The 57,671-nt window shown below is 59.8% G+C and carries 38 protein-coding genes (2 of these 38 cut by a window edge); 18 read left to right on the top strand and 20 right to left on the bottom strand.

Features of this window, described 5'->3' with window-relative positions; translation table 11 throughout:
* The 4 genes in view from HU743_RS18485 to HU743_RS18500 are tightly spaced (at most 9 nt apart) and all read left to right on the top strand, a layout consistent with a single transcriptional unit that may run on beyond the window.
* Window positions 1-1,655, top strand: partial view of a Tc toxin subunit A gene (locus HU743_RS18485; RefSeq protein ID WP_186650359.1) — the 3' end only. The gene continues 1,969 nt to the left of window position 1, outside the view; only the last 1,655 of its 3,624 coding nucleotides appear in the window; its start codon lies off the left edge, out of view; it ends in the stop codon at window positions 1,653-1,655.
* A gap of 9 nt (window positions 1,656-1,664) precedes the next feature.
* Window positions 1,665-6,518: a neuraminidase-like domain-containing protein gene (locus HU743_RS18490; RefSeq protein ID WP_186650361.1), complete on the top strand. Its 4,854-nt coding sequence runs from the start codon at window positions 1,665-1,667 to the stop codon at window positions 6,516-6,518.
* The gene (locus HU743_RS18495) at window positions 6,515-11,164 is read left to right on the top strand and encodes a SpvB/TcaC N-terminal domain-containing protein (protein ID WP_186650363.1); all 4,650 of its coding nucleotides are present in this window, start codon (window positions 6,515-6,517) and stop codon (window positions 11,162-11,164) included. Before HU743_RS18490 ends, HU743_RS18495 begins: the two co-directional genes overlap by 4 nt.
* Window positions 11,165-13,927, top strand: coding sequence for an RHS repeat-associated core domain-containing protein (locus tag HU743_RS18500; protein WP_186650365.1), 2,763 nt, complete (start codon window positions 11,165-11,167; stop codon window positions 13,925-13,927). It begins immediately after the preceding gene.
* Between the two features lie 86 nt (window positions 13,928-14,013).
* On the opposite strand, the gene HU743_RS18505 is transcribed toward HU743_RS18500, so the two are convergent.
* Genes HU743_RS18505 through HU743_RS18530 form a run of 6 tightly spaced genes read right to left on the bottom strand, consistent with a single transcriptional unit; the run spans window position 14,014 to window position 19,966 of the window.
* Entirely contained in the window at window positions 14,014-15,756 is a 1,743-nt protein-coding gene (locus tag HU743_RS18505) for an ABC transporter substrate-binding protein (RefSeq protein ID WP_186650367.1), read from the bottom strand.
* A 47-nt stretch (window positions 15,757-15,803) separates the two neighbouring features.
* Complete coding sequence (locus tag HU743_RS18510; protein ID WP_038861868.1) at window positions 15,804-16,076, bottom strand: DUF2160 domain-containing protein; 273 nt, start codon at window positions 16,074-16,076, stop codon at window positions 15,804-15,806.
* Between the two features lie 10 nt (window positions 16,077-16,086).
* A complete protein-coding gene (locus HU743_RS18515) occupies window positions 16,087-16,887 on the bottom strand; it encodes a carbohydrate ABC transporter permease (RefSeq protein ID WP_186650369.1) in 801 nt (266 codons plus the stop codon).
* A 9-nt stretch (window positions 16,888-16,896) separates the two neighbouring features.
* Complete coding sequence (locus HU743_RS18520; RefSeq protein ID WP_007912484.1) at window positions 16,897-17,763, bottom strand: sugar ABC transporter permease; 867 nt, start codon at window positions 17,761-17,763, stop codon at window positions 16,897-16,899.
* Window positions 17,760-18,872 carry an ABC transporter ATP-binding protein gene (locus tag HU743_RS18525; protein ID WP_186549943.1) on the bottom strand — a complete coding sequence of 371 codons (1,113 nt, stop codon included), beginning with the start codon at window positions 18,870-18,872 and terminating at the stop codon, window positions 17,760-17,762. The genes HU743_RS18520 and HU743_RS18525 overlap by 4 nt, the downstream gene beginning before the upstream one ends.
* Window positions 18,872-19,966 (bottom strand): ABC transporter ATP-binding protein, encoded by a 1,095-nt coding sequence (locus HU743_RS18530; RefSeq protein ID WP_186650371.1) that lies wholly within the window; start codon window positions 19,964-19,966, stop codon window positions 18,872-18,874. Before HU743_RS18530 ends, HU743_RS18525 begins: the two co-directional genes overlap by 1 nt.
* A 386-nt stretch (window positions 19,967-20,352) precedes the next feature.
* On the opposite strand from HU743_RS18530, the gene HU743_RS18535 reads away from it, so the two are divergent.
* Complete coding sequence (locus HU743_RS18535; RefSeq protein ID WP_186650373.1) at window positions 20,353-22,188, top strand: sigma-54-dependent Fis family transcriptional regulator; 1,836 nt, start codon at window positions 20,353-20,355, stop codon at window positions 22,186-22,188.
* A gap of 209 nt (window positions 22,189-22,397) precedes the next feature.
* Here the strand turns inward: HU743_RS18535 and cysS are convergent, their stop codons facing one another.
* Window positions 22,398-23,780, bottom strand: a complete 1,383-nt coding sequence (gene cysS, locus HU743_RS18540) for a cysteine--tRNA ligase (RefSeq protein ID WP_186650376.1) — start codon at window positions 23,778-23,780, stop codon at window positions 22,398-22,400.
* Between the two features lie 18 nt (window positions 23,781-23,798).
* On the bottom strand, window positions 23,799-25,496 hold the full coding sequence (locus HU743_RS18545; RefSeq protein ID WP_186650377.1) for a glutamine--tRNA ligase/YqeY domain fusion protein: 1,698 nt from the start codon (window positions 25,494-25,496) through the stop codon (window positions 23,799-23,801).
* 251 nt (window positions 25,497-25,747) lie between these two features.
* Between HU743_RS18545 and HU743_RS18550 the strand changes: the two genes are divergently transcribed.
* Together HU743_RS18550 and lpxH are read left to right on the top strand one after the other, a co-directional pair.
* Window positions 25,748-26,254 carry a peptidylprolyl isomerase gene (locus tag HU743_RS18550; RefSeq protein ID WP_186650379.1) on the top strand — a complete coding sequence of 169 codons (507 nt, stop codon included), beginning with the start codon at window positions 25,748-25,750 and terminating at the stop codon, window positions 26,252-26,254.
* A complete protein-coding gene (gene lpxH / locus HU743_RS18555) occupies window positions 26,251-27,003 on the top strand; it encodes a UDP-2,3-diacylglucosamine diphosphatase (RefSeq protein ID WP_186650381.1) in 753 nt (250 codons plus the stop codon). The genes HU743_RS18550 and lpxH overlap by 4 nt, the downstream gene beginning before the upstream one ends.
* Before the next feature lie 120 nt (window positions 27,004-27,123).
* Here the strand turns inward: lpxH and HU743_RS18560 are convergent, their stop codons facing one another.
* The 7 genes from HU743_RS18560 to HU743_RS18590 all read right to left on the bottom strand — a co-directional run bounded on the left by HU743_RS18560 (window position 27,124) and on the right by HU743_RS18590 (window position 38,470).
* Window positions 27,124-28,653, bottom strand: coding sequence for a DHA2 family efflux MFS transporter permease subunit (locus HU743_RS18560; RefSeq protein ID WP_186650384.1), 1,530 nt, complete (start codon window positions 28,651-28,653; stop codon window positions 27,124-27,126).
* A gap of 194 nt (window positions 28,654-28,847) precedes the next feature.
* Window positions 28,848-30,050 (bottom strand): HlyD family efflux transporter periplasmic adaptor subunit, encoded by a 1,203-nt coding sequence (locus HU743_RS18565; protein ID WP_186650386.1) that lies wholly within the window; start codon window positions 30,048-30,050, stop codon window positions 28,848-28,850.
* Window positions 30,051-30,065: 15 nt separating this feature from the next.
* Window positions 30,066-31,535, bottom strand: a complete 1,470-nt coding sequence (locus HU743_RS18570; RefSeq protein WP_186650388.1) for an efflux transporter outer membrane subunit — start codon at window positions 31,533-31,535, stop codon at window positions 30,066-30,068.
* Window positions 31,525-32,007 (bottom strand): MarR family transcriptional regulator, encoded by a 483-nt coding sequence (locus HU743_RS18575; protein ID WP_186635001.1) that lies wholly within the window; start codon window positions 32,005-32,007, stop codon window positions 31,525-31,527. The genes HU743_RS18570 and HU743_RS18575 overlap by 11 nt, the downstream gene beginning before the upstream one ends.
* A gap of 347 nt (window positions 32,008-32,354) precedes the next feature.
* The gene (locus tag HU743_RS18580; protein ID WP_186650390.1) at window positions 32,355-36,029 is read right to left on the bottom strand and encodes a translocation/assembly module TamB domain-containing protein; all 3,675 of its coding nucleotides are present in this window, start codon (window positions 36,027-36,029) and stop codon (window positions 32,355-32,357) included.
* Window positions 36,026-37,753, bottom strand: coding sequence for an autotransporter assembly complex family protein (locus tag HU743_RS18585; RefSeq protein WP_186650393.1), 1,728 nt, complete (start codon window positions 37,751-37,753; stop codon window positions 36,026-36,028). The genes HU743_RS18580 and HU743_RS18585 overlap by 4 nt, the downstream gene beginning before the upstream one ends.
* A 66-nt stretch (window positions 37,754-37,819) precedes the next feature.
* Window positions 37,820-38,470 carry a GNAT family N-acetyltransferase gene (locus HU743_RS18590; RefSeq protein WP_186650396.1) on the bottom strand — a complete coding sequence of 217 codons (651 nt, stop codon included), beginning with the start codon at window positions 38,468-38,470 and terminating at the stop codon, window positions 37,820-37,822.
* A gap of 323 nt (window positions 38,471-38,793) precedes the next feature.
* Here HU743_RS18590 and xthA point away from each other — a divergent pair, with 323 nt between their 5' ends.
* Together xthA and HU743_RS18600 are read left to right on the top strand one after the other, a co-directional pair.
* On the top strand, window positions 38,794-39,606 hold the full coding sequence (gene xthA / locus HU743_RS18595; protein ID WP_186650398.1) for an exodeoxyribonuclease III: 813 nt from the start codon (window positions 38,794-38,796) through the stop codon (window positions 39,604-39,606).
* Between the two features lie 191 nt (window positions 39,607-39,797).
* Window positions 39,798-41,132, top strand: coding sequence for a phosphate ABC transporter substrate-binding/OmpA family protein (locus tag HU743_RS18600; protein WP_186650401.1), 1,335 nt, complete (start codon window positions 39,798-39,800; stop codon window positions 41,130-41,132).
* Window positions 41,133-41,313: 181 nt separating this feature from the next.
* Here the strand turns inward: HU743_RS18600 and HU743_RS18605 are convergent, their stop codons facing one another.
* Entirely contained in the window at window positions 41,314-42,543 is a 1,230-nt protein-coding gene (locus tag HU743_RS18605) for an acyl-CoA dehydrogenase (protein ID WP_186650404.1), read from the bottom strand.
* Between the two features lie 183 nt (window positions 42,544-42,726).
* On the opposite strand from HU743_RS18605, the gene HU743_RS18610 reads away from it, so the two are divergent.
* The 3 genes from HU743_RS18610 to HU743_RS18620 all read left to right on the top strand — a co-directional run bounded on the left by HU743_RS18610 (window position 42,727) and on the right by HU743_RS18620 (window position 45,255).
* The gene (locus HU743_RS18610; RefSeq protein WP_186650406.1) at window positions 42,727-43,662 is read left to right on the top strand and encodes a LysR family transcriptional regulator; all 936 of its coding nucleotides are present in this window, start codon (window positions 42,727-42,729) and stop codon (window positions 43,660-43,662) included.
* A 151-nt stretch (window positions 43,663-43,813) separates the two neighbouring features.
* Window positions 43,814-44,212 carry a MerR family DNA-binding transcriptional regulator gene (locus tag HU743_RS18615; RefSeq protein ID WP_186549906.1) on the top strand — a complete coding sequence of 133 codons (399 nt, stop codon included), beginning with the start codon at window positions 43,814-43,816 and terminating at the stop codon, window positions 44,210-44,212.
* Between the two features lie 143 nt (window positions 44,213-44,355).
* Window positions 44,356-45,255 (top strand): hydroxymethylglutaryl-CoA lyase, encoded by a 900-nt coding sequence (locus HU743_RS18620; RefSeq protein WP_186650409.1) that lies wholly within the window; start codon window positions 44,356-44,358, stop codon window positions 45,253-45,255.
* A 657-nt stretch (window positions 45,256-45,912) separates the two neighbouring features.
* Here the strand turns inward: HU743_RS18620 and HU743_RS18625 are convergent.
* Window positions 45,913-47,610, bottom strand: a complete 1,698-nt coding sequence (locus HU743_RS18625; RefSeq protein ID WP_186650412.1) for an AMP-binding protein — start codon at window positions 47,608-47,610, stop codon at window positions 45,913-45,915.
* Between the two features lie 358 nt (window positions 47,611-47,968).
* On the opposite strand from HU743_RS18625, the gene HU743_RS18630 reads away from it, so the two are divergent.
* The 4 genes from HU743_RS18630 (at window position 47,969) to HU743_RS18645 (ending at window position 53,665) form a co-directional block, all read left to right on the top strand.
* Window positions 47,969-49,132, top strand: coding sequence for an isovaleryl-CoA dehydrogenase (locus tag HU743_RS18630; RefSeq protein WP_186650415.1), 1,164 nt, complete (start codon window positions 47,969-47,971; stop codon window positions 49,130-49,132).
* 100 nt (window positions 49,133-49,232) lie between these two features.
* The gene (locus HU743_RS18635; protein ID WP_186650418.1) at window positions 49,233-50,837 is read left to right on the top strand and encodes a carboxyl transferase domain-containing protein; all 1,605 of its coding nucleotides are present in this window, start codon (window positions 49,233-49,235) and stop codon (window positions 50,835-50,837) included.
* A 78-nt stretch (window positions 50,838-50,915) separates the two neighbouring features.
* Window positions 50,916-51,728, top strand: coding sequence for a gamma-carboxygeranoyl-CoA hydratase (locus HU743_RS18640; RefSeq protein WP_186622037.1), 813 nt, complete (start codon window positions 50,916-50,918; stop codon window positions 51,726-51,728).
* Window positions 51,728-53,665 (top strand): acetyl/propionyl/methylcrotonyl-CoA carboxylase subunit alpha, encoded by a 1,938-nt coding sequence (locus HU743_RS18645; protein ID WP_186650422.1) that lies wholly within the window; start codon window positions 51,728-51,730, stop codon window positions 53,663-53,665. The genes HU743_RS18640 and HU743_RS18645 overlap by 1 nt, the downstream gene beginning before the upstream one ends.
* Window positions 53,666-53,705: 40 nt before the next feature.
* On the opposite strand, the gene HU743_RS18650 is transcribed toward HU743_RS18645, so the two are convergent.
* The gene (locus tag HU743_RS18650; RefSeq protein ID WP_186650425.1) at window positions 53,706-54,365 is read right to left on the bottom strand and encodes an XRE family transcriptional regulator; all 660 of its coding nucleotides are present in this window, start codon (window positions 54,363-54,365) and stop codon (window positions 53,706-53,708) included.
* A gap of 130 nt (window positions 54,366-54,495) precedes the next feature.
* On the opposite strand from HU743_RS18650, the gene HU743_RS18655 reads away from it, so the two are divergent.
* Together HU743_RS18655 and HU743_RS18660 are read left to right on the top strand one after the other, a co-directional pair.
* Window positions 54,496-54,834, top strand: coding sequence for a DUF3077 domain-containing protein (locus HU743_RS18655; RefSeq protein ID WP_186650428.1), 339 nt, complete (start codon window positions 54,496-54,498; stop codon window positions 54,832-54,834).
* 481 nt (window positions 54,835-55,315) lie between these two features.
* Entirely contained in the window at window positions 55,316-56,467 is a 1,152-nt protein-coding gene (locus tag HU743_RS18660) for a carboxypeptidase family protein (RefSeq protein ID WP_186549888.1), read from the top strand.
* Between the two features lie 60 nt (window positions 56,468-56,527).
* Here the strand turns inward: HU743_RS18660 and HU743_RS18665 are convergent, their stop codons facing one another.
* Together HU743_RS18665 and HU743_RS18670 are read right to left on the bottom strand one after the other, a co-directional pair.
* Window positions 56,528-57,073: a cytochrome b gene (locus HU743_RS18665; protein ID WP_186622042.1), complete on the bottom strand. Its 546-nt coding sequence runs from the start codon at window positions 57,071-57,073 to the stop codon at window positions 56,528-56,530.
* Window positions 57,070-57,671, bottom strand: partial view of a catalase family peroxidase gene (locus tag HU743_RS18670; protein WP_186650429.1) — the 3' portion only. The gene runs 505 nt beyond the window's last position; only the last 602 of its 1,107 coding nucleotides appear in the window; the start codon falls outside the window, past its right edge; it ends in the stop codon at window positions 57,070-57,072. The genes HU743_RS18665 and HU743_RS18670 overlap by 4 nt, the downstream gene beginning before the upstream one ends.

The raw sequence follows: 57,671 nt of genomic DNA on the forward strand, positions 1-57,671 counted from the left end.
CCGCGCTGCTACACGACCTCACGCCCTATGCCAGTGGTGAGAATGCCGTGCCGTTGTTCGATCAGGTGTTCAACAGCCCGCGGCTGTTCGACACGCCTCTGATCCTTGATCAAGCGCTGATCAACCTCGACGCCACTGATGCCGCGACACAAAAAACCCTGCTGCAGCTGTGCGCCGGCCTTGGCTTGCAACCGACCGAAGACTCGTTGCTGTTGATTGCGAAGCAGACCACAAGCTACGTGGGGCCGCTCAAGCGCGACCTGACCAGCGTATCTTCACTCTATCGCCAGGCCCGACTCGCCCGGATGTTTGATTGCCCGGTTGGCGATCTGCTGACGCTGGCGGGGTTGCTCGGCGGCGGCCCCTACAGAAAGGCATTGGCCAGTGGCAGGTTGAGTCTGCAGACAACTTCCGCGACACCCGCGACGGAACCCGCGCCAACGCCAGCGCCGGACATTCTTGACGTGGTGATGCAACTCGACTTTGTCTTCACCTGGCTCACGGACAGCCAACAGACCGTCGCGCAATTGCAGCAGCGTCTGGCGACCACCGCCGCGCTGACAGCCGAAGAACCGCAAGATCGCACGCAAGCCAGGCTGGCCGGGCTTGCCCCTCTGCCAGATAACCTGCGCGAACGCCTGGTCCGGTTGCGCAATGACGTCATAAATTGCGTAGTAACTCGAAAGCAGCTTGCCGCACTGGGTTTGCCACTCAGGACTGATGGCAAATCCAGACAAGCTGATATTGCATGGTTTGAATTACTGGTCAGCCACCAATTGCTCGATAACGACGGGTTGTTGCCTGGGCTTGATAAGCGACTGAGTCTGGTTGACGCGCCGGACATCTGGCTCAAGACAGACATTGAAAAGGCGCTCGCCCTGATCAACCTGAGCCCGGAGGCCAAAGCCATCTGCGAGGAAAAACTCGTCGAGTTTTTCCTTGATGCGCACGACCGGCAAACACAACTGATCGAAGGCTTGTTTCAGGAAACCGCCAAGCTACCGCCAGAGCGTTGCGTTGCGGTCATTCACTGGGGCCACGAGTCGGTCTACAGCCTGTTGCGTGAAGCGCTCGCGCAAGAATCCGATTCCGCACTGGAGGAGTATTTCCAGCGCATTTCGCGCCATGCCGAGATTGCCGTGCAACTGCGTTTGAGTAACAGCGCGCTGCGCCTGTTTCTGGTAAATCCGCTGTGGCTTGGCCTTTACCCTGTGAGCAACAGCGAGCCCTCGTTCAGCGACCTGTATCTGTTCGAACGTTTCAGTCATTGGTTCCGCCACCAGAGCCAATCGGAAGACAGCCTGCTGAGCTATTTCAGCCTGGCCAATCCGCCCGCAGCCAAACTGAAAAACAAAGCCTTGCGCAATGCTGTCAGCGAAACGGCCAACATGGCCCTTGCCAGGCTTCTGGAATGGTCGGTGGCGGAAGTTGCCATTCTGACCGAGACGCTCACGCAGAACCGCGCTTGCTCGATGGCCGACGTGGACTGGGTACGTCGTTGCCAGGCCGCCTGCCTGGCCAGCGGGCTGTCAGCCAAAGCGTTGCTGCAAGCCACTGCCCTGAATGTGCGAAGCCCGCTCGATGCCTGGAAAGCTGTCGGTGACGCGGTCATGACCGCCAGCGCTGAGGCCTCCTCAATATCTGTCCCGGATTAAGGAACGATCATGACGACTACCTTCGCCGCCGCGTTGAACGAGCGCTATCGCAGCGCGATGCTCGCACTCTATCTGCACGAAGCCGTGCCCAATGATCCCTACCTGGTCGCCCAAGGACTGGCCACGCAAATCAAGACACCCAACGACCTGTATGAGTATTGGTTGCTGGATGTGCTGGTCAGCCAGAATGTACCGACCAGCCCGGTGGCCTGTGCCATCGCCAGCTTGCAGCAACTGGTCAACAGCATGATGCTGAACATGGAGCCCGGTTACAGCGATGACAGCCTGACGCCCCAGCAAATAAAAACCTGGCAGAACGGCCTGAATCGATACCCGATCTGGGCCGCCATCCAGCAGTTGCACTATTTCCCGGACATCTATCTGAATCCGACCCTGCGGCTGAACAAGACCGACAATTTCAAGCAATTGGAAAGCGACCTCAATCAGGCGCAGATTCAACCTGAAACGGTGCAGGCGGCGGTGTTGGCTTACCTTGCGCGCTTCGAGGAAGTGGCCAACCTGAAGATTTGCAACGGCTACATCGATGGCGAAGATTTCGCTAACAGTACCTATTACTTCATTGCAAAATCGCCGGCAGAAAACGCTTGGTACTGGCGTTCGCTGGACATGAGCCAGCGCCCGGTAAAGACGCCCACGCGGAAAATTTCCGGCATTCCAGATAAATACGATAAACCCCTGCCCAATGCGTGGACGGATTGGCAAAAAGCCAATGCACCGATTTCGGAGAAAGCGCTGGAACACACGGTCCGGCCGTGCTGGTTCAACAATCGCCTGTTTGTAATCTGGGCCGAGGTTGAACTGCAGGACGCGGATGCAACGGCAGACGAAATGCGCGCCGACCCGTCCGTCAAAGTGAACCCACGGTTCCGGTTGTACGCCAGCTACAAGAAATACGATGACAGCTGGAGCACGCCACGGGTTTACATTGAACGTTATTGCCAGACACCTGAATTGGTCAAAAAAACCCTGGAAGAAATTGAGAAGGACACTCAGACCATTGCAGTGTATGACCATTCGACGACGCCGGAATCGATGTTCCTGGCACTTTATAGCGGTTACACGGCAGACGAAAATGAACCAACCGGCGGTGGCGATCAATACGATTTTCTGAGAACCGTACGGATCGATAAAAACTTTTATGTCGCTTCGCTATACCCGGCGGATGGCGTCGCACTCAAAGCCTCCTCTGGTGGCGCCAAGGCGCTCGCGCTCGTAGATCAAGAAAATACCAGGCCGCATGTGCTGCAGATTGGTCACATTTTTGCCAGTGACACCAGAAATGCCCAGCGACTTCAATTCTGGCTTCCTAACAGTGAGTTTCAGTTCGGCGATGTCGAGCACAAAACTCCTGTCGATGAGCCAGAGGTTTGGAATTTCAGCGAGTGGCAAAACCGGATCAAGCGAAGCAACAAAGACGATGGGCTGATTTATGATAAAAGCACCTCCAGCGTTAAGTTAACGGTAAAGCTTGAAACAGAATTTACCGAGGATCGAACTCTCGATATTTCTATATACGACAGAAACAATCCAGAGCTCGAGCTCTTCAAATTAAAACTGGTGACCAACGACACCATCTTCCATGACAAGCGTTACACACTGCTGAAGGGTTCAACAATTACACCTGGAACTGACTGGCTTGACCTGCAGAATGCGAGACACAGTTTCACTGACAATGTAGGGGGGAAAAACCTGATTATCGATGGCTCAGGCGGGGATACCTTCTCGTTGCCAGCCACAAAAAAAGGCGAAACCGCTTCATTGGAAGGAAAACGCCTCTTTAAAGCCATGCTGGAATTGATGATGGATGGGAATTCCGACTACTCTATCAGCGAATGCAGAACATATGCCGATGGAACGCGTAAGTTGCTCCTTCACAGAACTCTAAATGTCAAACAAGAAGGGCCTTACCGTTACACGATGTTCGTTGCCCACCCATTGGCTGTCGCCTCCGACACACCGCCAAAAACATTTGCCGGCATGCGCACGCTGACTGAGTCCAACCTCGTCACTCGACTCGCAAGGGATGCCGAACTGACTTACAGATTCTCGATCGACCAGGTTACTTACCGTCCTGATGGCTGGCCCGTTGACTGGCCAGAAGAAACGATGGGTCTCAGAATTCCGCTTATTTATGGCGTCCTGATTTATGAATTACACAGTCTTTTTGGCTGGACGCTCAAAGGCGGTGCCCTTAAGACGTTGTCGCTCGGTTGGAGCGAGATCAATGACGAGGATGTGCAGATTGCCCCCAGCATTGGCAGTTTGGCTGATCCTACTCAAGGGGACAGCCCGTCTCTTGGCAGAGCCCAGTTCCTCGACTTTACCAAGTCGCGCATTGAACTGAGCGATGGCGCAACATCCGACGAGTCCCTGCGGGTCCCCATCCGCATGAACACCGTTTTCGCCAGGCAATTGATCAATCGTGCCGAAGTCGGCATGGAAACATTGATGAGTTGGGAAACACAACAGATGAAGGAGCCGCCTTTGTCTCGTGAGCTCGGCGCGCAGCCTATGGATTTTTCCGGCGCGTGCTCGACGCAGTTCTGCGAACTGTTCCTGCACACCTTTTGGTTGGTGGCGCATCGCCTGAACCAGGAACAACAGTACGACGAGGCTAGACGCTGCCTGTCGTTTCTCTTTGACCCTTCCCGCCAGAGCGGTGACGCCGGTCACCCCGGCTACTGGCAATCAGTGCCACTGGAAGAGCCGGTATGGCCAACCCCGCCAGACCCCAGCCAGGCTGTTTTGTACCCGGACGACCCGTTTCAGATCGCCTTGAGTTTTCCGGTGCACTTTCGAAAGGCGCTGTACCGACTCTATATTGATATCGAGCTCAATCAGGCTGACCAGGCCTTTCGGGAACTGACCCCGGACGGCCTGGCCGAAGCGAAATTGCGCTATGTACGTGTCCTGGATTTGCTGGGGCAGCGGCCGGATGTGCAACAGGTCGACCATTGGCGACCTGTACGGCTCGACGAGTTGAGCACTGCGAAGAATGAGCAGTTGCGTGAATTCGAACTACAACTGAACAGCGCGCATCAACAAGGGCGAGCACAGCCCCCCTTGCGCATCGGCAAGGCTCCGGCCGCGGAGGCCGCGCCGTTACTTTGCCTGCGGCCTTATAACGAGGACTCGTCGCTGGCCGGCGTCGACAACCCCTATCTGCGTCGCCCCTTCAACCGCGAACTGATCCAGAGCTGGGAACGCGCCGAGAGTCGACTGTACAACCTGCGCCACAACCTCGACATGGCAGGCAATCCATTGAACCTGCGCCTGTTTGCCGCGCCGCTGGACCCGCGCGCGCTGCTCGCCGCCTGGGGCCAGGGTTTGTCGGGCGCCGCCCTGAGCCGTCTGTTGAATCCGCAGATTCCCCATTACCGCTTCACCTTCATGTTCGCCCTGGCGCAGAACGCGGTGGACAGTGTGATCCAGTTCGGCGCGACGTTGCTGTCCTTGATCGAACGCAAGGAATCGGCGCAGTACCTTGAGCTGCAACAGCAACAGGCGTGGAATCTGGCGAAGATCGCGGTGGAGATACAGACTCAAGCGATAAAAGTTGATGAAAAGAACAAGGAGGCGTTGGTGGCCAGTCAGGCGATCATCGCGGCGAGACTCAACTATTACGAGAACCTGTTAAACGACGGTGTAAGCATCCTGGAAATAGCCGCAGCGGATTATCACTATCAGGCTGGTGCAGCCCAAGTCGTGTCCTATGAGATTCAGGCAAGCGGGGAACTGAGCAAAGTCGTACCAAACATAATCGGCTTTGCCATCGGTGGCGCGCGCCTGGAAGGCGTGCCCAATAAAGCCGCGACCATTCTATTGGGAGTTTCTGCAGGCCTTTCCTCCGCTGGTCAGCTCATCGATCGCCTCGAACAATACCGCCGCCGCGCCCAGGAGTGGACCCAGGCCCGCGACCAGGCAAAACTCGAAGAGAAACAAGTCGAGGCGCAACTCGCGGTCTACGAAGAACAGCACAAGGCCACCCAACTGCAACTGCGCCAGGCGCGAACCGCACTGGAGCAGGCCAGGGCGACCCACGATTTTCTGCTGGGCAGTAACCGTTTCAGCCGCTCGCAGACCTACGACTGGCTCAACAGCAAATTCTCCGGGTTCTATAGCAGCGCCTACACCACGGCCCAGTCCCTATGTCAGGCGGCCGAAGCTTGCTGGCAATACGAAATGGGCGATTTCGCCCGGAGCTTCATCCGCCCAGGTGCGTGGAACGCGACCTACCGTGGCCTCGGTGCGGGCGAAGAGTTGAAAATGAGCCTGCAGCAAATGCACGCCGATTACCTGAAGAACAACAGGCGCGAACTGGAAATCCGCAAAACCGTCTCGCTCAAACACCTCAAGGCGATGGATGAGGCCGTCAACAAGACCTGGGCAGATATCAAACAAGACCTGATTACCACCGGCACTTGTGAATTCGAACTGACGCAAAAAATGTTCGACGATGACTACAAGGATCAGAATCACTACCTGCGCCGGATCAAGACCATCAGCATCACTTTGCCGGTCAGCATCGGACCGTACAAAGACATCTGCGCCGTACTGACGCAGAGCTACAGCAAGGTCGAGATGGCCGCCACCATCGGCACCGTCAAGGAAAACCTGCGCGCCAGCCAACAGATCGCCCTGTCCCACGGTATCGACGATAACGGCATGTTCCAGCTCAACTTCCAGGATGAACGCTATCTGCCGTTCGAATACACCGGAGCGGTGTCGCGCTGGAGCCTGACCTTCCCCAACCTCGTGGCCCAGGCAGCGCTGCTCAAATCCCTCACCGACATCATCGTGCACGTCAGCTACACGGCCAGACGCGAGGGGGGATCGCTATGAACGAACAACAGCCACAGCAACAGTCGACGCTGCAGATCAACACCCCCACGCTGCCAAAAATGGGCGGCGCCATCCAAAGTATCGGCAAGGGTTGGGGCGCCGTCGGCACCAGTGGTGCCGCCTCGCTGGAATTGCCGCTGCCGATTTCGCCCGGGCGCGGCTTCGCCCCGGCGCTGGGTTTGAGTTACCAAAGCAATGTGGGCAACAGCGCATTCGGCATCGGCTGGACGAACACAGTCAATGCCATCACCTTGCGCACCACCGGCGGAGTACCCGGATACGACGGCACGGACCTGGCGCAAGGCCCTGGCGGTGATCTGTGGATGCCCGAACGCAATGAAAGCGACGGCTCGTTGATTGCCCGCACCGCCAATGCCTACAACGGTGAGCCGCTGGCAGAAACCTGCACGGTGGTGCGTCACTGGCCTCGGGTCGAGGGTGAGTTCGCCCTGATCGAGCATTGGTCCACCGCCACCGACACGGCGGGATTCTGGCTGATTCACAGGGCCGACGGCACCCTGCATGTGTACGGCCGCACCGAAAGCTCGCGCCGTGCCGACCCGAATGATTCACAACGCGTCGGCGTCTGGTTGATCGATGAAAGCCTTAACACCCGCGGCGAACACATAGTCTACGAATACCAGGCCGAAACCGATTTGCCCGCAGAGCCGCAATGGCGCGACTACCGTGCCCAGCGCTTCCTCAAACACGTGTACTACGGCAATGCCGTGGCCCATCCGCATCTGTATGCCTGGAAGACAGATAGCTGGAAGGACCAGCAATGGCATTTTCACCTGATATTCGATTATGGCGAGCGCTGCACTGATCTGGAAGAATTACCGACCTTCAAGGAACCGCAGCCCTGGCTTGAACGCAGTGATCCGTTCTGGAATTACGCCTACGGCTTCGAACTGGGCACCCGGCGCCTTTGCCGGCAGGTATTGATGTTTCATCATTTCCCCGAAGAACTGGGCCCGGAACCGGCCCTGGTCCAGCGTCTGCTGTTTGAGCATCGGGCCGATCCGTTGGGCTATAACCACCTGACCGCGGCGCACGTGCAGGCCTACGACAGCCTGGGCCAGATTGAAAGCCGGCCACCGACGGAGTTCAGCTACAACGCCTTTGACCTCGCCCCGCAACCCCAAGGCTGGGCGCAGTTTCCGGACATGCCCGGGCTCAACGACGGCCAGCATTATCAACTGGTCGACCTGTACGGCGAGGGTATGCCGGGGGTGCTGTGTCGTTACGATCAGGCCTGGTATTACCGCGAACCGCTGCGCTGCGAATCCGGCGGCGATAATGTCTGCTATAGCGAATGGAAACGTCTGGAGCAGATTCCGCTGGCCGATAGCAGCAAATCCGTTCACCAGTCGCTCACCGACCTGACCGGTGATGGCAAGCTCGACTGGGTGCTGGCAATGCCCGGAATGAACGGTTTCTTTACCCTTGATCCGCAGCGCAACTGGGCCGGTTTTGTGCCCTTCGAGGCATTTCCCGGCGAGTTCCTCCACCCCATGGCGCAAATGGCCGATCTGATGGGTGACGGCTTGAGCGACCTCGCACTGATTGGCACCCGTAGCGTACGGTTGTATGCCAACCTGCGTGAGCAAGGTTTTGCTGACGGCATCGACGTGCCCCATTTGGCGAAGACCGCCGAGGGCGACGACGACGAACTGCCGTCGCTGAGCAGAACAGCGCTCGAACTGATCGCTTTCGCAGATGTGCTCGGTAGTGGCCAGCAGCATCTGGTGCGGATCCGCCACAACGAAGTCAAATGCTGGCCCAACCTGGGCCGTGGGCGTTTTGGCAAAGGCTTTGTCTTGTGCGCCCTGCCGTTTGCCGAAAGCGAGTTCAATGCCGCCCAGGTGCTGCTGGCCGACCTCGACGGCTCGGGAGCGGTCGACCTGATTTACCTGGAAACCAATCGCCTGCGGGTGTTCATGAATCGTTGCGGCGAGGGTTACGAGCAAACGTCCAGCGACCTGTCATGGCCGGAAAACGTGCAATACGACCGGCTCTGCCAGGTCAGCACCGCGGACCCGCAAGGTCTGGGTTGCTCCAGCATTATCCTGACCGTGCCGCACATGGCACCACGGCACTGGCGCTACGACTTCGTCAAAGCCAAACCCTATCTGATCAACCGTTCCTGCAACAACATGGGCGCCAGCAGCAGCGTCACCTATCGCAGTTCGGCCCAGGAATGGCTGGATGAAAAACAGGAACAACACGCCGCCGGGGTCGAAAACCCGATTTCCCAATTGCCGTTTGCCATGCACCTGGTCAGCCGGCAAACGCAGCTCGACGACATCACCGGTAACCGGCTGACACAAGGTTTCAGCTATCGCGGTGGCTATTACGATCGCTTCGAACGCGAGTTCCGCGGCTTTCGGCTATTGATGCAGACCGACACTGAAGCCTCGGCGGCGGAACGGGCGACAGCCGGGTTCAGCGCACCGATCCTGAGCAAGACCTGGTTCCACACCGGTGCCGCCATTGATCCTGCAAGAACTGGCTATTATGATCGCGACACACTGGCGCAGCCCTTGCAGCCCACGCTGTTGCAGAACTACCACTTTAATGATCGGGCGGCGCAGCCCCTCAATAACCCTGACGAAGACACCGCCCGAGAAGTCGCCCGGGCGTTGAGTGGCAGAGTGCTGCGCTCGGAAACCTTCGCGGCTGACGATGACCCGGCCACCGCGGTGCCCTATACCGTTCAGGAAAACCGCGCTCTGGTGCGGATATTGCGCCCCAAAGGTGAACACCAGCCCTACGCAGTGTTGCAAGCGCTAGACCTGGAATCCCTCAGTTACCAGTACGAACCGACCATTGCCGACGACCCGTTGTGCCAGCACCAGATCAACCTGGAGTGGGACGAATACGGCACCTGCGTTCATGGTTTCAGCGTGCACTACGCCCGCCGCAAAACCGTTGACGATCCGCCACCCTTCACTGACGAGCATCAACAAACCTGGTGGAAAGATGCCCATGACTCCGCGCAGCAAAAGTGGTACCTGACACAAGCCCGCGCAAAGCTCATTCACCTGGCGGATCCAGAGGCATGGCGCCTGGGCCTGCCTTACCAAGCCCGCAACAATGCCCTGGTTCTGGAAAAGGCCGCACTGGCCCCCACGAAGCTCAACTACGACTATTTTCTTGCCCAGAGCAAAGACGACGGCGAGTGGGCCAGGCAGTCGCAGTTGGCGGGGTTGTCGATGCAGTACTACATCGACCCGGAAAACTGGCAGACGCTGGCACCCGGCAAAGCGACTATCGAGGGGCTGACGGCTCATATGGCAACAGCGGAGCTGGACGCCAGAGCCCTCAGTGCGTACGACGTACTCAAGGACGAAGACGGCAACATGCAATTCAACCTGAAAGAGAAACTCGAATCGCCCGAGGTGGGTTATCACATCATGGAGCTGTTTTTACCCGAGGTGGCCAGCCAAGCGCCGGCAGATCCGGGCGAGGCGAAAAGCTATTTATGGGCGGTCCATCGGGGCTTTCCCGTCTATCAGGGGCTGGACCGTTTTTATAACGTCTGCAAATACCGGGAAACCCGCAGTCACGGCCAGACCGAGATCACTTGGGACGATTACGACTGCCTGACCGTCGCCGTGACGCTGCCGGACAAGTGCACCACGCGCAGCCTCAATATCGATTACCGGACGTTCCTGCCGGCGATGATCGAGGACGCCAATCGCAATATCCAGGAGGCGCGGTACAACGCCTTCGGCGAACCATTGGTGACCAGTTTCCGCGGCACTGAATCGGGACAGCCCGTAGGTTTTCACGAGCTGGAGAGCTACATCCCACCGCTGGATCGCGATCCTGCCATTGCCATTGCCGATCCCAAGCTGGCCATCGGCAACTTCGCCAGCGCCGGTTTCGCCAACCTGTTCAACTGGATGGGACGTCTGTCACGCACCGCGCCACCCTCCCCGACATGGCTTGCCTGGGCCAGGGGGGAAGGTTTTGTCTTGCCCAGTGGGCATTTCTGCGACAGGGCTTGGCAGCATGTTGCCGGTGTGGTGAATCCCGATGCCAACGAGGTGATCCTGAAGCAGCAGATGGACGCGGCAATGCGTCAGCCGGTGTATGCGGCCATGCTGCTCGCCGACAGCTACCCCAAAGACCCCGAAGCCCCCATAAACCCCGAAGACCCCGACATGCAGGTGCGGCTCAGCATCACCTGCCTGGACGGCTTCGGCCGCACGCTGCAAACCCTGCAGGAAGTCGAACCTGGCAAATCGTGGCAGCTCGACGAACAGTGTGAACTGATTCTCAACGAAGATGGCACACCCTTGGAGGCCGAAGCCCCCAGGCGCTGGCGCTGTAGCGAACCGGTGGAATATAACAACAAGGGCAAAACCGTCCGCATCTACCGCCCAAGTTTCATCAATAAACCGTGCTACATGAAAGTTGAGTCGATGCGTCGACACCTCTTCCACGACCAACAGTTCTACGACGCCGCAGGCCGTCCGACCGAAACCGTGCTGGCCAAACAAATGCTGCAAGGCGATCCGCCAGTGTTAAAACCGTTGCGCCGAGAGACCTGGTACTGGATCTGGTGCAACGTGGCGTTCGACGAAAACGATTTGTTCGAACCCCCTCCCGAACAGGGCCGACGCAATTGGTGGTCCTGAATGCACATCCACGCGCATACGCCGCACCTGTTCGCCACTGACAGCCGCGGTTTACCGGTGCGCCAGGTTGCCTACTGGCGCGAGGATGCCCGTGCTCCCGAAACACGCAACACCACGCAGCAGCACGATGCCGCCGCGCGGTTGGTGGCGCAGCGCGATCCGCGGTTAATGAGCGACCCGTCGGCGCCCGCCAACCTCACCACGAGTCACTCGCTGACAGGCCAGGTGCTGAGTACCGTCAGTGTCGATGCCGGGTGGCGCGTCATGCTGCCGGGCGAAGCAAATCAGACCCTGCACAGTTGGGATGGGCGGGGCAGCCAGCGCGTCCTCGAATATGACGAGCAGATACGCGTGGTGGCGATATCCGAACAAGCTCTGGGTGGTGAGCCTTTATGCGTGGAGCGCTACGAATATCGTGGCGACGATCCGGCCTTCGCCGCGCGCAACCAGTGTGGGCAATTGATTCGCCACGATGATCCGGCGGGCACGCAGTTGTTCGAACAGTTCGGATTGACCGGTGGGGTTTTGCAGCAGACTCGGCATTTTCTGCGCACACTGGAAGCACCCGACTGGCCCGAGTCGCTGACCGAGCGCGACGGGTTGCTCGAGCCTGGTGAAGGGGCGATCAGCCGAACGGTGCTCAACCCACTCGGCGAAACGATCAGACAGACCGACGCCAAGGGCAACCAGCAGTTCTTCGGCCTGACCCGCGACGGCCAATTGCGCGAAGTTCGCTTGCAACTCAGCCATCAGGCGCAGGCGAAAACCCTGGTCAGCGCCATCCAGTACAACGCGGATGGCCGGACAGCTCAGGAAACGGCCGGCAACGGCGTGATTACCACACTGCAATACGCACGCGAAGACGGCCGTTTGATTCGCCTTCAAGCCAGCCGCGGCAACGACACCCTGCAAGACCTACGCTACGGCTATAACCCGGTGGGCAGCGTAGTGCGCATCGAAGACGCCGCTTTGCCAATTCGCTACTTCGCCAACCAGCGGATCGAATCGGTCAGCTACTTTGATTATGACAGCCTTGATCAACTCAATAAGGCAACGGGCTGGGAGGCTGGCCAAACCTCGACGTTCTCACCGTTTGCCGCCCCCGCTGCGTGCGCCAACTACACCCAGACCTACCGCTATGACTGCGGCGGCAACCTGCTCGAACTGACCCACCAAGGCCCACAAAACCATGGCCATCGCCTGATCGCTGCCGCGCACAGCAACCGCTGTTTGCCAGTGCGCGATGGCGTGGAACCGGGCGAGGAAGACTTTCGCAACGGCTTCGATGCCAACGGCAACTTGCTCAGCCTGCAACCCGGGCAATGGCTGAGTTGGGATGTACGTAACCAATTGCGCGAAGTCCGAACGGTTGTGCGTGCAGTTGATGCGGATGATGGCGAGCAATGCATTTACGGCGCTGATGGCATGCGCGTGCGCAAAGTGCGGCAGACGCAGACCAATGTCCGAACCTTGACCGCTGAAGTTCGTTACCTGCCGAACCTGGAAATCCGCACCCACAGCGGCACGGGTGAACGGTTGCAGGTCATCAGCGTTCAGGCCGGACGCAACAGTGTGCGGGTTTTGCATTGGGAGTCTGAACCGCCGAAAGAGATAGAGAACGATCAACAGCGCTACAGCCTCAACGACCACTTGGGGTCCTGCGCTCTGGAACTCGACGCTGAGGGCCAGGTGATCAGCCATGAGCGCTATCACCCCTTTGGCACCACCGCGTGGTTTGCCGGGCGAGGGGAAATCGAGGCGAGTTACAAAACGCTGCGCTATTCGGGCAAGGAGCGGGATGCGACGGGGCTTTATTACTATGGGTTCAGGTATTACGCGGCGCAGTGGCAGCGATGGTTGAATCCGGATCCGTCTGGTATTCGCGATGGTCTGAACGTCTATGATTTCTGTGGCAATAACCCAACCAGCAGAATGGATCCCGATGGACTAATGATGCAGGACGTCGATGAGATCGGACCGTTTGAGCAGTTTTTGTCTCATGAGCAAAGTTTGAGGGCAGACTTTGGCTTGCCATCGTTCAGCTTCAGGCTTTCTGATGGAGGCGATGACGAGATGTCCATGAACGATGAACCGTCGCCGGGTGCACTCTCGCATCAAGGGTCAGCCGGTTATTCCAATCCGGGTACTCCGCAAAGCCAGGGGAGTCCGGGTAGTCCGGGTAGTCCGGGTAGTCCGGGTAGTCCAGGTACGCCTTCCACCCTGACAGCGGAACAAGGCCTCTCCCTCAAAATATTGACGAAAGACTCCCCTGAACTGCGTCACTCCTGGAACAGCAGAAACCTCCTCGAGAGAGATAACTTTGGCGGCAAGGTTTATCGCGCCGATTTACGCCCGCCGGATCAGGTGATTCGATATGGATTCAATCCTTCCAGCGATTTCAGAGCCATAAAAAAAATGATCGGTGGGAGTGCTTTGATAGTCGCTGAGACACTTGAGGGCGCGGTGTTTTATGCAGCCCGCAGCGGTCACGAGTATGAGTTTTATGAAATCGATGCCACGGACGTCAGAGGCGCATCCCTGGTGGAAAACCTGGTCCTGAATCATGGAAACCTGGTGAAACATCTCGATGGTTACGCGGACGTAAGTCCTACAAGTTTGACCGGAGAGGCCAATGAAATGCGCGAGGCACACCTTTATCATGACGATCTTTTTCAGGATGGGCGCCCCTCGATTGTTGCGCTGGGACCGCTACGGGATAGAGTACTTGCTGCCCGACTAAGGCAAGTTACGCCATCGCAATAGGGAGCGAGCCTGCACGCGAAAGCGGCAGATTAAGCACCAAAGAAAACGGCACCTTTTGGTGCCGTTCATATTTCATAAATCAACCGTCACTTACGCGCATCCGCCCACGATTTCAGCAGTTCGCTGTAACTCACGGTTTCACCTTTCGGCTTCTCGTTCGCCAGTTTCGGTTTCGGTGCGCCCGGCTGATCGAACCAATACTGAGCATCGCGCTCCGGGTTCATCTTCGGAGCACAAACTGCCTGAGCCTTGGAGCGTTCGAGGCGTTCCATGATGCGGTCCTGATCCTTGGCCAGGCCATCAAGCGCCTGTTGCGGAGTCTTCTCGCCGCTGGCCGCTTCGGCGATGTGGCTCCACCACAACTGGGCCAGACGCGGATAGTCCGGCACGTTGGTCCCCGTCGGGGTCCATTGCACGCGGGCCGGGCTGCGGTAGAACTCGACCAGGCCGCCGAGCTTCGGTGCCAGATCGGTCATCGCCTGGGAGTTGATGTCCGACTCACGGATCGGCGTCAGACCGACGATGGTTTTCTTCAGCGAGACGGTTTTCGACGTGACGAACTGCGCGTACAGCCACGCCGCCAGTTTCTGTTTCTCAGGCGTGGACTTCATGAACGTCCATGACCCTACGTCCTGATAACCGAGCTTCATGCCCTCTTCCCAGTACGGCCCGCGCGGCGAAGGCGCCATGCGCCATTTCGGCGTGCCGTCGGAATTGACCACCGGCAAGCCCGGTTTGGTCATGTCGGCGGTGAACGCGGTGTACCAGAAGATCTGCTGAGCGATGTTGCCTTGCGACGGCACCGGGCCAGACTCGGAGAAGGTCATGCCGGCCGCTTCCGGTGGCGCGTACTTCTTCAACCAGTCGACGTATTTGGTGGTCGCGAACACTGCCGCCGGGCCGTTGGTGTCGCCGCCGCGGGTCACGCTGGAGCCGACCGGGTGGCAGTCTTCGACGCGAATGCCCCACTCGTCCACCGGCAAACCGTTGGGAATGCCCTTATCGCCGCCGCCAGCCATGGAGAACCAGGCATCGGTGAAGCGCCAGCCCAGCGACGGGTCTTTCTTGCCGTAATCCATGTGCCCGTAAACGCGTTTGCCGTCGATTTCCTTGACGTCTTCGCTGAAGAATTTGGCGATGTCTTCATAGGCCGACCAGTTCACCGGTACGCCCAGCTCGTAACCGTACTTTTCCTTGAACTTGGCTTTCAGATCGGCGCGCTCAAACCAGTCGGCACGGAACCAGTACAGGTTGGCGAATTGCTGGTCGGGCAATTGATAGATTTTGCCGTCCGGCGCGGTGGTGAAGGAGATACCGATGAAGTCCTTGAGGTCGAGAGTCGGCGAGGTGAAGTTCTTGCCCTCGTTGGCCATCAGGTCGGTGATCGATTCGGTCTTGCCGTAGCGAAAGTGCGTACCGATCAGGTCGGAGTCATTGACCCAGCCGTCATAGATGTTCTTGTCCGACTGCATCACTGTCTGCATTTTCTCGACCACGTCGCCTTCCTGCAGCAAGTCGTGGGTGAGCTTGATTCCGGTGATTTCGCTGAAGGCCTTGGCCAGCACTTTGGACTCGTATTCGTGGGTGGTCAGGGTCTCGGAAACGACCTTGATGTCCATGCCGCGAAACGGCTCGGCGGCCTTGATGAACCACTTCAATTCTTCGAGCTGCTGTTCGGCCGTCAGGGTCGAGGGCTTGAACTCGTTGCCGATCCACTTTTTCGCAGCATCTTCATAGGCGTCGGCCCAGGCAGATGCGCTCAAACCGCTGAGTGCCAGCATGGCTGCCAATGAAATGCTATGTCGCAGCTTATTGTTTTTATCGAACATAGAGACCTCCTGTTTAAGTTGTGGAGCCGCGTTGCCGAACGATTCGACTAGCCCCAACGCATCACAGCCAACAGCCACACCAGGGACAACGCGGACGCCACCCAGATGCTCCAGTCGGTGACGCCGATTACCAGCAGATGCAGGTAGGCGCTGCCGAGAAGACCGATAAACAAGCGATCGCCACGGGTGGTGGCAATCGGCAAAAACCCGCGCCGCAGAATGCTCGGCGAGCGCAATTCCCAGGTGGTCATACCCACCAGAATCAGACCGATGCCGATGAAGAACGCCGCGGTCGGTGTCGTCCAGCTCATCCATTCCATCATCAGCTCCTCAGACTCGACCGAGGGCAAAGCCCTTGGCCACGTGGTTGCGTACAAACCAGATCACCAGCATGCCCGGCAGGATGGTCAACACCCCCGCCGCTGCCAGCACGCCCCAATCGATCCCCGATGCCGACACCGTTCGCGTCATTACCGCCGCAATCGGCTTGGCGTTGACCGAGGTCAGCGTGCGCGCCAACAGCAGTTCGACCCAAGAAAACATGAAGCAGAAAAACGCCGTGACACCGATGCCGGAGCCAATCAACGGGATGAAAATCTTCACGAAGAACTTGGGAAAACTGTAGCCGTCGATGTAAGCCGTTTCGTCAATCTCCTTAGGCACGCCGGACATGAACCCTTCAAGAATCCACACCGCCAGCGGTACGTTGAACAGGCAGTGCGCCAAGGCCACGGCGATGTGCGTGTCAAACAGACCGATTGACGAATACAACTGGAAGAACGGCAGCAAAAACACCGCCGGCGGCGCCATGCGATTGGTCAACAGCCAGAAGAACAGGTGCTTGTCGCCGAGGAAACGATAGCGTGAAAACGCGTAAGCCGCCGGTAACGCCACGCTCAGGGAAATCACCGTGTTCAAGCTGACGTAATACAGCGAGTTCAGATAGCCGGTGTACCAGCTCGGATCAGTGAAGATCACTTTGTAGTTCGCCAGCGTGAAAGCCTGCGGAAACAGCGTCAGGCCGCCGAGGATTTCGGTGTTGCTTTTGAACGACATGTTCAGCAGCCAGTAGATCGGCACCAGCAGGAACAGGATGTAGATCAGCAACGGAATCAGCTTTCTCTTGCTCATGGCCGGGCCTCAGCGGTTGGCGTCGGAGTGCGTCATGGCGGTATAGAACAGCCAGGACACCAACAGAATGATCAGGAAGTACACCAGCGAAAACGCCGCTGCCGGACCGAGGTCGAATTGCCCTACGGCCATCTGCGTCAACGTCTGACTCAAGAAGGTCGTGGCATTACCCGGCCCGCCGCCGGTGAGCACGAACGGCTCGGTGTAGATCATGAAGCTGTCCATGAAGCGCAGCATCACGGCGATCAGCAGCACGCTCTTCAGCTTGGGCAGTTGAATGTGGCGGAACACCGCCCAGGCCGAGGCCCGATCAATCCGTGCAGCCTGGTAATACACGTCGGGAATGGCCCGCAAACCGGAGAAACACAGCAGCGCGACCAGCGAAGTCCAGTGCCAGACGTCCATCACCAACACGGTCACCCAGGCGTCCATGGTATTGGCCGCGTAGTTGTAGCTGATGCCCATCGCGTTGAGGCTGGAGCCGAGCAGGCCGATGTCGGCGCGGCCGAAGATTTGCCAGATGGTGCCGACCACGTTCCACGGGATCAGCAGCGGAATCGCCAGAATGATCAGCACCACTGAGGACCAGCGGCCCTTGGTCGGCATGGTCAGCGCGACGGCGATGCCCAGCGGGATTTCGATCAGCAGCACGCAGGCCGAATAGATGAACTGGCGCAGCAGCGAATCGTGCAAACGCGGGTCAAGCAGTACCTGCTTGTACCAGTCGGCACCGACGAAGTAGCGGCTGGACTGGTCGAAGATGTCCTGCACCGAATAATTGACCACGGTCATCATCGGGATCACCGCGCTGAACGCCACCAGCAGAAATACCGGCAACACCAGCCACCAGGCCTTGTTGTTCTGCACCTTGTTCATGGCTGCGCCTCCTCGTCGCTGACTTCCAGCAAAAATTCATCGGCATAGACCATCAGCCACTGCGCCGGGAAACTGATGTACGCCGTGCCCTGCGGCACCGGTTTGTCTTCTGCCAGACGTACCTTCAACGGCGCACCATCGAGGTTGAGAGTCATGATCTTGTAGGTGCCGAGGTCTTCGACGTGTACGACTTTTGCCTGCATCGCATCGTCAAACGGCTCGTCCCAGACATGAATAAACTCGGGACGGATGCCGACCTTCAGATTTTTCCACTGACCGTGCTCGATATGACGCTGCATGGCGTCGGACAGGGGCAGGTGGGTCGAGGCGAAACCGACGCCGCCGGGTTGCGCCTGCACCTCAATCAGATTCATCCCCGGGCTGCCGATGAAATAGCCGACAAAGGTGTGGCTCGGCCGCTCGAACAATTCCCGTGGCGTACCGAACTGAACGATCTGACCGCCGTACATCACCGCAATCTTGTCGGCAAAGGTCGAGGCTTCCAGCTGATCGTGGGTGACGTAGACCATGGTGATGTTGAACTGCTCGTGGATCTGCTTGAGCTTGCGCCGCAGCTTCCACTTCAGATGCGGGTCGATCACCGTCAGCGGCTCGTCGAAGAGGATTGCCGAAACATCGTCGCGCACCAGACCACGACCCATCGAGACTTTCTGTTTTTCATCGGCGGTGAGGTTGCGCGCCTTTTTGCTCAACAGATTCTGCAGGTCGAGCACTTCGGCAATTTCCTGCACCTTGCTGTGCACTTTCGCCTCGGCCATGCCCTGATTTCGCAGGGGAAAGGCGAGGTTATCGAACACGGTCATGGTGTCGTAGACCACCGGAAACTGGAAAACCTGAGCGATGTTGCGCTTCTCCGGGGTCAGGTCGTTGACCGCTTTGCCATCGAACAGCACGTGGCCCTGTGAAGGGCTGAGCAGGCCGGAAATGATGTTGAGCAAGGTCGACTTGCCGCATCCGGACGGACCGAGCAAGGCATACGCCCCGCCCTGCTCCCAGATGTGGTCCATTTCGCGGATCGCATAATCTTCCGCGCCGCTCGGGGTTTTGCTGTAACTGTGGGCGAGGTGCTGCAATCGGATTTCGGCCATCAGGCAACCCTCGCGACACGCCGGCCAGGTGCTTGCACCAGACGGCCCTGCGCATCGAAAACGAACAGTTTATGGGTCGGGATATAAATGCGGATCGGCGCATCGACGTCGTATTCGTGAACCCCAGGCAGGTGCAACACCAGCAAGAAATGCTCGTTGCGCACGTGCAGGAAGGTTTCCGAACCGCTGATCTCGGCGACTTCAACGGTCACGGCCAACTCAAGATCGTCGTCGTTGCTCGGCACCAGCGAGATATGGCTGGGGCGTACGCCGAAACGGAACTCGCCCTCGCCCACCGGGCGCAAGTCAACGTTCAACGGGAAGTGTACGAAGTTGGCAAAGCTGACTTCGTTGCCGGCGATGCGCCCGGGCATCAGGTTGATCGGCGGCTCGGAGAACAATTCAGCCGCCAGCACCGATTGCGGCTGGTGATACACCTCGGTCGACGGCCCACTCTGGATCACCCGGCCTTCGTGCAGGATGGTCGTGGTGCCGCCGAGGGCCAGCGCTTCGTTGGGCTCGGTGGTGGCGTAGATGGCGATGGTGTGGCGCGCCTTGAACAGCTCGCGCATCTCCTGGCGCAGCTCTTCGCGCAGCTTGTAGTCAAGGTTGACCAGAGGCTCATCGAAGAGGATCAGTTCGGCGTCCTTGACCAGCGCGCGGGCCATGGCCGTGCGCTGCTGCTGACCGCCGGAGAGTTCCAGCGGATAGCGCTGCAAGAACTTCTCGATGCGCAGCATGCGTGCGGTTTCCTGCACCTTGCTGTGGATGATCTCTTTGGCGATACCGGCCTGGCGCAGCGGCGAGGCGATGTTCTCGAACACCGTCATGGTCGGATAATTGATGAACTGCTGATAGACCATCGACACATTGCGCAGCCGCACCGGGCGCTGGGTGACATCGACGCCGTTCATCAGCACGCGACCGCTGTCGGGCTTGTCCAGACCGGCCATCAGGCGCATCAGACTGGTTTTGCCGGACAGGGTGCGCCCGAGCAAGACGTTGAAGGATCCGGGTTCGAATTTCAGGCACGCATCGTCGATCCAGATCTGGCCCTCGACGGTACGGCTGACGTGCTCCAGGGTGAGTGACATGGCTCGGCCTTTTTTATTTTTTGGAGTCAAGCGACCGAAGCAACAGAGCGACATTCGTGCCAGAAATGGCAAGTGGTTGATTTGGCATGAAAATCGCCGATCAGGCAGTGAATGAGCGTTCACAGCTGAACACTTTTGAACAGTGGGGTGATTGACAATGAACAATAGTGAACAACACTCTATAAGCGCTTTTTGCCCGGATTGTCTGAGCGCCGCAGATACAATGTGGGAGCGAGCTTGCTCGCGAATACGGTGTGTCATTCAACCCATTTGGTGACTGATACGCCCCATTCGCGAGCAAGCTCGCTCCCACAGGTGGTCTGCGTGGCTCTCAGGATTCGGGTTCATAACAATAATAAAATCGCTGCACTCAGAGGCTCGCCCCCATGGCCGCACCTGCTTCGCCGCTGTCCCACGACGCGATCGTCCAGACTTCCTGGCAACGTTGCCGCGCGTTCGGTCTCGACCATCAGAGCACACCGGCCTTCGATCAATTGCCTGCGGCCGGCATTGCGCGCCTGCTCGACAGTCATCATTCGCTGGTGCAGACCACCCACCAAGAGGTCCTGCCCTATTACGAAAACATCCTCAGCAACTCCAATTGCCTGATCATGCTCGCCGACAATCAGGGTCAGGTGCTGACTTCGTGGGGCACCCAGCGGTTTATCGAGCCGAACCTGGCGCGGGGCTTTCAGGCCGGGGCGAGCTGGATGGAACGCAGCAGCGGCACCAATGCGATCGGCACTGCGCTGGCCTGCGAACAGGCAGTGCACATCGAACACGACGAGCATTTTCTCAAGGCCAACCGCTTCATGACCGGCTCCGCCGCGCCGATTTTCGATGCCGAGCGCAAGGTCATCGCCGTGCTGGATGTGTCCAGCGACAGCTACCTGCCGCCCTCGCACACCCTCGGCATGGTCAAAATGATGAGCCAGACCGTGGAGAACCGGTTGATCCTCAACCTGTTTCATGGCCAGCATTTTCAACTGACCTTCAACACCGGTTTGAACAACCTCGACAGCCAATGGGCCGGGTTGTTGATTTTCGATGAGAGCGGTCAGGTGCTGTCGGCCAATCGCCGCGCCGACAACTTGCTCGGTGTGCGCCTGTCACGGGTCAGCGTCGAAAGTCTGTTCAAGGTCTCGCTGCTGGAGCTGATCAATCAGCCCGAAGGCTTGCCGTTTGCCTTGCAGACTTCCGGGCGCAACCGTTTTCAATGCTTGTTGAAACGACCGAAACAGGCGCCGGTTCAGGCGCGGGTGTTTGCCGCCGAAGACAAGCCTGCGTCAGCCAGTGCGATCAGCCTCAATACGCTGCATTTCGGCGACAGTCGCGTGGAAAAAGCCGTGCGCCAGGCCGAACGCTTGCTGGAAAAAGACATTCCGTTGTTGATTCACGGCGAAACCGGCGTCGGCAAGGAAGTCTTCGTCAAAGCCCTGCATCAGGCCAGCTCGCGAAGCAAACAGGCATTCATAGCGGTGAACTGCGCAGCGATCCCCGCCGAACTGGTCGAATCTGAATTGTTTGGCTACGAGAAAGGCGCGTTTACCGGCGCCAACCAGAAAGGCAGCATCGGCCTGATCCGCAAGGCCGACAAAGGCACGCTGTTCCTCGATGAGATCGGCGATATGCCGCTGCCAACCCAGGCGCGCCTGTTGCGAGTGTTGCAGGAACGTTGCGTGCAACCGGTGGGCAGCAGCGAATTGTTCCCGGTGGATCTGCGAATTATCTCGGCGACCAATCGCTCGTTGCGCGAGCAAGTGCAGTTGGGCCGCTTCCGTGAAGATCTGTATTACCGCATCGGCGGCCTGACCCTGGAACTGCCGCCGCTGCGTGAGCGCAGTGATAAACAGGCGTTGTTCAAGCGACTGTGGGAGCAGCATCGCGAGCCGACGCAATGGGCGGGGCTGAGCCCAGAGGTACTGGAATTGTTTGAAAAGCATCCGTGGCCGGGGAATTTGCGTCAGGTCAGCAGTGTGATGCAGGTGGCGTTGGCCATGGCCGAAGAACAACCGGTGCGGCCGGAGCATTTGCCGGATGATTTTTTTGTCGATCTGGAGATGGAGCCGGTGGAGACGGCGCCGCCGCTGGGGCTGGATTTGAATGATGTTGACGCGTTGAATCGGGAGTTGAAGGCGGCTGGGGGGAATATTTCGCATCTGGCGCGGCGGTTGGGGGTGAGTCGCAATACCCTCTATAAACGGTTGCGGCAGGCTGAATGATAAGGTGACCTCAAGGGCCTCTTCGCGAGCAGGCTCGCTCCCACAGGGGATTTGTGTCGTTTATTGATCGTTCGATCGTTCCCATGCGCAGCAAAGGAATGCAGCCCGGGACGCTCCGCGTCCCTACAGAGCCGAACGCGGAGCGTCCGTTGAGGCATTCCCACGCAGAGCGTGGGAACGATCATGGTTAGGGGCTTTTCGCCTTTATATCAGTCCGCCAGACGCCAGGTCGTACCACCCTTGCCATCTTCCAGCACCACACCCATCGCCGTGAGCTGATCACGAATCCGGTCCGACTCGGCCCAATCCTTACCCGCCCGAGCCGCCAGACGCGCGGCAATCAACGCATCCACTTCTGCCGCATCGACACGCCCTTCGGCGCCCGCCTGCAGGAAGTCATCGGCCTCGAGCTGCAACACGCCCAACACACTCGCCAGTTCTTTCAAGCGCGCCGCCAGACCGGCCGCTGCATCAAGATCGCTCTCACGCAGACGGTTGATCTCGCGCACCATCTCGAACAGCACGGCGCACGCTTCGGGGGTGCCGAAGTCGTCGTTCATCACCGTGGTGAAACGCTCGACGAACGCTTCGCCGCCCGCCGGTGCAACGCTCGGCAGACCTTTCAGCGCGTGGTAGAAACGCTCCAGTGCGCCCTTGGCGTCCTTGAGGTTGTCTTCCGAGTAGTTGATCGCGCTGCGGTAGTGGCTCGACACCAGCAGGTAGCGCACGACTTCCGGGTGGTACTTGTCGAGCACGTCGCGGATGGTGAAGAAGTTGTTCAACGACTTGGACATCTTCTCGCCATTGATGCGAATCATCCCGCAATGCATCCACGCGTTGGCGTACGTCTTGCCGGTAGCCGCTTCGCTCTGGGCGATTTCGTTTTCGTGGTGCGGGAACTCCAGGTCGCTGCCGCCGCCATGAATGTCGAAGGTCTCGCCGAGGCAGCAGGTCGACATGACCGAGCACTCGATGTGCCAGCCCGGACGCCCGGCGCCCCATGGCGATTCCCAGCTCGGCTCGCCCGGCTTGGCGGCTTTCCAGAGCACGAAATCGAGCGGGTCTTCTTTCGACTCGTCGACTTCGATGCGTGCGCCAATGCGCAGGTCTTCGATCTTCTTGCGCGACAGCTTGCCGTAGCCCATGAATTTGGCGACGCGGTAGTACACGTCGCCATTGCCCGGTGCGTAAGCGTAGCCCTTGTCGATCAGGGTCTGGATCATCGCGTGCATGCCAGCGATATGATCGGTGGCGCGCGGTTCCATGTCCGGCTTTTTGATATTCAGGCGCGCTTCGTCTTCGTGCATCGCGGCGATCATGCGCTCGGTCAGCGCTTCGAACGATTCACCGTTGTCGCGGGCACGATTGATGATCTTGTCGTCGATGTCGGTGATGTTGCGCACGTAGGTCAGGTCATAACCGCTGAAGCGCAACCAGCGCGTCACCAGGTCGAACGCGACCATGCTGCGGCCGTGGCCGAGGTGGCAGTAGTCGTACACGGTCATCCCGCAGACGTACATGCGCACCTTGTTGCCATCCAGCGGCTTGAAGACTTCTTTGCTCTTGGTGAGCGTGTTGTAGATCGTTAGCACGTTAGTTCCTTGACTCACTCACTGGCCCCACGAATCACGCAGGGTCACAGTACGGTTGAATACCGGCTGACCGGGTTTCGAGTCCTTCAAATCAGCGACGAAGTAACCTTCGCGCTCGAACTGGAAACGGTCTTCAGGCTGGGCGTTGCCGAGCGATGGCTCAGCGCGACAACCGGTCAGCACTTGCAGCGAGTCAGGGTTGATGTTGTCGAGGAAACTGGCGCTGTCTTCGGCCTTTTCCGGGTTCGGCGAACGGAACAGGCGATCGTACAGACGCACTTCGCACTCGACGCTGGCGGCGGCCGGCACCCAGTGGATCACGCCTTTGACCTTGCGGCCTTCCGGGTTCTTGCCGAGGGTGTCCGGGTCGTATGAGCAACGCAGTTCGACGATGTTGCCGTCGGCGTCCTTGATCGCCTCGTCGGCACGGATCACGTAGCTGCCGCGCAGACGCACTTCACCGGCCGGTTCCAGGCGTTTGTAGCCCTTCGGCGGCTCTTCCATGAAATCTTCACGGTCGATGTAGATTTCCCGGGCGAACGGCAACGCGCGCACGCCCATGTCTTCTTTCGGGTGGCGTGGCAGTTCGAGGTTTTCGACCTGGCCTTCCGGATAATTGGTGATGACCACTTTCAGCGGACGCAGCACGCACATCGCGCGCGGTGCGCTGTGGTCGAGGTCGTCACGGATGCTGAATTCGAGCATGCCGAAGTCAACCACGCCGTCGGAACGGTTGGTGCCGATCATTTCGCAGAAGTTGCGGATCGATTTTGGTGTGTAGCCACGGCGGCGGAAGCCCGACAGCGTGGACATGCGCGGATCGTCCCAGCCATTGACGTGCTTTTCGTCAACCAGTTGCTTGAGCTTGCGCTTGCTGGTGATCGTGTAGTTGAGGTTCAGACGGCTGAATTCGTACTGGCGCGGGTGCGCTGGCACTGGCAGTGCGTCGAGGAACCACTCGTACAGCGGACGATGGCTTTCGAACTCCAGGGTGCAGATCGAGTGGGTGATGCCTTCGATGGCGTCCGACTGACCGTGAGTGAAGTCGTAGTTCGGGTAGATGCACCACTTGTCACCGGTCTGGTGGTGATGGGCGTGGCGAATGCGGTACATGATCGGGTCGCGCAGGTTCATGTTCGGCGAAGCCATGTCGATCTTCGCGCGAAGTACGCGAGCGCCGTCCGGGAATTCGCCGGCCTTCATGCGCGCGAACAGGTCGAGGTTTTCCTCAACCGAACGGTCACGGAACGGGCTGTTCTTGCCCGGCTCGGTCAGGCTGCCACGGTATTCCTTGGCCTGCTCGGGGGTCAGGTCATCGACGTAGGCCTTGCCGGTCTTGATCAACTCGACCGCCCAGTCGTGCAACTGGTCGAAATACTGCGAGGCGTAGCGCACTTCGCCTGCCCATTCGAAGCCCAGCCACTGCACGTCGCTTTTGATCGCGTCGATGTATTCCTGATCTTCCTTGGCCGGGTTGGTGTCGTCGAAACGCAGGTGCGTGACGCCACCGAACTCCTGGGCCAGGCCGAAGTTCACGCAGATCGACTTGGCGTGGCCGATGTGCAGGTAGCCGTTGGGCTCCGGCGGGAAGCGGGTCACGATCTGGGTGTGCTTGCCCGAGTCCAGGTCTGCCTGGATGATCGGCCGCAGGAAGTTGACCGGCACGGCAGGGCCGGACTTGGCATTCGAGGTAGGGTCGACAGTGGGCTTGCTCATAGGATCCTTGACTTACATGTGCGCGGCCGCAAAGAGGGGCCAGACAAAACAAAGCCGCTATCATAGCCGATGCTGTCAAGGGCCTGACAGAGCAGGTCCTATAAAGGCATGCATTTAATCACCGCGAAATGAAAAACCGCCTCGAAATTCGCGCCTGTCACGCTAAACTGCGCACCTTGGCCGAAGCAGGCTGAACCGGTTTTCGGGCCAGGTGTCGGAAAACCACGAATTCCCTATACAGAGTAATGACCATGACTCAAGTCAAACTGACCACCAACCATGGCGACATCGTCATCGAACTGAACGCTGAAAAGGCGCCGATCACCGTTGCCAACTTCATCGAATACGTGAAGGCCGGTCACTACGAAAACACCGTTTTCCACCGTGTCATCGGTAACTTCATGATCCAGGGCGGCGGTTTCGAGCCAGGCATGAAAGAAAAGAAAGACAAGCGTCCAAGCATCCAGAACGAAGCGGACAACGGTCTTTCCAACGACAAGTACACCGTCGCCATGGCCCGCACCATGGAGCCGCATTCGGCTTCGGCGCAGTTTTTCATCAACGTTGCCGACAACACCTTCCTCAACCACAGCGGCAAGAATGTGCAGGGCTGGGGCTACGCGGTATTCGGTAAAGTCACCGAAGGCACCGACGTTGTCGACAAGATCAAAGGCGTGTCGACCACTTCCAAGGCCGGCCACCAGGACGTACCTGCTGACGACGTGATCATCGAGAAAGCCGAGATCATCGAAGCGTGATATTGCTGATTTCAGACTTGCATCTGGAAGAGGAGCGCCCGGACATTACCCGGGCGTTTCTGGATTTGCTCGCCGGACGCGCCCGCTCGGCGAGTGCGTTGTACATCCTTGGCGACTTTTTCGAGGCGTGGATTGGCGATGACGCCATGACGCCCTTTCAGCGTTCCATCTGCCAGGCCCTGCGCGATTTGAGCGACAGCGGCACGGCCATCTTTCTGATGCACGGCAATCGCGACTTCATGCTCGGCAAGGCGTTCTGCAAAGAGGCCGGCTGCACGCTGTTGAAGGACCCAAGTGTCGTGCAGTTCTACGGCGAGCCAGTGCTGCTGATGCACGGCGACAGCCTGTGCACCCGCGACGTCGGCTATATGAAGCTGCGCCGCTACCTGCGTAACCCGATCACCCTGTTCATCCTGCGCAACCTGCCCTTGCGTACCCGGCACACACTGGCGCGCAAACTGCGCAACGAAAGCCGGGCGCAGGTGCGGATGAAGGCCAATGACATCGTCGACGTCACGCCGGAGGAAATTCCGCGGATCATGCAGGCGTTCGGGGTGAAAACCCTGATTCACGGGCACACCCACCGCCCGGCGATTCACAAGTTGCAGCTCGGTGAGCAGGCGGCGAAGCGGATTGTTCTGGGCGATTGGGATCGTCAGGGCTGGGCGTTGCAGGTGGATGAGAGCGGGTACGCGCTGGCGCCGTTCGATTTTGCCCCGCCTCCTGCCCTGCCCGCCCCGAGCGCCTAAGGATCACTGCTATCCCTGTGGGAGCGGGCTTGCCCGCGATGAGGCCATCACATTCAACATCTCTGTTGACTGAAAATCCGCCATCGCGCGCAAGCCCGCTCCCACAGGTTATGTGTTGCCTTAATGTCCGGACGCGGCCGGCCCGGCCTTCGCCGCAAACGGCGGCTTCGCCAGCCACACGATCAAGATCAAACCCATGAACCCCCACCCGAGCAGCGTGAAGTAATCCACGGTCGACAACATGTACGCCTGACTGGTCAGAATCTGATCCATCTGCGCATACGCCGACTGACTCGCCCCGCCCAGCGTATTCAAGGTCTCGCGCGTCGCCGGCTCGAACGTGCTGATGCTCTCGCTCATGTAGGCATGATGCTGATCGGCCCGGCGAATCCAGATCCACGTCGTCAGCGACGCCGCAAAGCTGCCGCCCAACGTGCGCAGGAACGTCGCCAGACCCGCGCCATCGGCAATCTGACTGGGCGGCAAGTCCGACATCAGAATGCTCAGGGTCGGCATGAAGAACAGCGCCACGCCGATACCCATGAACAACTGCACCAGGGCGATGTGCTGGAAATCGACCTCATTGGTGAACTCGGCGCGCATGAAGCAACTCAGGCCAATCGCCAGAAACGCAATGCCGGCGAGCAGACGCAGGTCGAACTTGTGCGCGTACTTGCCGACAAATGGCGACAGCAGCACCGGCAAAATACCGATCGGTGCCACGGCCAGACCGGCCCAGGTCGCGGTGTAGCCCATTTGCGTTTGCAGCCACTGCGGCAGGATCAGGTTGATGCCGAAGAAACCGGCGTAACCCAACACCAGCACCAGCGTGCCGATACGGAAATTGCGATAGGCGAACAGGCGCAGGTTGACCACCGGATGGCGGTCGGTCATTTCCCAGATCACGAACACCGCCAGCGCCACCACAGATATCGCCGCGCCGACGATGATGAAGTTCGACTCAAACCAGTCCAGGTCATTGCCCTTGTCGAGGATAACCTGCAACGCACCGACGCCGATGATCAGCGTGATCAGCCCGACGTAATCCATTGGCTGGCGACTGGTCATCACCGGCCGTTTCGCCAGTTGCGAACGCACCACCATCACCGCAAAGATACCGATCGGCACGTTGATAAAGAAAATCCACGGCCAGCTGTAACTGTCGGTGATCCAGCCACCGAGAATGGGCCCGGCAATCGGCGCGACCACCGTGACCATCGCCAATAACGCCAAGGCCATCCCGCGCTTCGCCGGCGGATATACCGCAATCAACAGGGTTTGCGTCATCGGGTACAGCGGCCCGGCGACGAGACCCTGCAACACACGAAAGCCAATCAGCTCGGGCATCGAGGTCGAGATACCGCAGAGAAACGAGGCCAGCACAAACAGCATGGTCGCCCACAGAAACAGCTTCACCTCGCCGAAGCGGCGGCTGAGCCAACCGGTAAGCGGCAGCGCAATCGCGTTGCTCACGGCGAACGAAGTGATGACCCAGGTGCCCTGCTCCGAACTCACGCCGAGGTTGCCGGAAATCGTTGGCAGTGCCACGTTGGCGATGGTCGTGTCGAGTACTTGCATGAACGTCGCCAGCGACAGACCGATGGTGCTGAGCAACAGGCTGGGCGGCGTGAAAGAAGCGTTATTGCTCATGGTGAATCCTATGAAACCGGGTTGGCGCTGCGGCTGTTAGAGACACAGCCGCCCATAAGAGAACAGGCTTTCTGTGGCGAGGGAGCTTGCTCCCGCTGGGGCGCGAAGCGGCCCCGACAGCTTTGCGACTGCTTCGCAGCCGAGCGGGAGCAAGCTCCCTCGCCACAAGGGTCCGCACATAGATTCATGGGGTGTCAGCGCTGCGCGGTCTTGTCCGTCGCAGCGCTGTTGTCGTGAATCAGCTGCGCAATCATCGCGTCCGCTTCGGCCAGTTGGCGGTCGTAGACGTTGGTGCTGAACGAGGCCTTTTGCGGTGGTTGCTGCGCCAGCACCGGGCCGCTCTGATCGTGCAGATTCACTTCAACGTTGGTCGACAGACCCACGCGCAATGGGTGCTTGGCCAACTCTTCGGCATTGATGTGAATGCGCACCGGCACGCGCTGCACAATCTTGATCCAGTTACCGGTGGTGTTCTGCGCCGGCAGCAAGGCAAACGCGCTGCCGGTACCGGCGCCGAGGCTGTCGACGGTGCCGCTGTATTTCACGTCGCTGCCGTAGATATCAGCCTCGATATCGACCGGCTGGCCGATGCGCATGTCACGCAGTTGGGTTTCCTTGAAGTTGGCGTCGATCCACAACTGATCCAGCGGAATCACCGCCATCAGCGCGGTGCCCGGCTGCACGCGCTGACCGAGCTGCACGGTGCGTTTGGCGACGTAACCGGTGACCGGCGCGATCAAGGTGCTGCGGGCATTGGTCAGGTAGGCCTGACGCAGATCGGCAGCGGCGGACATCACATCCGGATGCGACGAGACCACGGTGTCGTCGACCAGTGCGCTGGTGGTTTTCAGTTGCTGTTTGGCGTTGGCCAAGGCGTTCTGCGCCGAGGTCAGGTCATCGCGGGCGTGGGACAGCTCTTCCTGGGAAATCGCCCCGCCCTGGGCCAGATTCTTCCGCCGGTTGTAGTTGTCCTGGGCCTTCTGCACTTCGGCCTGTTGCGCGTTGACCTGGGCCTTCATGCCGTCAACATTGCTGTACAAGCCGCGCACCTGACGCACGGTGCGCGCCAGTTTGGCCTTGGCACTTTGCAGGCCGACTTCGGCATCGTTGGGGTCGAAGTTGACCAGTACCTGGCCTTCATGAACCAGGTCGCCGTCATCGGCACCGATGCTGACCACGGTGCCGGTGACCAGCGGCGTGATCTCCACCACGTTGCCGTTGACGTAGGCATCATCGGTGCTTTCGTTAAAGCGTCCGATGAACTCGTGATAGGCCCAGACGCCGGCGCAGGCGAGTGCGACCACAACGGCGAGGGTCAGCAACAGCACTTTGCGTTTGCGCGGGTTACCGGTGTCCGGGGTGTTGTCTTGAGCTTGGGTGTTTTCGGCAGTGGCCATGACAAATACCTTGAATTAGGGGTGCGGCGTGGCTGGGCTGGCGTTGGCTGCGGTCAGGCTTTCACCCTGGAAGCCGCCGCCCAGCGCTTGCATCAGTTGAATCGACAGGTCGATCTGCTCGGCATTGAGGGTCGCCAGTTGGCGCTGGGCCTGGAGCAATTGCTGCTCGATGCTGAGCACGTCCAGGTAGTTGCCGATGCCGGAACCGTAACGCTGGACGACGGTGTTGTAAGAATCCTGAGCGATGTCGGTGGCGTGTTGCTGCGCACCGATCTGTCGACCGATATCACGCAACTGGTTGATCGTGTCGCCAACATCGCCGAGGGCTTTCACCAGACTTTTGTTGTACTGCGCCACCGCCAGATCGTAATCGGCATCGCGGGCATCGAGGTTGGCGCGCAGGCGTCCGCCATCGAAGATCGGCAGCGACACGGTCGGCGCGATGTTGAAGAAGCGACTGGCGGAACCGAACATCGCATCCCCCAACAACGACTCGGCGCCGGCCGAGGCCGACAGGTTGAGATTGGGATAGAAACGGGTTTTCGCCGCGTCGATATCTTTGCTCGCCGCTTCGACACGCCAGCGCGCCGCGACCAGATCCGGGCGGCGACCGAGCAGTTCCGCCGGCAACACCGACGGCACCGCCACTGCGCTGGCTTGCAGCACTTTCGGCCGGGCGATTTCGTTACCGCGATCCGGGCCTTTGCCGAGTAATACGGCCAAGGCGATTTTCGCGCTGTTCAGGTGTTTTTCCGCGTCGATCAGGCTGGCCTGAGAACTGGCTTCCAGACTCTGGGTTTGCTGAAACTGGTACTGGCTATCGATCCCTGAACTCAAGCGGCGCTGACTGAGGTCAAGCATTTGTCGGGTACGTTTGAGGTCCTCGCTGGCGAGGTCATAAACGATGTGCGCCTGACCGAGATCGCTATACGCACGGGCGACGTCAGCGGCGAGCGTCAGCTGTGCGGCCTGACGATCGACTTCAGCAGCGCGAGCCTCGCCCAACGCGGCTTCCCAGGCGTCGCGCTGACCGCCCCACAAATCGAAGTTGTAATTGAAGCCGGCGCTGACATTGCGCACCGTCGCATAGGCACCGCCCTGCCCCCGCGGATCCTGATCGCGGGCCAGACGCGAACGGCTGATGCCGGCGCTGGCGTCGAGGGTCGGATAGCGTTCGGCATCGGCGGCATACGCCGCGGCACTGGCCTGATGGGCGCGGGCTTCGGCGATCTGCATGTCCGGGCTGTCGTGCAGGGCTTCGCGGATCAAGCCGTCGAGTTGCGGATCGCCGAGGCTGCTCCACCAGTCGCTCTTCGGCCAGGCCGCCGGCGACAGGTTGACGCCCTGCAGAGACTGCGCTGTCTCAAGCTTCGCCGCGTCGAGGCGCTGACCTTCGGTGTCGAGGCCACTGTAGTTGGCGCAACCGGCGAGGATCATCGCCGACAGCAGCAGCGTCAGGCTGCTGCGCAAGGTTTTAGCGCTCATTGTGTTCACCTAAACGCTGGACGGTGATCGGGTCGCCGGCCGCCAGGAGGATTTTCTTGAGGATGTATTCGAGGGTTTTCAGCTCATCGCGGGAGATGGCGCCGGCCAGCTCGTTCATCGCGTCGGCGCCGATGTACGGCAGACGATCGGCCAGTTGCTGGCCCTGCTCGGTCAGTTTCAGTTGCACCTGACGCCGGTCGCCTTCGCTGCGCTGGCGGATCAGGAAACCTTTCTGCTCCAGACGATCGAGCATGCGCGTCATCGAACCGCTGTCCAGCGACAGATGCCGGCACAGCTCGGCCGGGGTGTCGACGCCGAACTGGGCCATGATGATCAACACCTTGAACTGCGCGGCGGTGATGCCGTGCGGTTCCATATGGGTGTCAATGATCCGGTCCTTGAGCAACGCGGCACGGCCAAGCAACAGGCCGAGGTGGCAATGTTTGAATTCGTCGGGGGTGAAATGCTTCATGTGTCCACCTAATAACTGCCTAGGCAGTGAAAGTATGTCGAGATGTTACTGCTTAGGCAGCGAATGTCAACGCAATAGTTAGGGGGCTTGGTAATTAGTTGATCAGTAGGCTTGGTTTTTGCGGCGCGGCGCCGGACGCCATCGCTGGCAAGCCAGCTCCCACAAGGGGAACGCATTTTCAGTGTAGGAGTGAGCCTGCTCGCGATGGCATCCTTTCATTCACCATCAATGGTGCGGCTGATGGCCTCATCGCGAGCAGGCTCACTCCTACAAGGGGAATGCATTCCAAATATGGGAGCGAGCCTGCTCGCGAAGGGCGCGACTCGGTTCGAATGAACAGACGCGCGCTAGAAATCGCGTTTGTAAAAGATATCCAGCGAACTCGCCACGCCGCTGGCCGCTTCGACATAGACCTTCTTGCTCAGCTTGTAGCGCAAGGCGATGGTGCTGGCCGGTTCGAACACGCCGACGCCGTAGCGCAGGCTGAGTTTCTCGGAGATGTTGCCGCTGGCGACGACGCTGGTGTCGTTGCCGCTGCCCTGGGTGTCGAGCTGGAAATCCTGAATCCCCAAGTCCTTGGCCAGACCGCTGGTGACCCCGGCGCTGCCCATCAAGCCCAGGCCCAATGCGGCTTGCGCGAGCATGTTGTTGTCTTCGCCATTGGTGCTCAGTGGGCGTCCCAGCACCAGATAGGACAAGGCTTGCTCCTGACTCATGGCCGGTTCGGAGAAGATCTGCGTGGTCGGCTGTTCGGCGCTGCCACTGAGCCGGATCCCGGCAATCACATCGTCGGTCTGGCGGATAGCCTCGATGTCCAGATACGGCTGGTCGATGGGGCCGGCAAACAACAGACGCGCACGCCGCACCGTCAGGCGCTGCCCGTAGGCGCGGTACTTGCCGTCGTTGAGCCAGAGTTCGCCACGGGTGTCCATGTTGTCGCCGATGTGCACCTGACCTTGCAGATTGGCAGTCAGGCCAAAACCGGCAAAACTCAGCTTGTCCTGGCCGACGATGACATCGATGTCCATTTTCATCGCGATGGGCGGTTTGCCCTCTTCGGTCTGCGCCCCGACGATGATGGTGTCGTCGGAGACTTTCACCGTCGACGGCGGTAGCTCGCGCACGGTGATTTCGCCCTTTGGCACCAGCACCTTGCCGGCAATTTTCAGCTCATCGCCGGCCATGGAAATTTTCAGATCCGGGGCCATCTCAAGCTTGGCGTAGGGTTCGACGCTGACCGGCAATTGCGTGCCCTTGAGTGCCAGGTCGACCACCAGCGCCGGCCCCCAGGCCACCTCACCGTTGAGGCTGCCCTGCCCGCTCGGGCCACTTTTCCAGCCGCCGTCCAGACGCACCGCTTCGCCAGCGATCACCGCTTTGAGCTGCAGATCCTGCAACTCCATCGGCAGTTCGGCGCCAGAGACTTCGCCGTCGCTGAGCTGCACGGTGCCATTGACCAACGGCGCGAGCAGACCGCCGGAAAGCGTGCCGCTGCCGTTGAGGTGCCCGGTGAGTTTCTCCACCATCGGTACAAACGGCCGCGCCACGGACACGTCCAGACCGGTGAGGCGGAACGAGCCCGTCAGCGGTTTGTTTTTCGGCAGTGGATTGAGCTGCGCCTGCACCATCAACTCGCCCAGTTTGCCGCCGACGAAGTTGAGTTCGGTGTCGACGCGCTTGGGCGTGAGTTTGCTGGTGAGCTTGAGCGTCTGGTACGGAAAGTCCAGCCACTGCTCTTTGTCACGCACGCGCAGGGTGCCACCACTGGCATCGACACTGACCACGCCGTTCGGGCCGCTCGCTGGTAGGTCCAGTTGCAGATCGGCGTTGAGCCGGCCCTGCCAGGCAAAGTCCTTGGGCAGCCATTGCGCGAGGCTTTCGATGGGGAATTGCTTGAGGTGATAGCGCAATTTGGGCTCGGGCATCAGCCGCTGGTCTTCACCACACAGGCTGGCGTTGCCGGACAGCCAGCAATGCGCGCCGAAGTTGATCTGGCCGTCCGCCAGGCGTTCCAGCTTGGCCGGACTTTGCAGCCTCCAGTCCTGACCGCCAACCTGAATGTCGCCGCTGGCCAGCCGCCCGCGCCAGTTGCCCTTGTCCAGATTGCCGTCCAGACCCAGCGCCAGTTTCAGCTTCGGTCCGATCAGGTCGAGGTTGAGTTTCTGGCTCTTGATATCGCCCTGAGCATTGGCCGTCAGGGTGCCCAGCGAGGTGTCGCCCGCGTGAATGCCGCTGCCCTTTAAATCGATCTTCGCCCGTTGCGCACTGTCGAGCGTGGCGTCGAGGTTAAGGCTTTGCAGGCGGTTGTCCTCAAACACCAGCTGCGAACCTTGCAGATTCAACTTGCCTTGCGGCGTTTTCAGCGTGCCGGCGGCGTTGAGCTGGCCGTTGATCTGCCCGCGCAACTGGGGCCATAGCTGGGCCAGTCGCGGCAATTTGATGTCGATCTGTCCGCTGAGTTTTTCGTGCAGGCTGCCCTTGCCGCTGATGTGGTTATCGCCGAGGCGGATTTGCAGGGCGTTGAGGTTCCACTGCTCGCCAGCGCCGTCAGCCTTGGCTTGCAGAATCGCCGGTTGACCACGCAGTTTGCCTTTGAGATCGAGGTCGGCGCTGAGGCTCAGCCGTTCATTCTTCATTTCGCCTTTGCTCTTCAGCGGCCCGGCCAACGTGCCCGGCAGTTCCGCGACCCAATACGCCGGGTTGAGCGCCGACAGATCCAGCGCGGTATCCCAGGCGATACCGTCGGCGAAGCGCACATTGACGTGCCCTTCTGCCTTGCCCTGCCCGGCCTGCATGACCAGTTGCGGCAAGGCGATCTGTTCGAGGCTGCCGCTGAACGGACTGCTCAGGGTGAACGCCCCCGCCGGGCCATCCAGCGCGGCGGCGAAGTTGCCCAGATATTGTCCGTCGGTGTAGGAGACTTCGCCGGTGAATGTGCGCAGTGCGACTTGCGGCTCGTCGATCTCCGGATAGAGCCGATGCCAAGGGAAGTCTTGCCAGTTGATGTTGGCCTGGGCGCTGAGGCCTTTGCTCCAGTCGACATTGCCGGTGAGCTTGAGGCTTTGCGTGTCGTTGGCGTTGAGGTCGAGTCCGGCAATCTGTGCGCCGCTGGCGTCGACCTTGCCTTTGAGCAGCAGCGCCACTGGCGATTTTTCGGCGGGTAAGGTTGCGTTGCCGACAAGCTGGTAACCGTTTTTCAGGTCGCCTTCGCCCGTCAGTACAAGTTGATTGAATTGCAGGGTATCGGGCAGATCGGCGCTGGGTTTGAACGCGTCGCTGGTGATGCGCACCTTGGCCGGGAGATTTTCCGCCAGCGCTTGCAGTTCACCGCTCAACTGGCCGTCGAGGTAGCCACGGCTGTCGGCTTGCAGATTGAGGGTTTTGAGCAAATCACCGTCGACCTTCAGCGCCAGCGTCCACGGTTCAGTGCCCGGCGCCGGCAAGGTCAAATCGCCCTGGATGTTCAGCGGCCAGTTGCCGCTCGGTTGCAGCAGGCCGGACAGGTTCAGGCTGAGTTCGTCGCGCTGCAATTTCACGCTGTCGATCTGCAAGCCCTGAGCACTCCAGTGCGCCGCCAGTCGCAAGCCCTTGAGCTGTTCGCTGCCGTTGAACAACAGGCTGCCCACCTCGACATCGCCCAGCTCGATCGCCAACGGCAATTGCAGATCCGGCAGTTGGATGGGGCCGCTCGGCGTGGTGTCTTCGCTCGGTGGAAATTGCAGACTCACCTGATCGGCCTTGAGCTGATCGATGCAAAGGGTCATGCGTGTCAGGCACAGCGGCGACCAGGCGAAGATGGCCTTGTTCAATTCGACGCGGCTAGTGCCCTGCTCCCAGAGCAGATGATCGGCGCTCCATTGGCCACCAAGGCGACCCTGAAAATTCTCCACGCTCAGGCCCGGTACCAGACCCAGCGCCCAACGGCTGCCCGCCTGCGTACCGAGTACTGCGGCGAGGCTCACTACAATCAACACCAGCAGCGCCAACAGGCTCAGCGCCGTTATTTTCACACCACGCTTCACAGCTCAGGCCCCATGGAAAAGTGCAGCCGGATGCCGCCGTCGTCGTCCAGCGCGTGGGCCAGGTCGAGGCGGATCGGCCCGACCGGCGAGACCCAGCGCACACCCACGCCGACCCCGGTCTTGAGGTTCGGCAGTTCGAGTTTGTTGAAAGAGTTGCCTTGGTCGACAAAGGTCGCGACCCGCCACTTCTCGGCGACCGAATACTGATATTCGACGCTGCCGGCGACCATGTAGCGCCCGCCGATGCGGTCGCCCTTGGAGTTTTTCGGCGACAGGCTCTGATAGTCGTAACCGCGCACGCTCTGGTCGCCACCGGCAAAAAAGCGCAGCGACGGCGGGATCGAGTTGTAGCCGTTGGTGGCACTGCCGCCGACCTGTACGCGACCGAGCAGACGGTGCTTGTCGAAGACGGTGGTCAGGCCTTTGACCAACGCCGTGCCATAAAGAAGGTTGTTGTCCGAACCGAGGCCTTCCTTCGCCACTTTGCTTTCGAAACTCAGACGATAGCCGTTGCGCGGGTCGATACGGTTGTCACTTTTCAGGTACGAATAACTGATGCCGGGCATCAGCAAGGTACTCAAACCGGAGTCGTCGCCGAGTTCGTATTCCTCGCGCTGCCATTTCAACGAGATCACCCGTTGCCAGCCGCTGGGCAACTTGCTGTGCCATTCCGGGCCGAAGGTGAGCAGTTTGCTCAACGTGTCGGAGCCTTCAATGTCCTCGAATTGATAACCGCCGGCCCAGCGCAGTTTGTCGGTCAGCGGCGGGTCGAGGGGAATGTCGTAGAACAGCCCGACGTTTTGCCGTGGCGCCGACAGCTCGGCTTCCCAACCATAGCTGTCGCCCTGCGGATTGACCCAGTGCCGCGTCCAGTTAGCCCTGACCCGCGGGCCGACGTCGGTCGAGTAACCGAGACCCAGGCCCATGGTCCGTGGTTTGCGCGTGTCGAGCTTGACGTCCACCGGGATCACATCGTTCTTCGCCGCGGTCGGCGCGGCGTCGACACGCACGCCTTCAAAATAGCCGCTCGATTGCAGGTCGCGGTTGAGTTCGGCGATCAGTTCGGAGTCGTAGGGTTCGCCTGCCTTGAATGGCACCATGCGTTGCAGCAGGTCTTCGTCGAACGGCGTGTCGCCTTCGAAACTGACTTTGCCCAACGCATAACGAGGGCCGCTGTCGTAGATCAATTCAATGTCGGCCACACCCGCACGCGGGTCGACCATCAGTTTTTGGCTAGTGAAGCGACCGCTGAAATAACCAAAACGCGAGGCCTGGTTCTGGATCACTCGCTTGGCGTCTTCGTAGCGGCCATGGTTGAGTGGAGCACCGGATTTGAGCTGATCGCTCTTCGGTACGCGGAAGGATTTGAGGGAGGCCGCCGGGCCGTCGACGCGGATGATGACGTTGCGCAGGCGAATCGGCTCGCCGGGATCGATGTTCAGCACCAGGCGCGGTTTATCGCCGCCCTTGACGTCACTTTCGATCTGCGCCTGGTAATAGCCCAACGCCTGGGCAGCCTTGCGCGCCTGCTCCTCGGCACCGCGACTGAAGCGCTGCAGGGCTTCTTCGTCGCGGTCGCCGAGGCTGCCGATATAGCCTTCTATATTGACCTTGAGTTCATCGTTGGACGGTTTGATCCGCACATCCAATTCACTTTGCGCCAGCGCCGCGCAGCTGGATAACAGCATCAGCACGCCACTGGTAAATCTTCCTGGAAACTTCATAGGCGCGGATGCTATCACGGGCTTGGGAGCCTGATAGAACAGGAAATTTCTGAAGAAGTTCGATGATTAACCCGTTGCTGTTTGTAACACCTGCGGATTGGCGTGGAAAAAGACGTGTTCGCGCACCGGCCCGACGGCAACCTCGCCGATCTCCTGATAACCCTGCCTTTTATAGAATTCCAGGTAGCGCGGGTTGCCGGTGTCGAGCACCACGCCCTGCGAGGTTTCATCCACCGCGCACCAGTTGTGCACGGCGGTAAGCAATTGTTCGCCGTAGTGCTTGCCTTGAAACTGCGGATGCACGCCGAGCAACGGCAGCATGTGCACCGAGTCACCGGGCACGCACGCCGCGACGGCATCGTGATATTCCAGATAGCGGCGGGTGCAGCGAAACCCGGTGCTGAGCACCATGCGCAGGCGCCATGCCCAACTGTCGGTGATACCGAGGCGACGTTGTGGTGGTGCAATCAGGGCAATGCCGATCAGTCGGTCGTTGACCAGCAGGCCGATGGCGGGCAGGTCCTGGAGAAAATGCTGTTTGACCCGTTCGCGCACCGTCGCGCGCACGCGCTGTTCATAACCGGGGCGCTCGGCTTCGAACAGATACCCGAAGGTCGGCTCGTGGCGATAGGCCTGATACAACAACGAGCGGGCTTCGCGGGAATAGCCGCGGTCGAGCATGTGGATGTCGGCGACGGCGAACTGGGTTTCAGGCATTGCAGTGTTCTCCCCGGGGGCGCGCTCGGAGGCTGGCGCGCTTGTTGGTACGAACCTTGGGCGGATGTGGTGGTTCCCCTGACAGGTTAGACCAGCCTCGGATCTTCATCGACTGGGGAGGGCCTCATCGCTGGCAAGCCAGCTCCCACAGGTTTCTGTGGTGTATGGAAATGTTGTGAACGACGCAGACACTGTGGGAGCTGGCTTGCCAGCGATGGGGCCGGGACAAGCGCTACAAATCCCACAGGCCAAAATGATTTCTCCCACACTGGCCCATCTCCCCCATGTCAGCTAGCATCGCCCTTTTGCCAGGACTGCCGACCATGAAGATCGTTTCCTTCAACATCAACGGACTGCGTGCCCGTCCGCATCAGCTGGCAGCGCTGATCGAAAAACACCAGCCGGATGTGATCGGCCTGCAGGAAACCAAGGTTCACGACGACCAGTTCCCCCTCGACGACATCCGCGCGCTCGGCTACCACGTGCATTTCCATGGCCAGAAAGGCCATTACGGCGTGGCCCTGCTGTCACGCCGCGAGCCGATTGCCATCCACAAAGGCTTCGCCACTGACGACGAAGACGCCCAGCGCCGTTTCATCTGGGGCACTTTTGCTGATGCCGATGGCGTGCCGGTGACGATCATGAACGGCTATTTCCCACAGGGAGAAAGCCGCGACCACCCGACCAAATTTCCCGCCAAGCAGCGTTTCTACAGCGACCTGCAAACCCTGCTCGAAAGCCAGTTCCATAACGAACAGCCGCTGGTGGTGATGGGCGATGTGAACATCTCCCCGGAAGACTGCGACATCGGCATCGGCCCGGACAACATGAAGCGCTGGCTGAAAACCGGCAAATGCAGCTTCCTGCCCGAAGAGCGCGAATGGATGGCGCGCCTGAAGAACTGGGGCCTGACCGACAGCTATCGTCATCTCAACCCGGACGTGACGGACATGTTCAGCTGGTTCGACTACCGCAGCCGTGGGTTTGAGGATGAGCCCAAGCGCGGGCTGCGAATTGACGTGATTCTCGCGTCCCATGGCTTGCTGCCAAGGGTCAAGGACGCCGGCGTGGACTACGAACTGCGCGGGATGGAAAAACCGTCGGACCATGCGCCGATCTGGCTTGAACTGGCCTGATTTCCAGCATCACCACGATCCCCCTGTAGGAGTGAGCCTGCTCGCGATAGCGTAGTGTCAGTCGACGCAAATGCTGACTGATATATGGCCATCGCGAGCAGGCTCACTCCTACAAAGGACCGCTGTCATCTCCAAGTCATCTTTCTGACTTAATCTCCCCGGCAATCCCCTTGGCTTGATTCGGTGCCGGCATGACCCTGCGTGTTCTGTTCGTCTTTCTCTCGAGTGCTTGGCTGACGGTGGCTGCCGCCGCCCTGCCCATTCCGGAAAACGGCCCGGCGTTGCGCATTCAAGGTTCCAACACCATCGGCGCTGAACTCGGCCCGGCGCTGGTTGAAGGCCTGCTGCAGGAACAGGGCTTGCTGAAAGTCCACCGCGAAACCCCGGACACCGCCAACGAACAACGCATCGTCGGCCAAACCGCCCAAGGTCAACGCGTGGTCGTCGACGTTGCCGCCCACGGTTCCAGCACCGGCTTCACCGCGTTGAAAAACGCCAGCGCCGATCTGGCCGCCGCCTCCCGTGAGATCAAGGACAGCGAACTGCTCAGCCTGCAATCACTCGGCGATCTGAAGAGTCCTGCCGCCGAACAAGTCATCGCCATCGATGGCCTGGCAATCATCCTTCATCCCGATAATCCCCTTCAGCAACTGGACACCGCCCAACTGGCGCGAATCTTCGCCGGTGAAGTGAAAACCTGGGAAGCCCTCGGCGGTCGTGGCGGGGCCATTCATTTATATGCGCGGGATGACCAGTCCGGCACGTACGACACGTTCAAGGAACTGGTCCTCAGTCGTCATGGGAAAAGTCTGAGCAGCGCAGCGAAAAGGTTTGAAGCCAGCGAGCAATTGTCCGATGCGGTCAGCAGTGATCCGCAAGCCATCGGTTTCATCGGCCTGCCCTACGTGCGTCAGGCCAAAGCGCTGGCGATTGCCGATGGCGCATCGCAAGCGATGTTGCCGCTCAACAGCCTGATCGCCACCGAGGATTATCCGTTATCCCGGCGGCTGTTTTTCTACCTGCCGCCCGACAGCCAGAATCCGTGGGCGCAGGCCTTGGCGGCGTTTGCGCAAAGCCCTCAGGGCCAGACGATCGTCGCCGCCAGCGGGTTTATCAGTCAGACCGTACACGCCATGACCGTCGCGCCGAACGCGCTGATGCCCGAGGGCTATCAATCGCTCAGCCGTCACGCCCAGCGTTTGACGGTAAATTTTCGTTTCGAAGAAGGCAGCGCGAGCCTGGACAACAAGGCCCGGCAGGATCTGGCGCGGGTGTTCGACTATATAAAGCGCCACGGCAAGATGGATCGGGCGGTGACGCTGGTGGGCTTTGGCGACCTCAAGGATGATCCGGCGCGCGCCGATCTGCTGTCCAGACTGCGGGCGATGACGGTGCGCCGCGAATTGGTCAAGAACGGCGTGGTATTGCGCGAAGTGCGCGGGTTTGGCGCGTTGATGCCGGTAGCGGCTAATAGCGCCGATGAGGGACGGATCAAAAATCGGCGGGTTGAGGTTTGGGTGTATTGATCCGAAAGCTCAACCGCCGTTGTGGCGAGGGAGCTTGCTCCCGCTGGGTTGCGAAGCGACCCTGACCAAACGACCCGGTACTGACAGAAAGAACGGGTTGCCTGATTTTACGGCTGCTGCGCAGCCGAGCGGGAGCAAGCTCCCTCGCCACAATGAGTGTTCAGTGCAGATCGGTATCGGTTCAGTGACCGCTACGCAACATTTCCTTCGGTACATATTTGCCGATCTCGAACTTGCCGATCGCCGCGCGGTGCACTTCGTCCGGGCCGTCAGCGAGGCGCAGGGTGCGCTGCATGGCGTACATATAGGCCAGGGGGAAATCGTTCGACACCCCGGCCCCGCCATGCATCTGAATGGCGCGGTCGATCACTCGCAGCGCAACGTTTGGCGCCACCACCTTGATCTGGGCGATTTCGCTTTTCGCCACTTTGTTGCCGACCGTGTCCATCATGTACGCCGCTTTCAATGTCAGCAGACGCGCCATGTCGATCTCCATTCGCGAGTCGGCGATCTTGTCGACATTGCCGCCCAGGCGTGCCAGCGGTTTGCCGAACGCGGTGCGGCTCACCGAACGTTTACACATCAGTTCCAAGGCACGTTCAGCCATGCCGATCGAACGCATGCAGTGGTGAATCCGGCCCGGGCCGAGGCGACCCTGAGCGATTTCGAAGCCGCGTCCTTCGCCAAGCAGGACGTTTTCGTAAGGCACGCGCACGTTGTCGAACAGCACTTCGGCATGACCGTGCGGTGCATCGTCGTAACCGAACACCGGCAGCGGACGGACAATTTTTACCCCGGGGGTATCGACCGGGACGAGGATCATCGAGTGCTGGGCGTGACGCGGGGCGTCGGGGTTGCTCAGGCCCATGAAGATCAGAATCTTGCAGCGCGGATCGCAGGCGCCGGAGGTCCACCACTTCTTGCCGTTGATCACCCACTGATCACCATCGCGCACCGCGCTGGCGGCCATGTTGGTCGCGTCCGAAGACGCCACGTCCGGCTCGGTCATGGCGAACGCCGAACGGATCTCGCCGCGTAGCAACGGTTCCAGCCAGCGCTGTTTCTGCTCTTCGTTGGCGTAGCGCACCAGCACTTCCATGTTGCCGGTGTCCGGCGCCGAGCAGTTGAACGGCTCCGGCCCCAGCAGGGAACGGCCCATGATTTCCGCCAGCGGCGCGTATTCGAGGTTGCTCAGGCCGGCACCGAGTTCGGACTCAGGCAGAAACAGATTCCACAGACCTTCAGCCTTGGCCTTGGCTTTGAGCTCCTCCATGATCGCCGTCGGTTGCCAGCGATCACCTTCGGCGACCTGGCGTTCGAACACCGCTTCGGCCGGGTAAACGTAAGTGTCCATGAACGCAGTCACGCGCTCACGCAGTTCTTGCACCTTGGGCGAATAAGCGAAATCCATGAGCAGCTCCCGATGGTTAAGGCAGTTCTTGCAGAGGTTGTTCAAGTCATGCAATCGATGCTAGAACAGCGCTGATCATTTACCTAGCCTATTCTCGGCGTGTATAAACATTCATCACCAATATATGATCCGCTGATCGTCAGCCCCAAAACACTTGCACTTAATAACAAGAGAAGCCGCGTTATGAATCTGAGTAAGGTCGACCTCAACCTTTTCATCGTCTTCGACGCGATCTACACCGAAGCCAACCTGACCCGCGCCGGGCAGATTGTCGGCATCACGCAGCCGGCGGTGTCGAACGCGCTGGCACGGTTGCGCGAAACCTTCAACGACCCGCTGTTTGTGCGCACGGCCCAAGGCATGGTGCCGACGCCGATGGCGCAGAACATCATCGGCCCGGTGCGCAACGCCCTGTCGCTATTGCGCGTGTCGGTGCAGGAAAGTCGCATTTTCAACCCGGCGCAGGCGGTCAAGACCTACCGCATCAGCATGACCGACCTCACTGAAGCGATAATCCTGCCGCCACTGTTCCAGCGCTTGCGCCGCCTGGCGCCGACGGTGATTATCGAAAGCTTTCTGTCCAAACGTCGGGAAACCACCAAGGAACTGGCGGCCGGGCGTCTGGATTTCGCCGTGGATGCGCCGCTCAACACTGACCCACAGGTGCGCCACGTCAAGCTGATGGACGACCGTTACGTCTGTGCGATGCGCAAGGGCCATCCGATGGCGGGCAAGGACAAACTCAGCCTCGATGACTACCTGTCGCTGACCCACATCCATATTTCCAGCCGCCGCAGCGGTCTGGGTTATGTCGATCTGGCACTGGGCAAAATGGGCATCCAGCGCAAGATCGCCCTGCGCTCGCAGCACTATCTGATGGCCTCGCAAGTGATGCAGCAGACCGACATGGTCATGACCGTACCGGAGCGGTTTGCCCGTCGGCACGAACTGCAGGCGTTCAATTTGCCGGTCAACGACGTGCCGTCGGTGGAGACGCATCTGTATTGGCATGAAAGCACCGACCAGGACCCGGCCAACCGCTGGATGCGCGAACAGATGATCGAGTTGTGCCAGCAGGTGACGGCGCAGGAGAAGAAGCTGGATAAGCAGGCGGTTTGAGGAAAATCAAAAGATCGCAGCCTTCGGCAGCTCCTACATTTGGAATGCATTCCTCCTGTAGGAGCTGCCGAAGGCTGCGATCTTTTTCTTGCTTGACGTAAACGTAAACCACCGATTAGCTTAGCGCCACGCCCCCTTTCCGAGCGCTTTCATGAGCAGTCAGACTTACAGCATTTCCGACCTCGCCCGCGAGCTGGACATCACCACCCGGGCGATTCGCTTTTATGAAGAGCAAGGCCTGCTCAGTCCCGAGCGTCGTGGCCAGGAACGCATTTACTCACCGCGCGACAAGGTCACGCTGAAACTGATCCTGCGTGGCAAACGCATCGGCTTCTCGCTGGCCGAATGCCGCGAGCTGATCGAGCTCTACGATCCGTCGAGCGGTAACACCAGACAGCTCAACAGCATGCTGGCGAAAATCAGCGAGCGCCGTGAACAGCTTGAGCAACAATTGCTCGATATCGAACAGATGAAACTGGAGCTCGATACCGCCGAGGAGCGCTGTGTGCAGGCGCTGGAGCAGACGCTCAAGAGCCAGCAAGTGGTCTAGCAAACACCACATCCCCCTGTAGGAGTGAGCCTGCTCGCGATAGCGGTGTATCAGAAACAAATATGATGACTGACACTCCGCTATCGCGAGCAGGCTCACTCCTACAAAGGGATCTCCACGAATTCAACAGAGCAGGTCCAGCCATGTCCCTCCCCTCTCAAGTACGCCTGATCGAAGTCGGCCCACGCGATGGCCTGCAGAACGAAGCCCAACCCATCACCGTGGCTGACAAGGTGCAACTGGTCGATGCCCTCAGCGCTGCTGGCCTGCGCTATATCGAAGTCGGCAGTTTCGTCTCGCCCAAGTGGGTGCCGCAGATGGCCGGGTCGGCCGAAGTGTTCGCGCAGATCCAGCGTAAACCGGGGGTGACCTACGGCGCTCTGGCGCCGAACCTGCGCGGCTTCGAAGATGCCATCGCCGCCGGGGTCAAGGAAGTCGCGGTGTTTGCCGCCGCCTCCGAAGCCTTTTCGCAACGCAACATCAATTGCACGATCAGCGAAAGCCTGGCGCGGTTCGCACCGATCATGGAAGCCGCCAGACAACACGGCGTTACCGTGCGTGGTTACGTTTCCTGTGTCTTGGGCTGCCCGTATGAAGGCGCGGTCGCGCCGGAGCAAGTGGCGCTGGTCGCGCGCGAGCTGTACGCGATGGGCTGTTACGAGGTGTCGCTGGGCGACACCATCGGCACGGGGACCGCCGGCGCGACTCGACGCCTGTTCGAAGTGGTGTCGGCGCACGTGCCGCGAGACAAGCTCGCCGGGCATTTCCACGACACTTACGGCCAGGCCATGGCCAACATTTACGCCAGCCTGCTCGAAGGCATCGCCGTGTTCGACAGTTCGATCGCCGGCCTCGGCGGGTGTCCTTACGCCAAGGGCGCGAGCGGTAACGTTGCCACCGAGGACGTGGTGTACCTGCTCAACGGCCTGGGGATCGAGACCGGCATCGACCTGGACGCCTTGATTGCCGCGGGTCAGCAGATCAGCGCCGTGCTCGGCCGGCCCAGCGGCTCGCGGGTGTCCAAGGCGCGCAGCGCACAGTGAGGTGTTACCGCTGCGTCGACGATGTGGGCAAAAGCGAGTAACACGGAAACAAATTGTCTGGATTGCTCCGACCCGAAAAGCTCGTAAAAACCTAATCACTTGATTTATAAGGGTTTTAAAAAGTTGGCACGACACCTGCTATCTCTATCGCATAACAAGAATAAAAAGCCGCAAACCAATAAAAACAAGACGAAACGACTCTGACATAACAAAAACAACACGGCAGAGACGCAGCTAACAGATTTTTTTGGAGAAGGTGTGCTTTTCAGGGTGCTCTCAGGAGTGACCCGCAACCGGGCAGAGAACAATAAAACTACCTTCAGGTAGCTCCCGAATCGGTTGGATCGCCTGGCGAGAAAGCAGATCAGCGCTCAAAAAAATACGTTTGCTCTTGACCCCGGATGGGGGTCGCCAAAACAGCGGTAAAGGGCCACGGTTGCCAAAAACAACAACAGACCGACCCTCAATAATAAAAAAAGAGCACGCGACGACAAAATTAAAGGGGAGCCTCGGCTCCCCTTTGTGCTTTGTGCAATTCCTGAATTCACCCCGATCCCTGTGGGAGCTGGCTTGCCAGCGATTGCGGTAGATCATTCAATATGGATGCTGGCTGACCTGACGCCATCGCTGGCAAGCCAGCTCCCACAGGGGCTGTGATTATCGCTCGATTGTTTTCAGCTCTTCGATACTGATCTCACGCATGCGGAATTTCTGGATCTTGCCCGTCACCGTCATCGGAAACGCTTCAACGAATTTGAAATGCCGCGGCGTCTTGAAGTGCGCGATACGTTCCTTGCACCAGGCTTGCAGTTCCAGTTCCGAGGCGCTGTGGCCGGGGTGGAATTTGATCCAGGCGACAATTTCTTCGCCATAGCGCGAACACGGAATGCCGATCACCTGGACGTCGGCCACCGCCGGGTGAGTGAAGAAAAACTCCTCCAGTTCACGCGGATAAATATTCTCGCCGCCACGGATGATCATGTCCTTGTTGCGCCCGGCGATATTGACGTAGCCCGCCTCGTTCATGCTCGCCAGGTCGCCGGTGTGCATCCACCCTGCCTCGTCGATGGCTTCAGCGGTGGCCTGTGGGTTGTTCCAATAACCCAGCATCACGCTGTAACCGCGGGTGCAGAGTTCGCCAATGGTGCCGCGGGGTACGAGATTCCCGGCCTCGTCGATGATTTTGCTTTCCAGCTGCGGCTGGGTGCGGCCGACGGTCGTCACGCGCAATTCCAGTTCGTCGTTCGGTCCGGTCTGTAGCGATACCGGGCTGGTTTCGGTCATGCCGTAGGCAATCTGCACTTCGCTCATGTGCATCTCGCGAATGACCCGGCGCATGACTTCAATCGGACACGTGGCGCCGGCCATGATGCCGGTGCGCAGGCTCGACAGATCGAATTCGCCGCGCTGTGGCTGATCGAGCATGGCGATAAACATGGTGGGGACGCCGTACAGGCCCGTGGCCCTTTCCTCGGCGACGGCTTGCAGGGTCAGCAGCGGATCGAAAGCGTCGTTGGGGTAAATCATCGTGCTGCCATGGGTGATGCAGCCGAGGTTGCCCATGACCATGCCAAAGCAGTGATACAACGGCACCGGGATCATCAGGCGATCGGCGGGGGTCAGGCCGATACTTTCGCCGACCATGAAACCGTTGTTGAGGATGTTGTAGTGACTGAGGGTGGCACCTTTGGGAAAACCGGTGGTGCCGGAGGTGTACTGGATGTTCACCGGTTGATCGAAATGCAGACTGTCGCTGCGTTCGCATAATTGTTGCGGCGAGACACTGCGGGCCAGATCGGCCAGTTGCGACCATGGCAGGAAGCCAGATGGCGGTTGCGCATCGAGACTGATCACCCCGCGCAGGTCCGGCAGGCGTTCGCTGTGCAACTGGCCGATGGATTGTTCGGCCAGTTCCGGCGCCAGGCCCTGCAGCATTTCGTGATAGTTCGAGGTTTTGAACGCGCCTGCACAGACCAGCCATTGACAGCCGGACTGCTTGAGCACGTATTCGAGCTCGGAACTGCGGTACGCCGGGTTGATGTTGACCAGGATCACGCCGATTTTCGCCGTGGCGAACTGGCTGATGCACCACTGCGCGCAATTGGGTGCCCAGATGCCGAGGCGGTCACCGGCCTGCAAACCGAGGGCGAGCAAGGCGCGGGCATGCAAGTCCACGGCGTCGCCCAGTTGCCGCCAGGAATAACGCAGCTGCTGATGGCGCACCACCAGCGCCTCGCCGTCCGGATATTGCGCGACGGTCTGATCGAAGCGCTGACCGATGGTCATCGCCAGCAAGGTTTTGTCCTGAGAACCGCGGGTATAGCTGCGCAGCGGTGTTGCACTGGGTTGATCCATGATGACCCCTATTGTCTTTATTAGTGGGCTGAAGCTGATGTGTGATTAGTGGGCTGAGGCTGATGTGTGGCGAGGGAGCTTGCTCCCGCTCGGCTGCGTAGCAGTCGTGAAATCTGCGACTCGGTGCACGCAGGTTTACCGCGATCAGCCATTTTGCGAGCGCTTCGCGCTCGAGCGGGAGCAAGCTCCCTCGCCACAATTTTTCATAGATGAAATGTCGAAACTGTCTCGTACTCTCGCCCAAGTTGACGCTTACGTAAAGCCGATTGACAGTCGAACTCATGAAGCTTTACGTTAACGTAAAGCTGAACGCCGATTCTCGAGCGCTTCACCCGATAAAAAAGCCAAAAGGTGACCCATGAGCTACCCATCCCTGAACTTCGCCCTCGGTGAAACCATCGACATGCTGCGCGATCAGGTTCAGTCCTTTGTCGCCGACCAGATCGCCCCGCGGGCGGCGCAGATCGATCAGGACAACCTGTTCCCGGCCGACATGTGGCGCAAATTCGGTGACATGGGCCTGCTCGGCATTACCGTGCCGGAAGAATACGGCGGTGCCGGCCTGGGTTATCTGGCGCACGTGGTGGCGATGGAAGAAATCAGCCGCGGCTCGGCGTCGGTGGCGTTGTCCTACGGCGCGCATTCCAACCTCTGCGTCAACCAGATCAACCGCAACGGCAACCACGAACAAAAGACCCAGTACTTGCCCAAGCTGATCAGCGGCGAGCACGTCGGCGCCCTGGCGATGAGCGAACCCAACGCCGGTTCCGACGTGGTCTCGATGAAACTGCGCGCGGACAAACGCGGCGACCGTTTCGTCCTCAACGGCAGCAAAACCTGGATCACCAACGGCCCCGACGCCAACACCTACGTGATCTACGCCAAGACCGATCTGGAAAAAGGCCCGCACGGCATCACTGCGTTCATCGTCGAGCGCGACTGGAAAGGCTTCAGCCGCAGCAACAAATTCGACAAGCTCGGCATGCGCGGCTCCAACACGTGCGAGCTGTTTTTCGATGACGTTGAAGTGCCGGAAGAAAACATCCTCGGTGTACTCAACGGCGGCGTGAAAGTGCTGATGAGCGGCCTCGATTACGAGCGCGTGGTGCTCTCGGGCGGCCCGACCGGGATCATGCAATCGTGCATGGACCTGATCGTGCCGTACATCCACGACCGCAAGCAGTTCGGCCAGAGCATCGGCGAATTCCAGCTGATCCAGGGCAAAGTCGCCGACATGTACACCCAACTCAACGCCAGCCGCGCCTACCTTTACGCCGTTGCCCAGGCCTGCGAGCGCGGCGAAACCACGCGCAAGGACGCCGCCGGGGTGATCCTCTACACCGCCGAACGCGCCACGCAAATGGCCCTCGACGCGATCCAGATTCTCGGCGGCAACGGCTACATCAACGAATTCCCCGCGGGCCGCCTGTTGCGTGACGCCAAGCTGTATGAAATCGGCGCCGGCACCAGCGAAATCCGACGCATGCTGATCGGTCGCGAACTGTTCAACGAGACGAAATGAATTTCGTCAGCTGCAAGCCGCAAGCTACAAGAGAACCACGCTCTTGCCCCAACTTGCAGCTTGCCGCTTGTAGCTAGAAGCTGCTTACGGAGTAAGCCCCATGATTCTGCACACTCAGCTCAACCCGCGTTCAGCGGAGTTCGCCGCCAACAGCGCGGCGATGCTCAAACAGGTCGACGCCCTGCAGACCCTGCTCGCCCAAGTGGCGCAGGGTGGCGGCGCGAAAGCCCAGGAGCGACACACCTCGCGCGGCAAGTTGCTGCCGCGTGAGCGCATCAATCGCCTGCTCGACCCCGGCTCGCCGTTTCTCGAGATCAGCCAACTCGCCGCTCACGCCGTGTATGGCGAAGAGGTGCCCGCCGCCGGGGTGATCGCTGGAATCGGCCGGGTCGAAGGCGTCGAATGCATGATCGTCGCTAACGACGCGACGGTGAAGGGTGGCTCGTACTACCCGTTGACCGTGAAAAAACACCTGCGCGCGCAGACCATCGCCCAGCAGAATCGCTTGCCATGCATTTATCTGGTGGACTCGGGTGGCGCCAATTTGCCGCGCCAGGACGAGGTGTTTCCGGACCGCGAGCACTTCGGGCGGATCTTTTTCAATCAGGCCAACATGAGCGCCATGGGCATCCCGCAGATCGCCGTGGTCATGGGCTCGTGCACCGCTGGCGGCGCTTATGTGCCGGCGATGGCGGACGAGGCGATCATGGTGCGCAACCAGGCGACGATTTTCCTCGCCGGGCCGCCGCTGGTGAAGGCCGCGACCGGCGAAGTGGTCAGCGCCGAAGACCTGGGCGGTGCTGACGTGCACTGCAAGACCTCCGGGGTGGCCGACCACTACGCCGAGAGTGACGAACACGCCCTCGCCCTCGCCCGCCGCAGTGTCGCCAACCTCAACTGGCGCAAGCTCGGCGAGTTGCAGCAACGCACGCCGATCGCGCCGCTGTACGCCAGCGATGAGTTGTATGGCGTCGTTCCGGCCGACGCCAAGCAGCCGTTCGACGTGCGCGAAGTGATCGCACGGCTGGTCGACGGTTCGCTGTTCGATGAGTTCAAAGCGCTGTTCGGCACCACGCTGGTCTGCGGTTTCGCCCATCTGCACGGTTACCCGATCGCGATTCTGGCGAACAACGGCATCCTCTTCGCCGAAGCCGCGCAGAAAGGCGCGCACTTCATCGAACTGGCCTGCCAGCGCGGCATTCCGTTGCTGTTTCTGCAAAACATCACCGGTTTCATGGTCGGGCAGAAATACGAGGCCGGCGGCATTGCCAAGCACGGCGCAAAACTGGTGACCGCGGTGGCGTGCGCCAAGGTGCCGAAATTTACCGTGATCATCGGCGGCAGCTTTGGGGCCGGCAACTACGGCATGTGCGGGCGGGCCTATGATCCGCGTTTCCTGTGGATGTGGCCGAATGCGCGAATCGGCGTGATGGGCGCCGAACAGGCGGCCGGCGTGCTGGTGCAGGTCAAGCGCGAACAGGCCGAGCGCAGCGGTCAGGCGTTCAGCGCCGAACAGGAAGCCGAGATCAAACAACCGATCCTTGATCAATACGAAGAACAGGGCCACCCCTACTATTCCAGCGCCCGGCTATGGGACGACGGCGTCATCGACCCGGCGCAGACCCGCGACGTGCTGGCCCTGGCCTTGTCCGCTTCGTTGAACGCGCCAATCGAACCGAGCCGCTTCGGCGTGTTCCGGATGTGATGCTTTTTTGCAGGAGCGAGCCTGTGTGGCGAGGGAGCTTGCTCCCGGTCCTGCAAAAAACCGTGGAGACGGATGAATATGAGTGATTTCAACACCCTTGAGCTACAGAGTGACCCACGCGGCTTCGCCACGCTGTGGCTCAACCGCGCCGAGAAGAACAACGCTTTCAACGCCGAAATGATTCGTGAATTGATCCTCGCCCTCGACAAGGTCGCCGGCGATGCCAGCCTGCGTTTCCTGTTGCTGCGTGGACGCGGCAGGCATTTCAGTGCCGGCGCCGACCTGGCCTGGATGCAGCAATCGGCGGAACTCGATTACAACACCAACCTCGACGACGCCCGTGAACTGGCAGAGCTGATGTACAACCTCGCCAAACTGAAAATCCCCACCGTGGCCGTGGTACAAGGCGCGGCGTTCGGTGGTGCGCTTGGACTGATCAGTTGCTGCGACATGGCCATCGGTGCCGATGATGCGCAGTTCTGCCTGTCGGAAGTGCGCATCGGTCTGGCGCCGGCAGTGATCAGTCCGTTCGTGGTGCAGGCGATCGGCGAACGTGCGGCACGGCGTTATGCGCTGACGGCCGAGCGCTTCGGCGGGCAGCGCGCGCGGGAGATCGGCCTGTTGTCGGAGAGCTATCCGGCTGCAGAGCTCGATCAACAGGTCGAACAGTGGATCGACAATTTGTTGCTCAACAGCCCCGCCGCCATGCGCGCCAGCAAAGATCTGCTGCGTGAGGTCGGCAACGGTGCGCTGACCCCGGCCCTGCGTCGCTACACCGAAAATGCCATCGCGCGGATTCGTGTCAGCCCGGAAGGCCAGGAAGGCTTGCGTGCCTTTCTGCAAAAACGCCCGCCGAACTGGCAAGCCGCAACCACTCAGGAGTCGCGTTGATGAGCGCACCCGTGATTACCACCTTGCTGGTGGCCAACCGTGGCGAAATCGCCTGCCGCGTGATGCGCACCGCCAAGGCCCTCGGACTGACCACCGTCGCCGTGCACAGCGCCACCGACCGCGAGGCGCGGCACAGCCGTGAAGCGGATATTCGCGTCGATCTGGGCGGCAGCAAAGCGGCCGACAGTTACCTGCAAATCGACAAACTGATTGCCGCGGCCAAGGCCAGCGGCGCGCAGGCCATTCATCCGGGATACGGTTTTTTGTCCGAGAACGCCGGGTTCGCCCGCGCGATCGAGGCGGCCGGGCTGGTGTTCCTCGGTCCGCCCGCCTCGGCCATCGACGCCATGGGCAGCAAGTCCGCCGCCAAAACCCTGATGGAAACGGCGGGCGTGCCGCTGGTGCCGGGCTATCACGGCGAAGCGCAAGACATCGAGACCTTCAGTGAGGCGTGTGAACGCATTGGTTATCCGGTGCTGCTCAAGGCCACGGCCGGCGGCGGCGGTAAAGGCATGAAGGTGGTCGAGCATGTCGGCCAGTTGGCGGAAGCCCTCGCCTCCGCGCAACGTGAAGCACAATCGTCGTTCGGCGATTCGCGGATGCTGGTGGAGAAGTACCTGCTCAAGCCGCGCCATGTGGAAATCCAGATCTTTGCCGATCAGCACGGTCATTGCCTGTACCTGAACGAGCGCGATTGCTCGATTCAGCGACGCCATCAGAAAGTCGTCGAAGAAGCCCCCGCGCCAGGCCTGACGCCTGAGCTGCGGCGAGCGATGGGCGAAGCGGCGGTCCGTTCGGCGCAAGCGATCGGTTACGTCGGCGCCGGCACCGTCGAGTTTCTGCTGGATGCTCGCGGTGAGTTCTTCTTCATGGAGATGAACACGCGGTTGCAGGTTGAACACCCGGTGACAGAAGCCATTACCGGTCTGGATCTGGTTGCCTGGCAAATTCGCGTCGCCCGTGGCGAGGCGCTGCCGATCACCCAGGCGCAAGTGCCGCTCAACGGGCACGCCATTGAAGTGCGGCTGTATGCCGAAGACCCGGCGAACGATTTTTTGCCGGCGACTGGTCGCCTCGACCTGTACCGCGAATCCACTGCCGGACCGGGGCGTCGGGTCGACAGCGGCGTTGCCGAAGGTGACGAGATTTCGCCGTTCTACGACCCGATGCTCGGCAAGCTGATTGCCTGGGGCGAGGATCGCGAGCAAGCTCGCCTGCGCTTGTTGAGCATGCTTGATGAATTCGCGATTGGCGGCTTGAAGACCAATATCAACTTCCTGCGCCAGATCATTGCCCACCCGGCGTTTGCCGCCGCTGAGCTGGACACCGGTTTTATCCCGCGTTATCAGGAACAGTTGCTGCCCGTGCCGGGGGCGCTGAGCGATGCTTTCTGGCATACCGCTGCGCAGGCCGTTGCGCAAAGTTTGCCGGCGGACGATACACAGTCGCCGTGGGCGTCAGCCAGTGGTTGGCGTGCCGGGCTGCCCAGCGAGATCACCCTTCACTTGAGCTGTGAGGGCGAGGATCGCGCATTGACCTTGAACGCAAATGGCAACGTAAGGCTTCACGGCGAAACACTGTTGATCGAACACGACGGTGTTCGTCGCCAGGTACGAGCGATTCGTCGGCATGACGCGGTGTATCTGCAATGGGATGGCCAGTTGCGCCGCATCGAAACGTACGATCCGATCAGCGCCGTGGAAGCTAGCCACAGTCATCAGGGCGGGCTGACCGCGCCGATGAACGGCAGTATCGTCCGCGTGCTGGTCGAGGCCGGACAAACCGTCGAAGCGGGCGCTCAGCTCGTGGTGCTGGAAGCCATGAAAATGGAGCACAGCATTCGTGCGCCCCATGCGGGCGTGGTCAAGGCGCTCTATTGCCAGGAAGGCGAAATGGTCGGCGAAGGCAGCGCGCTGGTGGAACTGCAAGAGCTGTGAACAAGCCGATCGATCCGCCGGCAAACGCGGATCGATCGGCCTAGAAACGTGCCGTTGCCTGGACCACGACACCGAGGATTCGGCATTCGTCGGTGAACAGCGCTTTCGGCCAGGTCGGGTTGAGCGGAACCAGGTAACGCTGGCCGCCCTCTTCGTCGAGTTTGCGAAAAATCGCTTCGTCGCTGTCGGGCCACTGCGCGATGACCAGTTTGCCCGGCACCGCCTCCGCTGCCGGATCGACCAGGATCAACATCCCTTCGGCCACGCTCGGGCCGCTGGGTGCCGTCATCGAATCGCCGGCCACCGTCAGCCAGAACGCGGCGCCACGGGCGTGGTAATCCGTCAGTTCGAACCGCTGCTTGCCTGAGACGGGCGCATAAGCGGTCTGTTCGCTCTCGCGCGCTTCGCACGGGGTACGCCAATCGCTTACCGGGTAGCGGAAGTACGGGTTGTACTTTTGCGCCAGCGGCATTTCGTCCGCAGGCGTCAGCTGCGGCTCGCGGATCACCAGCTCCACTTCCAGAAATTCCATGCCCAGCGCTTGCAGCACACGGTTCATTTGCGTAATGCCCGGCTCGCGACGTTTGTTCAGCCAATGGCCGATGCCGCCCTGGGACATGCCGACGCGCTCTCCGAGCTCTGTTTGAGTGATTTTGAGCTCACTCATTTTGGCCTTGACCAACTCAATCCATTTATCCATGTGCGGCACCTTACGCGGGAGCCTGCGGCCCGCAAAACACATATTGTAGTATTAAAATTCAAGTCACAATTACGGATCGTACTATCCTGAGCGAACGGACTTTCAATCCAACACGGAGTGGCCCCTAACGATGAACATCAACAGCAAAGACCTGCCCGATCTGCAAATGGACACCACCTTCACCTCGCCCCAAGGCACCGCCGCGGCCCAGCGAGCGCTCGACTATTACTTGAAACCAACTGTTTCAGAACCCCAGGCCGATGAGCGTTTTTTCGATGTCAGGCGCCACCTCAGCGGCGAGGAAGCGCTGGTGCATGCCTCGGATCTGTTGCGCTGCGCCGCGGCGACAGCCTTCAAAGCCGCCGAAAATCTGCAAGGCGCGAGTCGCGATCTGGCGTTCTCGGTGGTGCACATGGTGGATATGGCGCGGGCGATGGTTGACCACTCGCTTGACGGCAATGAGGCCTGAGCCATGAAAGCTCAAACGGACAGGAAAGAATTTTCCAATCGCGCAGATAAAACATTTGACTTGCAAATGATAATGATTATTATTGCAAGCAGCTGATCGAGAGATCAGTCGATAGACCAGAGACCTTAGGTCGGTCTTCTGGACTATCTCCTCATCAGGCTAATCACGGTTTTTGACCCGGCTTTTTGCCGGGTCTTTTTTTGCCCGTTTTTCGGGCTTGTGTCTTCAGGCTAATGAAGTCTTTGGGTGCTGCAAATTCGATGGCGCGGATAATATCAAAAGAATATTGGTTGGCAAGCCGAGCCCGGCCACACTGGGGCAAACTAACGACAATTAGCACTTGAGAATCAATCGCACAGTCTCTAAGCTGCCTTCGCGTCATGGAGGACGCCCCCCGCCACAAACCCCGCGATTCCCCTCGGTTTCACCGCTGTCTTGCGTGTAAAGTAGCCGCCATAAAAATCATATTCAGGATTCGATTATGACTGTGGCCAAATCTTCATTCGATATCAGCGCCAACTTCGACAGCGGCAATATCCAAGTCATCGACATCAGTAATCCGCTCAATCCGGTGCTGGCCATCCGCCCGGATACACGCAGCGCGCATTTTCAGTGGTTCCACTTCAAGGCCAGCGGCCTGCATGTTCATCAGGAACACTGGTTTCGCCTGGTCAATGCCAGCCAATCGACCTACAGCAAAGGCTGGCCGGGCTATCAAGCGGTAGCGTCGTATGATCACGTCAACTGGTTCCGCATCCCCACCAGTTTTGAAGGCGACAGCCTGCGCTTTTGCCTCGAAGCCGAGCAAACCCACGCCTGGTTCGCCTATTTCGAACCTTACAGCCGTGGCCGTCACGATTGGCTGATCGGGCAAGCGCTGAGCAAGGCTGGCACCGAACTGCTGGCGACCGGCAAAAGCGTCGAAGGCCGTGACATCCAGTTGCTGCGCAAAGGCAGCGGTGCCGAAGGCCAGCGCAAGATCTGGATTATCGCCCAGCAGCATCCGGGCGAGCACATGGCTGAATGGTTCATGGAAGGCGTGATTGAGCGCCTGGAACGTCAGGACGATCCGCTGCTGAACAAACTCCTGGCCAGCGCCGATCTGTATCTGGTGCCGAACATGAACCCGGACGGCGCCTTCCACGGGCATCTGCGCACCAACGCCATGGGCCAGGACTTGAACCGCGCCTGGCAGAGCGCCAGTCAGGAAATCAGCCCGGAAGTGCTTTTCGTCCAGCAACAGATGGAAAAATATGGCGTCGATGCGTTTATCGACGTACATGGCGACGAAACCATTCCTCACGTGTTCACCGCCGGCTGCGAAGGCAACCCTGGCTTTACGCCGCGCATCGAAAAGCTCGAAGAGCATTTCCGCAGTCACCTGAAGCACACCACCAAAGACTTCCAGACCACCTACGGCTACACCCGTGACGAACCGGGTCAAGCCAACATGACACTGGCCTGCAACAGCGTCGGGCAGAAATACGACTGCCTGTCGCTGACGCTGGAGATGCCGTTCAAGGACCACGACGACCACCCGGACAAGCTCACCGGCTGGTCGGGCAAACGTTCGAAGCAATTGGGCAAAGACGTGCTGACCACGCTCGCCGACATGGTCGATACCCTGCGCTGATCGCCCTCCCCTGTAATGACAAAAGATCGCAGCCCGCCTGCGATCTTTTGCTTTTAGGGGTCAGCCGCGATCGCGCCCGCGCAACATGCTCTCGAGCACCTCATCACGGCGCACCCAGCCATGAAACAGTGCCGCCGCCAAGTGCACCAGTATCGTCAGAAACAGCAGATAGGCCAGATAACCGTGGGCCTTGCGCAACAACGCAAACAGCTGTGCATCGGCCGGCACGATTGACGGCAAATGCACCGAGGCGCTGAGCATCACCGGCTCGCCCGAAGCGCTGATCATCGCCCAGCCGAGCAGCGGCAACACCAGCATCAACGCGTACAACAAGACATGGGAGCCCTTGGCTGCCAGCACTTGCCAGCCCGGCAGATCATCGGGCAGCGGCGGCTGGCGCGTGGTCCAACGCACCAGCAGGCGCACGATCACCAGCGCCAGAATCGCGATACCCAAGGGCTTGTGCAGATGGATCAGCCATTCATGGCGAGACGACACCGAAGTGACCATCCCGGCGCCGATAAACAGCATGGCGATGACCATCAGCGCCATCAGCCAGTGCAACAGGCGCGCCAGCAAGGCGAAATGAGTCGGTTGCTTGCTCATGGACGAGCCTCCTGTTTGGCCGCGGGCAACTGGCTGACTTCGCTGGTGCGACGCAGGTAGGAATCGGCGTAGCCGGCGGAACGCGCGGCAAGCAATGGATCGTCGGAACCTTGGATGCCGGCCGGCAACACCAGCGGGTCATAGTTGATGTCGCGGCACTCACCACTGAGCTGCGGCTGGGTTTTCTCCAGCACCAGCGTACCGGCGTTCAGCACCTTGCGTCCGACGGGCCAGGATTTGCTGGCATCGTTTACCGGATCGCCAGCGTTGGCCAGGGTGATGTTCAATTGGAAGCGCAATGGTGCAGCGGCCAAGCGTTGCACCAGATCCTTTTCCAGAAAGTCGGCGCCCTCAGGGGCGGTGGCACCTGCCGCGTCCTGCGCCAGTGGCGTCATGCTCCAGCGCACAGCCTGCTTTTTACCGCTGGCGTCGACCAGGTAAAACGCATTGACGCTGTTATAGGTTTCAGTGGCGTAACTGGCCGACGGCTTGGCGGTCTTCACCCACGTCAGGAACGGCACGGCTTCCGGGTGCGCAGCAAAGAATGCCGGGACCTTCGTCGGGTCGGGCTTACCGGTGGCCGGATCCGGTGACTGCG

Origin of the sequence: Pseudomonas sp. SWRI99 (assembly GCF_014270125.1) — a bacterium.
Taxonomy (GTDB): Bacteria; Pseudomonadota; Gammaproteobacteria; order Pseudomonadales; family Pseudomonadaceae; genus Aquipseudomonas; species Aquipseudomonas hamedanensis.

Excerpts from the sequence above, each read along its gene's own strand:
- HU743_RS18490 (WP_186650361.1), top strand. The coding sequence starts at position 1,665 with ATGACGACTACCTTCGCCGCCGCGTTGAACGAGCGCTATCGCAGCGCG.
- HU743_RS18495 (WP_186650363.1), top strand. The coding sequence starts at position 6,515 with ATGAACGAACAACAGCCACAGCAACAGTCGACGCTGCAGATCAACACC.
- HU743_RS18500 (WP_186650365.1), top strand. The coding sequence starts at position 11,165 with ATGCACATCCACGCGCATACGCCGCACCTGTTCGCCACTGACAGCCGC.
- HU743_RS18505 (WP_186650367.1), bottom strand. The coding sequence starts at position 15,756 with ATGTTCGATAAAAACAATAAGCTGCGACATAGCATTTCATTGGCAGCC.
- HU743_RS18510 (WP_038861868.1), bottom strand. The coding sequence starts at position 16,076 with ATGGAATGGATGAGCTGGACGACACCGACCGCGGCGTTCTTCATCGGC.
- HU743_RS18515 (WP_186650369.1), bottom strand. The coding sequence starts at position 16,887 with ATGAGCAAGAGAAAGCTGATTCCGTTGCTGATCTACATCCTGTTCCTG.
- HU743_RS18520 (WP_007912484.1), bottom strand. The coding sequence starts at position 17,763 with ATGAACAAGGTGCAGAACAACAAGGCCTGGTGGCTGGTGTTGCCGGTA.
- HU743_RS18525 (WP_186549943.1), bottom strand. The coding sequence starts at position 18,872 with ATGGCCGAAATCCGATTGCAGCACCTCGCCCACAGTTACAGCAAAACC.
- HU743_RS18530 (WP_186650371.1), bottom strand. The coding sequence starts at position 19,966 with ATGTCACTCACCCTGGAGCACGTCAGCCGTACCGTCGAGGGCCAGATC.
- HU743_RS18535 (WP_186650373.1), top strand. The coding sequence starts at position 20,353 with ATGGCCGCACCTGCTTCGCCGCTGTCCCACGACGCGATCGTCCAGACT.
- HU743_RS18545 (WP_186650377.1), bottom strand. The coding sequence starts at position 25,496 with ATGAGCAAGCCCACTGTCGACCCTACCTCGAATGCCAAGTCCGGCCCT.
- HU743_RS18550 (WP_186650379.1), top strand. The coding sequence starts at position 25,748 with ATGACTCAAGTCAAACTGACCACCAACCATGGCGACATCGTCATCGAA.
- HU743_RS18560 (WP_186650384.1), bottom strand. The coding sequence starts at position 28,653 with ATGAGCAATAACGCTTCTTTCACGCCGCCCAGCCTGTTGCTCAGCACC.
- HU743_RS18565 (WP_186650386.1), bottom strand. The coding sequence starts at position 30,050 with ATGGCCACTGCCGAAAACACCCAAGCTCAAGACAACACCCCGGACACC.
- HU743_RS18570 (WP_186650388.1), bottom strand. The coding sequence starts at position 31,535 with ATGAGCGCTAAAACCTTGCGCAGCAGCCTGACGCTGCTGCTGTCGGCG.
- HU743_RS18575 (WP_186635001.1), bottom strand. The coding sequence starts at position 32,007 with ATGAAGCATTTCACCCCCGACGAATTCAAACATTGCCACCTCGGCCTG.
- HU743_RS18585 (WP_186650393.1), bottom strand. The coding sequence starts at position 37,753 with ATGAAGTTTCCAGGAAGATTTACCAGTGGCGTGCTGATGCTGTTATCC.
- HU743_RS18590 (WP_186650396.1), bottom strand. The coding sequence starts at position 38,470 with ATGCCTGAAACCCAGTTCGCCGTCGCCGACATCCACATGCTCGACCGC.
- xthA (WP_186650398.1), top strand. The coding sequence starts at position 38,794 with ATGAAGATCGTTTCCTTCAACATCAACGGACTGCGTGCCCGTCCGCAT.
- HU743_RS18600 (WP_186650401.1), top strand. The coding sequence starts at position 39,798 with ATGACCCTGCGTGTTCTGTTCGTCTTTCTCTCGAGTGCTTGGCTGACG.
- HU743_RS18605 (WP_186650404.1), bottom strand. The coding sequence starts at position 42,543 with ATGGATTTCGCTTATTCGCCCAAGGTGCAAGAACTGCGTGAGCGCGTG.
- HU743_RS18610 (WP_186650406.1), top strand. The coding sequence starts at position 42,727 with ATGAATCTGAGTAAGGTCGACCTCAACCTTTTCATCGTCTTCGACGCG.
- HU743_RS18615 (WP_186549906.1), top strand. The coding sequence starts at position 43,814 with ATGAGCAGTCAGACTTACAGCATTTCCGACCTCGCCCGCGAGCTGGAC.
- HU743_RS18620 (WP_186650409.1), top strand. The coding sequence starts at position 44,356 with ATGTCCCTCCCCTCTCAAGTACGCCTGATCGAAGTCGGCCCACGCGAT.
- HU743_RS18625 (WP_186650412.1), bottom strand. The coding sequence starts at position 47,610 with ATGGATCAACCCAGTGCAACACCGCTGCGCAGCTATACCCGCGGTTCT.
- HU743_RS18630 (WP_186650415.1), top strand. The coding sequence starts at position 47,969 with ATGAGCTACCCATCCCTGAACTTCGCCCTCGGTGAAACCATCGACATG.
- HU743_RS18635 (WP_186650418.1), top strand. The coding sequence starts at position 49,233 with ATGATTCTGCACACTCAGCTCAACCCGCGTTCAGCGGAGTTCGCCGCC.
- HU743_RS18640 (WP_186622037.1), top strand. The coding sequence starts at position 50,916 with ATGAGTGATTTCAACACCCTTGAGCTACAGAGTGACCCACGCGGCTTC.
- HU743_RS18645 (WP_186650422.1), top strand. The coding sequence starts at position 51,728 with ATGAGCGCACCCGTGATTACCACCTTGCTGGTGGCCAACCGTGGCGAA.
- HU743_RS18650 (WP_186650425.1), bottom strand. The coding sequence starts at position 54,365 with ATGGATAAATGGATTGAGTTGGTCAAGGCCAAAATGAGTGAGCTCAAA.
- HU743_RS18655 (WP_186650428.1), top strand. The coding sequence starts at position 54,496 with ATGAACATCAACAGCAAAGACCTGCCCGATCTGCAAATGGACACCACC.
- HU743_RS18660 (WP_186549888.1), top strand. The coding sequence starts at position 55,316 with ATGACTGTGGCCAAATCTTCATTCGATATCAGCGCCAACTTCGACAGC.
- HU743_RS18665 (WP_186622042.1), bottom strand. The coding sequence starts at position 57,073 with ATGAGCAAGCAACCGACTCATTTCGCCTTGCTGGCGCGCCTGTTGCAC.